Annotated in this window: 45 protein-coding genes; 26 read left to right on the top strand and 19 right to left on the bottom strand. The window is 69.6% G+C overall.

Annotation, left to right across the window (positions count from 1 at the left end):
- Positions 1 to 558: 558 nt before the first annotated feature.
- Genes R9X44_RS35325 through R9X44_RS35300 form a run of 6 tightly spaced genes read right to left on the bottom strand, consistent with a single transcriptional unit; the run spans position 559 to position 6424 of the window.
- The gene (locus R9X44_RS35325) at positions 559 to 1425 is read right to left on the bottom strand and encodes a glycosyltransferase family 2 protein (protein ID WP_319818749.1); all 867 of its coding nucleotides are present in this window, start codon (positions 1423 to 1425) and stop codon (positions 559 to 561) included.
- 40 nt (positions 1426 to 1465) lie between these two features.
- Positions 1466 to 2371 carry a CDP-alcohol phosphatidyltransferase family protein gene (locus R9X44_RS35320; RefSeq protein WP_319818747.1) on the bottom strand — a complete coding sequence of 302 codons (906 nt, stop codon included), beginning with the start codon at positions 2369 to 2371 and terminating at the stop codon, positions 1466 to 1468.
- A complete protein-coding gene (locus R9X44_RS35315) occupies positions 2372 to 3427 on the bottom strand; it encodes an iron-containing alcohol dehydrogenase family protein (protein ID WP_319818748.1) in 1056 nt (351 codons plus the stop codon). It lies immediately after the preceding gene.
- A 5-nt stretch (positions 3428 to 3432) separates the two neighbouring features.
- Positions 3433 to 4176 carry a phosphocholine cytidylyltransferase family protein gene (locus tag R9X44_RS35310; protein ID WP_319818746.1) on the bottom strand — a complete coding sequence of 248 codons (744 nt, stop codon included), beginning with the start codon at positions 4174 to 4176 and terminating at the stop codon, positions 3433 to 3435.
- Positions 4173 to 4829 (bottom strand): DUF5941 domain-containing protein, encoded by a 657-nt coding sequence (locus tag R9X44_RS35305; protein WP_319818745.1) that lies wholly within the window; start codon positions 4827 to 4829, stop codon positions 4173 to 4175. Before R9X44_RS35305 ends, R9X44_RS35310 begins: the two co-directional genes overlap by 4 nt.
- Entirely contained in the window at positions 4826 to 6424 is a 1599-nt protein-coding gene (locus tag R9X44_RS35300; RefSeq protein ID WP_319818744.1) for a CDP-alcohol phosphatidyltransferase family protein, read from the bottom strand. The genes R9X44_RS35305 and R9X44_RS35300 overlap by 4 nt, the downstream gene beginning before the upstream one ends.
- Before the next feature lie 81 nt (positions 6425 to 6505).
- Between R9X44_RS35300 and ispD the strand changes: the two genes are divergently transcribed.
- On the top strand, positions 6506 to 7195 hold the full coding sequence (ispD, locus tag R9X44_RS35295; RefSeq protein WP_319818743.1) for a 2-C-methyl-D-erythritol 4-phosphate cytidylyltransferase: 690 nt from the start codon (positions 6506 to 6508) through the stop codon (positions 7193 to 7195).
- A gap of 393 nt (positions 7196 to 7588) precedes the next feature.
- Here ispD and R9X44_RS35290 read toward each other — a convergent pair whose 3' ends face one another.
- Entirely contained in the window at positions 7589 to 9160 is a 1572-nt protein-coding gene (locus R9X44_RS35290; protein ID WP_319818742.1) for an LCP family protein, read from the bottom strand.
- Between the two features lie 178 nt (positions 9161 to 9338).
- On the opposite strand from R9X44_RS35290, the gene R9X44_RS35285 reads away from it, so the two are divergent.
- Entirely contained in the window at positions 9339 to 10355 is a 1017-nt protein-coding gene (locus tag R9X44_RS35285; RefSeq protein ID WP_319818741.1) for a glycosyltransferase family 2 protein, read from the top strand.
- A gap of 71 nt (positions 10356 to 10426) precedes the next feature.
- On the opposite strand, the gene R9X44_RS35280 is transcribed toward R9X44_RS35285, so the two are convergent.
- On the bottom strand, positions 10427 to 11743 hold the full coding sequence (locus tag R9X44_RS35280; RefSeq protein WP_319818740.1) for a UDP-glucose/GDP-mannose dehydrogenase family protein: 1317 nt from the start codon (positions 11741 to 11743) through the stop codon (positions 10427 to 10429).
- A 44-nt stretch (positions 11744 to 11787) separates the two neighbouring features.
- Between R9X44_RS35280 and R9X44_RS35275 the strand changes: the two genes are divergently transcribed.
- From R9X44_RS35275 to R9X44_RS35250, 6 genes are all read left to right on the top strand, one after another.
- Positions 11788 to 12957, top strand: coding sequence for an acyl-CoA dehydrogenase (locus R9X44_RS35275; protein ID WP_319818739.1), 1170 nt, complete (start codon positions 11788 to 11790; stop codon positions 12955 to 12957).
- Between the two features lie 242 nt (positions 12958 to 13199).
- Positions 13200 to 13712: a DUF6879 family protein gene (locus tag R9X44_RS35270; protein ID WP_319818738.1), complete on the top strand. Its 513-nt coding sequence runs from the start codon at positions 13200 to 13202 to the stop codon at positions 13710 to 13712.
- A 22-nt stretch (positions 13713 to 13734) separates the two neighbouring features.
- On the top strand, positions 13735 to 14589 hold the full coding sequence (locus R9X44_RS35265; RefSeq protein ID WP_319818737.1) for a helix-turn-helix transcriptional regulator: 855 nt from the start codon (positions 13735 to 13737) through the stop codon (positions 14587 to 14589).
- Between the two features lie 85 nt (positions 14590 to 14674).
- Positions 14675 to 14953, top strand: a complete 279-nt coding sequence (locus R9X44_RS35260) for a hypothetical protein (protein WP_319818736.1) — start codon at positions 14675 to 14677, stop codon at positions 14951 to 14953.
- Entirely contained in the window at positions 14953 to 15939 is a 987-nt protein-coding gene (gene tgmB / locus R9X44_RS35255) for an ATP-grasp ribosomal peptide maturase (RefSeq protein WP_319818735.1), read from the top strand. The genes R9X44_RS35260 and tgmB overlap by 1 nt, the downstream gene beginning before the upstream one ends.
- Complete coding sequence (locus R9X44_RS35250) at positions 15936 to 17078, top strand: protein-L-isoaspartate(D-aspartate) O-methyltransferase (protein ID WP_319818734.1); 1143 nt, start codon at positions 15936 to 15938, stop codon at positions 17076 to 17078. Before tgmB ends, R9X44_RS35250 begins: the two co-directional genes overlap by 4 nt.
- Before the next feature lie 10 nt (positions 17079 to 17088).
- On the opposite strand, the gene R9X44_RS35245 is transcribed toward R9X44_RS35250, so the two are convergent.
- Positions 17089 to 17778 (bottom strand): glycerophosphodiester phosphodiesterase, encoded by a 690-nt coding sequence (locus R9X44_RS35245; protein WP_319818733.1) that lies wholly within the window; start codon positions 17776 to 17778, stop codon positions 17089 to 17091.
- A 44-nt stretch (positions 17779 to 17822) separates the two neighbouring features.
- Between R9X44_RS35245 and R9X44_RS35240 the strand changes: the two genes are divergently transcribed.
- Positions 17823 to 18980: a 5-(carboxyamino)imidazole ribonucleotide synthase gene (locus tag R9X44_RS35240; protein WP_319818732.1), complete on the top strand. Its 1158-nt coding sequence runs from the start codon at positions 17823 to 17825 to the stop codon at positions 18978 to 18980.
- A 36-nt stretch (positions 18981 to 19016) separates the two neighbouring features.
- Positions 19017 to 19484, top strand: a complete 468-nt coding sequence (purE, locus tag R9X44_RS35235) for a 5-(carboxyamino)imidazole ribonucleotide mutase (protein ID WP_413775009.1) — start codon at positions 19017 to 19019, stop codon at positions 19482 to 19484.
- A gap of 22 nt (positions 19485 to 19506) precedes the next feature.
- Here purE and R9X44_RS35230 read toward each other — a convergent pair whose 3' ends face one another.
- On the bottom strand, positions 19507 to 19845 hold the full coding sequence (locus R9X44_RS35230; protein WP_319818730.1) for a hypothetical protein: 339 nt from the start codon (positions 19843 to 19845) through the stop codon (positions 19507 to 19509).
- A gap of 206 nt (positions 19846 to 20051) precedes the next feature.
- Here R9X44_RS35230 and R9X44_RS35225 point away from each other — a divergent pair, with 206 nt between their 5' ends.
- The 3 genes from R9X44_RS35225 (at position 20052) to R9X44_RS35215 (ending at position 22035) form a co-directional block, all read left to right on the top strand.
- Positions 20052 to 20879 (top strand): helix-turn-helix transcriptional regulator, encoded by an 828-nt coding sequence (locus R9X44_RS35225; RefSeq protein ID WP_319818729.1) that lies wholly within the window; start codon positions 20052 to 20054, stop codon positions 20877 to 20879.
- Entirely contained in the window at positions 20876 to 21067 is a 192-nt protein-coding gene (locus R9X44_RS35220; RefSeq protein WP_319818728.1) for a DUF397 domain-containing protein, read from the top strand. The genes R9X44_RS35225 and R9X44_RS35220 overlap by 4 nt, the downstream gene beginning before the upstream one ends.
- A gap of 95 nt (positions 21068 to 21162) precedes the next feature.
- The gene (locus tag R9X44_RS35215) at positions 21163 to 22035 is read left to right on the top strand and encodes a helix-turn-helix transcriptional regulator (protein ID WP_319818727.1); all 873 of its coding nucleotides are present in this window, start codon (positions 21163 to 21165) and stop codon (positions 22033 to 22035) included.
- On the opposite strand, the gene R9X44_RS35210 is transcribed toward R9X44_RS35215, so the two are convergent.
- A complete protein-coding gene (locus R9X44_RS35210; RefSeq protein WP_319818726.1) occupies positions 22032 to 22772 on the bottom strand; it encodes a DUF6879 family protein in 741 nt (246 codons plus the stop codon). The two genes, R9X44_RS35215 and R9X44_RS35210, sit on opposite strands and share 4 nt — an antisense overlap.
- Positions 22773 to 22921: 149 nt before the next feature.
- Here R9X44_RS35210 and R9X44_RS35205 point away from each other — a divergent pair, with 149 nt between their 5' ends.
- The 3 genes from R9X44_RS35205 to R9X44_RS35195 all read left to right on the top strand — a co-directional run bounded on the left by R9X44_RS35205 (position 22922) and on the right by R9X44_RS35195 (position 24854).
- Positions 22922 to 23284 (top strand): hypothetical protein, encoded by a 363-nt coding sequence (locus R9X44_RS35205; protein WP_319818725.1) that lies wholly within the window; start codon positions 22922 to 22924, stop codon positions 23282 to 23284.
- 37 nt (positions 23285 to 23321) lie between these two features.
- Positions 23322 to 24134, top strand: a complete 813-nt coding sequence (locus tag R9X44_RS35200) for a phosphotransferase (protein WP_319818724.1) — start codon at positions 23322 to 23324, stop codon at positions 24132 to 24134.
- 159 nt (positions 24135 to 24293) lie between these two features.
- Positions 24294 to 24854 carry a GtrA family protein gene (locus R9X44_RS35195; RefSeq protein ID WP_319818723.1) on the top strand — a complete coding sequence of 187 codons (561 nt, stop codon included), beginning with the start codon at positions 24294 to 24296 and terminating at the stop codon, positions 24852 to 24854.
- On the opposite strand, the gene R9X44_RS35190 is transcribed toward R9X44_RS35195, so the two are convergent.
- Positions 24838 to 26109, bottom strand: a complete 1272-nt coding sequence (locus tag R9X44_RS35190; RefSeq protein ID WP_319818722.1) for an ATP-binding protein — start codon at positions 26107 to 26109, stop codon at positions 24838 to 24840. The genes R9X44_RS35195 and R9X44_RS35190 overlap by 17 nt on opposite strands.
- A gap of 85 nt (positions 26110 to 26194) precedes the next feature.
- Positions 26195 to 26866: a response regulator transcription factor gene (locus tag R9X44_RS35185; RefSeq protein WP_230620116.1), complete on the bottom strand. Its 672-nt coding sequence runs from the start codon at positions 26864 to 26866 to the stop codon at positions 26195 to 26197.
- Positions 26867 to 26998: 132 nt separating this feature from the next.
- On the opposite strand from R9X44_RS35185, the gene R9X44_RS35180 reads away from it, so the two are divergent.
- From R9X44_RS35180 to R9X44_RS35165, 4 genes are all read left to right on the top strand, one after another.
- Positions 26999 to 27436: a hypothetical protein gene (locus tag R9X44_RS35180; protein ID WP_319818721.1), complete on the top strand. Its 438-nt coding sequence runs from the start codon at positions 26999 to 27001 to the stop codon at positions 27434 to 27436.
- Between the two features lie 224 nt (positions 27437 to 27660).
- The gene (locus tag R9X44_RS35175) at positions 27661 to 28098 is read left to right on the top strand and encodes a bacterioferritin-associated ferredoxin (RefSeq protein ID WP_319818720.1); all 438 of its coding nucleotides are present in this window, start codon (positions 27661 to 27663) and stop codon (positions 28096 to 28098) included.
- Between the two features lie 101 nt (positions 28099 to 28199).
- Complete coding sequence (gene bfr, locus R9X44_RS35170; RefSeq protein WP_319818719.1) at positions 28200 to 28679, top strand: bacterioferritin; 480 nt, start codon at positions 28200 to 28202, stop codon at positions 28677 to 28679.
- 88 nt (positions 28680 to 28767) lie between these two features.
- On the top strand, positions 28768 to 30246 hold the full coding sequence (locus tag R9X44_RS35165; RefSeq protein WP_319818718.1) for a CYTH and CHAD domain-containing protein: 1479 nt from the start codon (positions 28768 to 28770) through the stop codon (positions 30244 to 30246).
- Between the two features lie 264 nt (positions 30247 to 30510).
- On the opposite strand, the gene R9X44_RS35160 is transcribed toward R9X44_RS35165, so the two are convergent.
- The 4 genes from R9X44_RS35160 to R9X44_RS35145 all read right to left on the bottom strand — a co-directional run bounded on the left by R9X44_RS35160 (position 30511) and on the right by R9X44_RS35145 (position 35538).
- Positions 30511 to 31491, bottom strand: a complete 981-nt coding sequence (locus R9X44_RS35160) for an NUDIX hydrolase (RefSeq protein WP_319818717.1) — start codon at positions 31489 to 31491, stop codon at positions 30511 to 30513.
- The gene (locus tag R9X44_RS35155) at positions 31481 to 33565 is read right to left on the bottom strand and encodes an RNA degradosome polyphosphate kinase (protein WP_319818716.1); all 2085 of its coding nucleotides are present in this window, start codon (positions 33563 to 33565) and stop codon (positions 31481 to 31483) included. The genes R9X44_RS35160 and R9X44_RS35155 overlap by 11 nt, the downstream gene beginning before the upstream one ends.
- A 61-nt stretch (positions 33566 to 33626) precedes the next feature.
- Positions 33627 to 34568: an adenylate/guanylate cyclase domain-containing protein gene (locus R9X44_RS35150; protein ID WP_319818715.1), complete on the bottom strand. Its 942-nt coding sequence runs from the start codon at positions 34566 to 34568 to the stop codon at positions 33627 to 33629.
- Positions 34569 to 34659: 91 nt separating this feature from the next.
- The gene (locus tag R9X44_RS35145) at positions 34660 to 35538 is read right to left on the bottom strand and encodes a biotin--[acetyl-CoA-carboxylase] ligase (RefSeq protein WP_319818714.1); all 879 of its coding nucleotides are present in this window, start codon (positions 35536 to 35538) and stop codon (positions 34660 to 34662) included.
- A gap of 511 nt (positions 35539 to 36049) precedes the next feature.
- Here R9X44_RS35145 and R9X44_RS35140 point away from each other — a divergent pair.
- The gene (locus R9X44_RS35140) at positions 36050 to 36343 is read left to right on the top strand and encodes a hypothetical protein (RefSeq protein WP_319818713.1); all 294 of its coding nucleotides are present in this window, start codon (positions 36050 to 36052) and stop codon (positions 36341 to 36343) included.
- Between the two features lie 213 nt (positions 36344 to 36556).
- The gene (locus tag R9X44_RS35135; RefSeq protein ID WP_319818712.1) at positions 36557 to 37030 is read left to right on the top strand and encodes a TrmO family methyltransferase; all 474 of its coding nucleotides are present in this window, start codon (positions 36557 to 36559) and stop codon (positions 37028 to 37030) included.
- Between the two features lie 53 nt (positions 37031 to 37083).
- Here R9X44_RS35135 and R9X44_RS35130 read toward each other — a convergent pair whose 3' ends face one another.
- Entirely contained in the window at positions 37084 to 39723 is a 2640-nt protein-coding gene (locus tag R9X44_RS35130) for a phosphoenolpyruvate carboxylase (RefSeq protein ID WP_319818711.1), read from the bottom strand.
- Between the two features lie 108 nt (positions 39724 to 39831).
- Between R9X44_RS35130 and R9X44_RS35125 the strand changes: the two genes are divergently transcribed.
- From R9X44_RS35125 to R9X44_RS35110, 4 genes are all read left to right on the top strand, one after another.
- On the top strand, positions 39832 to 41424 hold the full coding sequence (locus R9X44_RS35125) for an acyl-CoA carboxylase subunit beta (RefSeq protein ID WP_319818710.1): 1593 nt from the start codon (positions 39832 to 39834) through the stop codon (positions 41422 to 41424).
- Between the two features lie 49 nt (positions 41425 to 41473).
- Entirely contained in the window at positions 41474 to 41683 is a 210-nt protein-coding gene (locus tag R9X44_RS35120; protein WP_319818709.1) for an acyl-CoA carboxylase subunit epsilon, read from the top strand.
- A 232-nt stretch (positions 41684 to 41915) separates the two neighbouring features.
- Positions 41916 to 42995, top strand: a complete 1080-nt coding sequence (locus R9X44_RS35115) for an NYN domain-containing protein (RefSeq protein WP_319818708.1) — start codon at positions 41916 to 41918, stop codon at positions 42993 to 42995.
- A 234-nt stretch (positions 42996 to 43229) separates the two neighbouring features.
- Positions 43230 to 44330, top strand: coding sequence for a hypothetical protein (locus R9X44_RS35110; protein WP_319818707.1), 1101 nt, complete (start codon positions 43230 to 43232; stop codon positions 44328 to 44330).
- Positions 44331 to 44345: 15 nt separating this feature from the next.
- Here the strand turns inward: R9X44_RS35110 and R9X44_RS35105 are convergent, their stop codons facing one another.
- Positions 44346 to 44819, bottom strand: coding sequence for a hypothetical protein (locus R9X44_RS35105; protein ID WP_319818706.1), 474 nt, complete (start codon positions 44817 to 44819; stop codon positions 44346 to 44348).
- Positions 44820 to 44967: the final 148 nt, after the last annotated feature.

Genomic DNA, 44967 nt, shown 5'->3' with positions numbered 1-44967 from the left:
GGTGTTGACACTGGCAGAAGAACAAGGTCTTGGCTGACCTTATCCAATTGCCTCAAAGAAATCCTCAGACGAGGATGACCAGAACCAAAGTCCTGGCCTTAATTGGCACTGACTTTTAGCACGCTGTTGAGTTCTCAAGAAACGGACTCGCAGTCCGTTCTCCGCCTTTCGGCGTTTCCCTCGCTGCGATGTTTCTAATTTAGCAGATCCCCGCTGGCTGTCAAATTCAGCCGGTTTCCGCCATGCCATTAAAAAGAGGCAATGCAGTAGCAGAGCTTCGATTTTCTGGCGATTTGCCCGCCGGCCGGCCGCCGCGGTCTTTCGACCGCCAGGCGTCCCGCACCCGGTTGGGCACAAGAGAGAACTCTACGCTCTCCCCCGGAGTGCGTCAAACCAAACCGGTGAACCCGCATCGGATCTCAGCGAGATCCGCGTCTGACGCACCCGGCAAAGGTACCCCACCCGCCGAGTCCTCGCCCCCGGAACACGAGAACCGGGCAGCGCCTCTGGGGAGGCGCTGCCCGGTTCGTCGCGAGTATCCGGCCGGACTGCGTGGCTTCAGATGATGGGCGGGCGGCCCGCGCGCGTCATGCGCCATGCCGTGCGCCAGCTGATGGGACGGCGTGGGCCCGCGTCCGTCCTGCAGCCTTCGGCGAAGCCCTTGAACCAGGGCTTCAACGCGGCGGGACGGCGTTCGCGCACCACGGTCATGCCGATCCAGACGCCGAGGTAGCCGATGGCGATCGGCCACGGCAGGTTCCGCTTGGCGAGCCAGACGCGGTTGCGCGCGTTGTACCGGTAGAAGCCCTCGTGACGGGTCGGCGGCGTCGCCGGATGGCACATGACGCACTCGGCGTCATAGACGATCCGGTATCCGGCGTTGATGGCCTGCCAGGCGAGGTCGGTCTCCTCGTGCGCGAAGAAGAAGTTCTCGGGAAGCCCGCCGCCCGCCTCGAACGCCGCCTTGCGCACGGCGGACGCGCCGCCGAGGAAGGTCGTCACCTGTGACGACCTGTCCGGGTCGCCGACGATCAGCCGTGGCACGTGCCTGCGCTGCGCGGGCCCGCCATCGGGGTCGCGCACCTGGAACGACACGATCCCCAGCGACGGGTCCACGTCGAACATCTTCTGCAACCGCAACCCGAGCCCGAGTGACGGGTAGTACCCGTCGTCGTCAAGGAACACGATGACGTCGCCCTTGGCCTCCCGGACGCCGTAGTTGCGTCCGGCGGGCACGCCGAGGTTCTCCGGCAGCGGGAACGTCCTGATCCTGTCGTCGGCGATCGGCGCGGTCCACTCGGGCGGGACTCCGTTGCCGACAAGGACGATCTCGACGTCGACGTCCTCCTGGTCGAGCGCGCTGCGCAGTGACGCTTCGAGCTCGACGGGACGGTTCCCCATCGTCAACACGACGAAAGAGAGCATCACGGCGTCCCCTTCCTTGTCCCGGCCGCCTTCGCGGCCCTTACTTGAGCCGCCTAGAGGCGACGATGCTCACGAAGTGCAGGAGCGTCTGCACGACGGCGACGGCGAACACCGCGACGGTCAGCCCCCGCGTCACCGACCAGAGCGTGGCGTCGAAGCCGATCCCCAGCGTGCTGGAGTATGCCTCGGGCATCGCGATCGGCTCGGGCGTGCGGCCGAAGGAGGACCACCCGAAGTCACGCATGTCGGGCAGGCCGAAGACCCTGTCGAGGATCGCCGCGACGAGGATCAGCAGCGACAGTTCGACCGCCCCGATGATCCTGTGGAACTTCAGCAGCGACGCCGCCTGCCGCGCGAGCGCGAGCCACGTCGAGGTCGGCCGCAGCGCCCGGTCCCCCCCGGCGGGGTCGGCCGGCAGTCCCGCCTTGGCCCGCGCGACGACGACGTTGTCGGTCTCCGCCTTGATCAGCGCGGCCCCCAGCGCGGCGGCGACCCCGAGGGTCACCCATCCGCCCTGCGAGAAGACCCCGCCCACCTGGGCCTGTGCCCGGAATCCGAGCCCGACGAGGATGGCGACCTCGGAGAAGTAGTGGCCGAGCCGGTCGAGGAACACCCCGGTGACCGAGGTGCGTCCGGTGACGCGCGCGGCTTCGCCGTCGGAGCAGTCGAGCACGAGGTACAGCTGGACGAGCACCACCCCGACGACCGCGCTGACGATCCCCGTCCCCGACGCGAACGCGACGCCCGCGCCGATCCCGCACGCGATCATCAGGTACGTCATCTGGTTGGGCGACAGCCCGAGCCGCAGAAGCAGCCACGTCAGGTACGGGGAGACCGAGCGCGCGTACAGCCGCCCCGCCCAGTGCTCCTCGTTGCGGCGCTCCTTGAGGCCGGGGGGCTGGCCCTTCTCCCGGATCTCCTTGAGGGAGTAGCTCCTGGCTGGCATCTAGCTACCGAACTCCTGAACGTACTTGTGCACCGCGGCGAGGATCTCGGCTTCGCCGAGGTTCAGGTACTCCAGGACGGTGTACCTGCCGGGCCGCGTGGAGGGGGCGAACGCGACGGCCTCGGCGAACTGCTCGGCCGAAAGGCTCACGTCCTTGCAGGTGAGCGGGAGCCGGTGCCGGTCGAGGCACTCGGCGACGATCCGCGCCCGGTCGGGGTCCTCGCCGAGGTACTCGCGGCGCAGGTAGTGGCAGAACAGCGCGCCGATCCCGGCGAGTTCGCCGTGGTTGCCGGTGCCGGGGAACAGCCGGTCGATGGCGTGCAGGATCTCGTGGTCGCCGCCCGAGGCGGGCTGTGACGACCCGGCGAACGACATCGCCATCCCCGACAGGACGAGCCCTTCGGCGAGGACCGTGAGGAACGCGTCGGACTCGATCGAGGACGGCTGGTGGATCAGCGCCTCGGCGGCGGTGCGCGCGACGGTGAGGGCGAGCCTGTCGATCGGCTCGCCGGTCTCGGCGTGCGCGAGCTCCCAGTCGGCGACGGCCGACAGGTTGCTGACGACGTCGCCGACGCCGGAGCGGACGAGCTGTTCCGGCGCGGCCCGCACGTAGTCGAGGTCGACGATCATCGCGATCGGCATGACGACGCCGAACGAGCCCTTGCCCTTGTCGTGTTCCAGTGACGCGACGGGCGAGCAGATCCCGTCGTGCGAGAGGTTCGTGGCGACCGAGACCATGGGGATGCCCGCGAGGGTCGCCGCGTACTTGGTCGCGTCGATGGTCTTGCCGCCGCCGATCGCGACGACCGCCTCGTACGTGCCGCCGCGCAGGTGCCCGCCGAGTTGGACGGCGGCGTCGACCGTCCCGCCGGGCACCCGGAAGATGTCGCAGTCGGCGAGCGACGGCCGCACGTCGGCGGAGATCACGTCGCCCTGGCCCGGTCCGACGGCGATGGCGACACGGCCCTCGGTGGCGATCCTGCGGTCGGCGAGCAGTTCGCCGAGGGACGCGATCGCACCGCGCCGCACGTCGATCGACAGCGGCGCGGTCAGCATCCGCGTCAGTAGTGGCACGCGATCTCCCTGGCCTTGGCGAGGTCGTCGTGGTTGTCGACCTCGACCCAGGAGACGTCGCCGATGGGGGCGACGGCGATGGCGTTGCCGCGGTTGACGAACTCCTGGTAGCCGTCCTCGTAGTAGAGGTCGGTGTCCTTCTCGAAGGTGGCCTTGAGGGAGTCGGCGAGGGCTTCGGCGACCTCCGGCTCGAGGAGGGTCGCGCCGATGTACTCGCCGGCGGCGTCGGCCGGGTCCATGAGCTTGGTGATCCGCGCGAGGGTCCCCTCGGGGGACAGGATGACCTTCATCTCCTCGTCGGCGAGCTTCTTGACGTCGTCGACGGCCAGTAGGATGCCGGGGCTGCGGCCCGCCTCACGGGCGGCCAGGAGGGTCTTCTCGACCGAGACCGGGTGGACGGTGTCGCCGTTGACCATGAGGACGCCCTTGGCGAAGTGCTCGCGGGCCAGCCACATGGAGTAGGCGTTGTTCCACTCCTCGGCCTTGTCGTTGTAGACGAGGGTGATGGTGACGCCGTACTTGGCCTCGAGGGCCGCCTTGCGCTCCTCGACCGCGCCCGCGCAGTAGCCGACGACGATGACGACCTCGGTCAGGCCGACCTCGCTGAGGTTCTTCAGCGCGATGTCCATGATCGTGGTGTCGCCGTCGACGGGCACCAGCGCCTTCGGCAGGGTGTCGGTGTACGGGCGGAGCCGCCGCCCCGCGCCGGCCGCCAGAATCATGCCGATCATGCGCCGGCCTCCTCTTCCAAATCGATTTCTGCGCCCTTGCCGGTCCGTCGATCGGTCTCGACCCAGGTGCGCACGGATTCCCAGCCGAACAGCACGCCCAGGTAGAGCGCGAGAGCGGCGTAGACGGGGGTGGTGACGTCGAGCACCGCGGCGAGCGCGGCGATCAGCATCCGGCCGTCCCAGCCGAGGCCCGCCTGGAACACCCATTCGGGCGGCCACAGGCCCTGCCTTGTCCGGTAGACGGTGTCGTAGTGGTGGTACACCAGCACCGCGAGCAGCGTGTAGACCAGCGGCTCCGGCACGTTCAGGGCGAACCCCAGGACGGCGAGGTAACCATACTCGATCGCCCTGATCAGGGGGGGTACGAGCCAGTCGAGGCGGCCGCCGTGCGGGTGCGTCGAGGACGGCCCGGCCAGCAGCAGCAGCGAGACCGGGGCGAGCAGCGCGGCGAGTTCGCCGATGCCCGCGCCGAGGCTCAGCGCGACGACGGTCAGGACCGCGGCGACGAGCGCGGGCGCGAGGGGCGGGAGCTGGCCTCGGGCGAGCTGGCCGAGCGCGCGGGCGATGGGGCCGTCGTCGCGGTAGGCGCGCAGTTCGGCGGCGCGCTGGTCGGCCCTGCGCCGCGCCTCGTCGGTGTCGGTGGCGGCGGTCATGCGAGGGACCTCAGAATCCGTCCGGACAGGGTGTAGGCCGCGGCGAGACCGCCCCAGGCGAGCAGGGCGAGGAAGGTCACGCGGGCGTCGAAGAATGCCGCGGTCAGGGCGATCAGGGCGAAGCGCTCGCCGATCGGCAGGATGATGATCTTCTTGCCCCAGCGCGCTCCGGGGACGCGTTCCAGCGCGGCGGAGAAGCGGACGGCCAGCATGCCGAGGCCCTTGCGCGGGGCGGCGTGCCGTGACGCCGGAGCCGGGTCGAGCAGGCTGTCGTCGGGCACGTCGAGGGGCAGTTCGCGGATCGGGGCGGGCGGGATCGAGCCCTTGTGGACGGCGAAGCTGAAGTCGACCATGTGGCGGCAGGTCTGCAGGATGATCACCGCGCAGGCCAGGCCCCAGACGTCGCCGGAGTGGGTGGCCCCGTAGCCGACGGCCAGGCCCGCGTAGGCCAGGTACTCCTTGCCCCGGTCGAAGGTGGCGTCGAGCCAGGCCCCGAGGGTGGAGTACTGCCTTGTATAGCGGGCGACCTGGCCGTCGACGCAGTCGAAGACGAACGCGAAGTAGAGCAGGACCGCGCCGAGGACAAGGCCGAGCCTTGTGCCTTCGGCGAACCACAGGGCGGCGATCGCGGCGGTGCCCATGGAGATGCAGGTGACGGCGTTGGGGGTGAGCCCTCGCTTCGCCGCCCAGCGCGCTATGTAGCGTGAGTAGGTGGAGACGAAGTAGGTGGTGAACCAGCCGTCGTCGGCCTTGACCGCGGCGTTCAGCCTTACCTTGTCCTCGTCTATGGCCTCGACTGCCTCGCGGGCGGCGGCGGCCTGCTCGGGGGTGAGGGCGCGTTCGCAGACGAGGTCGTCGACGTTGCGGGCGGCGACCCTGACGCCGGAGCGGACCAGGCCCACGAGGACGAGGGCGAGCGTGTCGGGCTCGTCGGGGGCGGTGGTGCCGAGGACGCGGTGCTGGCTGACCGATTTGTCGAGTTCGTCGCGGGCGGTGGTGTCCACGAAGACGTCGAGGTTCCTTGCGCGCTCCTTGCCGAGCACCCTGACGGGCTCGACCTCGGGCAGCATGTCCACGAGCATCGTCAGGCGCTCGCACACGTCGGCGAGGGCCTGGCTCTCGACCACCTTGAGCAGGCCGCGGAAGACCCCGTCGGGGTCGGTGACCTGGTGGAAGCGCGAACCTGCGGAAACCACCCGGCGGCCGGAGATCCGGACGGCCGGACGGGTTCCGGTGACGGGCTGCTTGGCGGTGATCGCCGTCGTGCCCTTGTCGCGGGCGAGGCGGGCCAGGAGCTCGTCGCTCACCACAAGATCGGCGTGCGCGAGGGTGATCTCGCCCTTCGCGCGGGCGATCCTGCCGATCTCCAGGAGGTCGCCCGCGACGTCGGCGGACTCCACGACCGTCAGGCCGCGCGCGTCCGCGCCGTTCTTGCGCAGCACCTCGGCGGCCCTCGGCCGTGCGACGACGCGCACGTCCGCTACCTTGATTGCCGCCAGTTGTCCCAGCAGCCGGTCGAGCAGTGTCGTCCCGGCTGAGAAGTCCAGCTCGGCTGTCGGGTCGCCCGGCTCGGTGGCCAGCACCACGAACGTCACCCGCAGCCTCCAACACACGGCAGGTAGTCCGGAAAGCCCCAAGCCTAGTGGGTGAACGGGACAGAAACGGAGGAGTACCAGGTGAAAACCGCAGGCGTCATCCTCGCGGGCGGAATCGGGCAGCGGGTCGGCGCGGGCATCCCCAAGCAGCTCATCCGGGTCGCGGGCCGCCCGCTGCTGGCCTACCCGATCGACACATTCGCGGCCTCACCCCGCCTCGACGAAGTGATCGTCGTCATGGCGAGCGGGCACTTGGAAGCCGCCGAGGAGCTGTGCGCGCCGCACGGCATCCGCGTGATCGAGGGCGGCGAGACCCGCACGGCCTCCACCCTCAAGGCCATGGACGTGCTGTCAGACGCTTCGGACGACACGAGGGTCCTGTTCCACGACGCGGCCCGCGCCTTCGTCACCCACCCGGTGATCGACCGCTGCCTCGACGCCCTGGAAACCCACGAGTCCGTCGCGGTAGCCCTCCCCGTAACCGACACCGTGGTCTCGGTAGCCGACGGCCAGGTGGCCGCCATGCCCCCCAGATCCTCCCTGGCCCGCTTCCAAACCCCCCAGGGCTTCCACCTGGGCACCCTCCGCCGCGCCTACACCCGAGCCCTCGCCGACCCCACCTTCATCGCCACCGACGACTGCGGCGTGGTCCACCACTACCTCCCCGACGTCCCCATCACCATCGTCGAAGGCGACGAATCCCTCCTAAAAATCACAACCCCCCTAGACCTAATCCTCGCCGAACACCTAGCCACCCCCCCACCCCCCTAACCCCAACCCCGCAGTCCCTTCGGGACTGCGGGAAAAGGGGGGTGCCCCAGCCGCTTCAGGCAGCCTTTCGGGCGCGGGAAAGGGGCGGGCCCGCTGCTTCAAGCGGGCCTTCGGGTGCGCGAAAGGGGTAGCCCCGCTGCTTCGGGCGGGCCTTCGGGCGCGGGAAGGGGGTAGCCCCGCTGCTTCAAGCGGGCCTCGGGCGCGGGAAGGGGATGGCCCCGCTGCTTCAGGGGGGCTTGCGGAGGCTGCGGCGAGAGGCGGGAGTTAGGGCTTGCGGAGGCTTCGCCGAGGTGCGCGCAGCGCGGGCCCGCGCCCCCTAGGGGCACGAGGCTGCGGGCCGCACCGTGCGTGACGCGGGCCGCACCGCCTCGCGGGCCCGGAGGGGCTGGGGGGTTAGGGTTTGCAGAGGTTTTGGGTGGCGGTGCGGGTTTCTACTTTTTCGGTGGTGGTGGTGGGGAGGGCGACTTTTTGGGGGGTGGTCCAGGCGGAGCCGACGACAAGTTCCATGGTCGCGCCCAGGGCTTCGACCTTTTGGAGTTTGGCGAAGGGGATCGCGGCGGCGAGGGTGCGGGCGGAGTCGGCGCGGGCGGGGCCGTAGCGGATCACCGTGGACTTGGTGTCCTTGCGTTGGACCACGCCGATGACCCAGGAGGCGCGGAAGCCCGCCTTGACGAGGCCGTCGGTGGCCTTGCGGGCGAGGCCGACGGTGCCGACGCCGTTGCGGACGATCACGTTGACGTCCTTGGGCGCGACGGTCAGCGGCTTGGCGGTGCTGGTCGGGGTCGGCGTGGGCTCGACCGGCGTGAGGTCGTCGTCTATTCGCTGGAACATGCGGTCGGCGGCCGAGCCGTCCCAGACGACGACCGACTGGGTGATGCCGCCGAGCTGGGCGGTGCCTGCGGGGTCTTCGAGCGGGACCTTGGCGAAGCTGACCTTGTCGAGGGAGGCGTCCTTCAGGCGGCCCGCGTAGGACTCGAGGTTCTTCTTCAGGCCCGGGTCGACCTTCACCGAGCTGAGGAGCGCGCTGAGCACGGCGGCGCTGCGCGTCGGGTCCTTGAGCTTGGCGATCACCGCGCTCATCAGCGACGACATGAACTCCTGCTGCCGCTGCATCCTGCCGATGTCCTCGCCGAGCCCGTGCCTGACGCGCGCGAACGCGAGCGCCGTCGCGCCGTCGACGTGGTGGGTGCCGGCGGCGAGCTTGAGGCCGGTCGCGCGGTCGTCGATCGGCCGCTCCGTGCAGACCTGCACCCCGCCGACGGCGTCGACGACCTTGAGGAACCCGGCGAAGTCGACCTCGATGACGTGGTCCATGCGCAGGCCCGTGACGTCCTCGACGGTGTCCTTCATCAGCTGCGACCCGCCGTACGCGTACGCCCAGGTGAGCTTGCCCTGCTGCGCCCCGACGCGTTCGCCCTCGGCGTTCATGTGCGCCGGGATCGTGACGAGGGTGTCGCGCGGGAGGCTGACGATGGTGATCTCGTCGTGGTCCTTGGAGACGTGCAGCACCATCATCGTGTCGGACCGCGCGCCCGCCTCCTTGCCCAGGTGGAGGCGCTTGAGGTCCTTGGGGTCCATTCCGTCGCGTTTGTCCACCCCGGCGAGCAGGATGTTCATAGCCCCGCCCGGCGTGCCGTCCGCCATGTCGAGGTCGAGGGTCTGGACCTTGCCCTTGAAGTACTCCTGGAACGCCCACCCCGCGCCCGAGCCGAGCAGCACGACGGCCGAGGCGGCGGCGGTGATCGAGACGAGCCTCCTGCGCCGCACCGCCGCGCGGGCGGAGACCGCGCCGCGCACCCTGCGGCCCCCCGAGCGGGGCGGCGCCACCGAGACCTTCTGGGCGCGGTCGTCGTCCACCGCGACCGCGTCCCAGTTGCCGCTGTCGTCGGCCACCGGGCCCCCCGGCCCCTCGGCGCCCGCGGGACGCGGACGGAAGTACTGCTCGATCGGGTCGTCATCGGCCATGCCAAGCCCCCTCCCGTGCTTCAACGGCCGACGAGCCCGGCCCCGTCGGGCGCGGTGTCCGCGCGTCCGACGGCCGGCTGTCGGGTGGGTGTTCTCGCCCGACTCGGGCCACGTGGGGCGCATGGGGACGCCCGTACTGGCCTGCGTACGTAGCCGGATACGTTACCGTGGCGCCGTCATGAATCTGCCTCTCCACGCTGACGGCGAGCCGCGCACCACGTGGCCCGCCGTGTCCGTCGTCATGCCTGTGCTCAACGAGGAACGCCACCTCGCCGACGCCGTGCGCCACATCATGGCCCAGGACTACCCCGGTGAGCTGGAGCTGGTCCTCGCGCTCGGCCCCTCCCGGGACAAGACCGACAAGATCGCGACGGCGCTCGCCCGCACCGACCCGCGCATCGTCGTCACCCGCAACCCGACAGGGCGCACGCCCAACGGCCTGAACATCGCGATCAAGGCGTCGCAGTACTCGATCATCGTCCGGGTCGACGGGCACTCGCTGCTGCCCGCGAACTACGTCCGCGTCGCGGTCGAGACGATGGACGCCCACGGGGCCGACAACGTCGGCGGGCTGATGGACGCCCAGGGCGTCACCCCGTTCGAGAAGGCGGTCGCCCGCGCGATGACGTCGAAGTTCGGCGTTGGGAACGCGCGTTTCCACACCGGCGGCGAGGCCGGCGAGGTGGAGACCGTCTACCTCGGGACGTTCCGGCGCAGCGCGCTGGAACGCGTCGGCGGGTACGACGAGACGTTCGTCCGCGCCCAGGACTGGGAGATGAACCACCGCATCCGGCAGTCCGGCGGCAAGATCTGGTTCACGCCGGAGATGCGGGTCACCTACCGGCCACGGCCCAACCTGAAGACCCTCGCGACCCAGTTCTTCTACACCGGACGGTGGCGGCGCGTCGTCGGCCGGGAGCACCAGGGCACCCTCAACCTGCGCTACCTCGCGCCGCCGCTCGCGGTGCTCGGCATCCTCGCCGGGACCGTCGCCGGGCTGTTCGGCTTCTGGCTCGGCTGGATCCTGCCGCTCGGCTACTTCCTGGCGATCCCCGTCGGCGGGACTGTCCTGACCGCGCAGGGCCTGCCGGTGAAGGCGAAGCTGTTGCTCCCCTTCGTCTACGCGACGATGCACATCTCCTGGGGTCTCGGCTTCCTCACGAGCCCCCCTGGCCTCGGCATAACCCGCGACTAACCCAAACTCCCTCAAACCAAACAGAAGGGGCCGGACGACGTCCGGCCCCTTCTGAGTTCGCGCCGAGGGGGTCAGGGGCGGCCGAGGGCCTTGTAGGTCCAGCCGGCGGCGCGCCAGATCTCGGGGTCGAGGGCGTTGCGGCCGTCCACGACGTTGCGGGCGGCGACGTGGGAGCCGAGGACCTCGGGGTCGAGGTCGCGGAACTCCTGCCATTCGGTCAGCAGGAGGACGATGTCGCTGCCGTGGGCGGCCTCGAGGGCCGACGCGCCGAAGTTGAGCGTCGGCTGGACTTTGCGGGCGTTGTCGAGCGCCTGGGGGTCGTAGACGGTGACGTCAGCGCCCTGCTCGCTGATGACGGCGGCGACGTCGAGGGCGGGCGAGTCGCGCACGTCGTCGGAGTTCGGTTTGAAGGCCGCGCCGAGCACGCACACCCGGTGGCCTTGGAACGATCCGTTGAGCAGGCCGCGGGCGAGGTCGACCATGCGGTGGCGGCGGCGGATGTTGATCGCGTCGACCTCGCGCAGGAACGACAGCGCCTGGTCGACGCCGAGCTCGCCCGCGCGGGCCATGAACGCGCGGATGTCCTTGGGCAGACAGCCGCCGCCGAAGCCGAGGCCAGGGCCGAGGAACTTGCCGCCGATGCGGTCGTCGAGCGACAGCGCCTTCGACAGCATCGTGACGTCCGCGCCGGTCGCCTCGCAGACCTCGGCCATCGCGTTGATGAAGGAGATCTTGGTGGCGAGGAACGCGTTCGCCGAGACCTTGACGAGCTCCGCCGTCGGGAAGTCGACCACGAGGAACGGGATGCCCTCGGCGATCTGGTGCGCGTACACCTCGCGCAGCTTCCGCTCGGCCCGCTCGGACATGACGCCCGCGACGAGCCGGTCGGGGTGCAGGGTGTCCTGGACGGCGAAGCCCTCCCGCAGGAACTCGGGGTTCCAGGCCAGCTCCACGTCCGGCGACGGGGCGAGCTCGCCGAGCAGGTCCGCCAACCGGTGCGCGGTGCCGACGGGGACCGTCGACTTGCCTACGACGAGGCACTCACGCGTCAGCAAAGGGGCGAGCGCGGAGATCGCCGCGTCGAGATAGGAGACGTCCGCCGCGTAGTCGCCGGACCTCTGCGGGGTGCCGACGCACACGAAGTGCACGTCGCCGAACTCCGCGACCTCCTCGTAGGAGGTGGTGAACCGCAGCCTCCCGGACTCGAGGTTGCGCCGGAGCACCTCGGGCAGGCCCGGTTCATAGAACGGCAGGTCTCCCGCCGCGAGCCGTTCCACCCTGTCGGGCAGGACGTCGAGGGCCAACACCTCGTACCCCAACTCGGCCATGCACGCCGCGTGCGTCGCACCGAGGTACCCGGCGCCGATGACCGTGAGCTTCAGAGCCACCAACCTTCTCCTTAAAGATCTCTACCGACGGGTAGCATGCCCCTATGAGCAGCGATTTTCCCGCCTACGCGCCCGCCGAGGAGCACGAGCTCCTCCGACGGACCGTGCGCGAACTCGCCGAGGCCAAGATCGCCCCGTTCGCGGCGGAGGTCGACGAGCAGGCCCGTTTCCCCCAGGAGGCGCTCGACGCCCTGGTGGAGAACGACCTCCAGGCCGTCCACGTCCCCGTCGCCTATGGAGGCAACGGGGCGGACGCGCTCGCCGCGGTGATCGTGATCGAGGAGGTCGCCCGTGTGTGCGGCTCGTCCTCTCTCATACCCGCCGTCAACAAGCTCGGCACGGTTCCCGTGCTTTTGTCCGGCTCCGAGGAACTGAAGAAACGTTACCTGCCTCCCGTCGCCCAGGGCGATGCAATGTTCTCTTATGCACTCTCAGAAGCGGAAGCCGGGTCCGACGCTGCGGGAATGCGAACACGGGCGGTGCGCGACGGTGATCACTGGGTGCTCAACGGCGCGAAAATGTGGATCACCAACGCCGGGGTGTCGGAGTACTACACGGTCATGGCCGTGACCGACCCGTCGGCGGGCGCTCGGGGGATTTCCGCCTTCGTGATCGAGAAGTCCGATCCGGGGGTTTCGTTCGGGCCGAAGGAGAAGAAGCTCGGCATCAAAGGTTCACCCACCCGTCAGGTGATCCTCGAGGACGTGCGCGTCCCGGCGAACCGGATGATCGGCGCGGAGGGCACCGGGTTCAAGACCGCGCTGGCGACCCTCGACCACACCCGCGTCACCATCGCCGCCCAGGCGCTCGGCCTCGCCCAGGGCGCGCTCGACTACGCCATCGGCTACGTCAAGCAGCGCAAGCAGTTCGGCAAGGCGATCGCCGACTTCCAGGGCGTCCAGTTCATGATCGCCGACATGGCGATGCGCCTGGAGGCGGCCCGCCAGCTCACCTACCACGCGGCCATCAAGTCCGAACGCGCCATGCACGGCGAAACCGTCCCGGACCTCACCTTCGTCTCCTCGGCCTGCAAGTGCCTGGCCTCCGACGTCGCCATGGACGTCACCACCGACGCCGTCCAACTCCTCGGCGGCTACGGCTACACCTCCGACTTCCCCGTCGAACGCATGATGCGCGACGCCAAGATCACCCAGATCTACGAAGGCACCAACCAAATCCAACGCATGGTCATCTCCCGCCAACTCCTCAAGTAGTCCCTCCCCCCGTGACCAACATCACGACCTACCCCTAGGGCGACAATCCGCCAACGGACATTCATGGAGTTATCCGTCACCAGGTCGGCCGAGACCGGTCACCGGAGTCCACCGCGTCCTCCACGTCTGCTAGAGGATCAAGAGCGCGAGCTCGCGCGGCCGGTCACGTCGGAGGTGGTCATGGCTCTACTCCCGGATGCGGTCGCGGGTGCTCGCGGCGCTGTTGGAGGTGGAGACCGAGGGTGGAGAAGCTCGGGATTGACGACCTGCTCAAGGCGTCCCGGTCGGCGGCGGTGCACCTTGAGATGCGGGACGCCTATGTTCCGTCAGATCCGTCCTACCTTGCCTTCGTTGGGGGGCCGCCGTTTGATCGGGCCGAGCGGGAGGCGCACTGGCATGGGCTCGTCGGGCCTCTGGTGGCCCGGGGCGTCCGGGTGCGGCGGGCGCGGATCGTCTCCGAGCCCGTCACCGACTACATCGCGTTCGAACACTCGGTGACACGGTCGATGAACGTCGCGGCGGGGGAGGAGGTCCGTTGGCTGCCTCGCACTATGGCCTCCGATCTCCTGCTTCCAGGGAACGACTACTGGGTCTTTGACGACCGCCTCGTGCGTTTCGGTCATTTCTCCGGCGTAGGTGAGATTCTCGGCCACACTCTGAGTGAGGATCCGGCGGTCGTGAAGCAGTGCGCGGCGGCATTCGAGGCGGTTTGGGAGCGTGCCGTTCCGCACGAGTCCTACGAACCGCGTCGGTGACGGTGTCTCAACGGTTCGCGCGATGCCTTCCGCCCCTTCTCCCTCGTCCAGTGCGCAGGCCGCGAGGCAGGCTCTCGCCGACCGCCTGCGGGCGATCCGCGAGGAGGCCGAACTGTCGGCCGTCGAGTTGTCGGCAAGGGCGGGTTGGCACAAGTCGAAGACCTCACGGATAGAGCACGGGGTACAGACGGCGAGCGCGGCCGATATCCGGGTGTGGTGCGCGGCCTGCGCGGCCGAGGGGCAGGTGCCGGACCTTCTCGCGGCGTTGCGGACGGCCGAGGGCGCCTACGTCGAGTGGCGGCGGCTGAACCGGGGCGGTCTGGCGACCCTCCAGGGGTCGTACGTCCCCCTGTATGAGCGGACGGCGCTGATGCGGTCCTATCAGTCCCACGTCGTGCCGGGGATGCTCCAGACCGCTGGGTACGCCTCCGCGCTCCTTGCGCGTATCGCGACTTTCCGTGGCATTCCCGATGACTCGGAAGCAGCGGGCGAAGCCCGGGTTCGGCGGCAGCGGCTGTTGCGCTCCGGGAAGCACCGCTTCGCCTTCCTCCTTGAGGAGGCGGTACTCCGGCAGGGCGTGGGCGGGGGGCAGGTGATGGCAGAGCAACTCGGGCGGCTCATGGAGGTCGCGACGCTGCCGTCGGTGTCCGTTGGAGTCATCCCCGCGCGCGCCGACCGTCCACTGTGGACCTTGGAGGGTTTCACCCTCTACGACGACTTCCAGGCCCATGTGGAACTCCTCTCAGCCCGGGTGACGCTCACCGCGCCCGGGGAGATCGCGACCTACGTCAAGGCTTTCGAGGAACTCTCCGCCATGGCCGTCTACGGAGACGCGGCGCGGGCCCTGATCTTGAGGGCTCTTGAGGGTCTGCCCTGAATTCGAGCACAACCCGCCGCAACTTCATGGAGCCGTAGAGGTTCCACGGCCAGAGTTCTCCCAGGACGAACTTTGGAGGGAACGCATGAGCACGGCCCTGCGTGGACCCGATCTCGATCTGATCATCTGTTCGCCGGACGGCGAGTCACGCTCCGAACTGTTCCGCGTCGGAGACCTCTTCCCGATGGACCCGACCGGACACATCCTGATGGCCCCCGGCACGGCGGCCTCCGAGGCACGCCCATGGGGACTTCGGTTCCGGCAGGTGCCGCAGCCGCGCGCCGGCAAGCACGAGTCGGGTGCCACGTCCGAGGTCTCCACCAGCAACGACGGCACCGGCCCCGAAGAAACGCAGTCCGACTGATGGCCGGGCGCACCGTGGTGATCCTGACCGAGGATCGCGACCGCACCGCCGACCGCGTCGCGGCCGAACTGACGCTCCGGGGCGTCCCGGTCATCCGCATGGCGACGAGCGATTTCCCGAGGAACATCAGCATGGCCGCGAAACTCGCGGAGAGCGGCTGGGAGGGCACGCTGTCCCTGCCCTCCGGTGACGTCCTGGACTTCGCGGACATCGGCGCGATCTACCGACGGAGGCCGACACAGTTTCAGGTGGACGCACGCATGTCGTCGTCGGAGAAGGCGTTCGCCTACGGGGAGGCGCGGCGCGGATTCGGCGGTGTTCTGAACGCCCTGGCGGTCAACGGCTGTCTGTGGGTCAACGACCCGGCCGCCGCGGCGGCGGCCGAGTACAAACCGCTCCAGCTCGCGACAGCGAAGGCGGTCGGGCTGGATGTGCCTGACACCCTCATCGCCAACCATCCGGCCGAAGCGCACGCCTGGGCGGAGTCCCTCGGCGAGTCGATCGTCTTCAAGCCCCTGTCCGGTGTGTGGCACGCGGACGAGGGGACGCTCGGCATCATCTACACCTCGCCGGTCAATCCGGACGACCTCGCCGATCCCGCGCTCTCCCGGACGGCGCACATGCTCCAGGCATATGTCGCCAAGCGGGACGAGGCCCGCGCCGTCGTCGTCGGAGAGCGGGTGTTCGCGATCCGGATCGTCGCCCACAGCGAGCGGGCGGCGATCGATTGGCGGTCCGACTACGACGCGCTGGAGTACGAACCGCTGGACCTCCCCGACGCCGTCACGAAAGGCCTGGTCGAACTGCACCGGCGGCTGGGGCTCGCGGTCGGCGTGGTGGACATGTGCCGCGACCACGACGGCCGATGGTGGTTCCTGGAGACCAACCAGAACGGCGAGTGGGGCTGGTTGTCCGACGAGGCGGGATTCCCGATCGCCTCGGCCGTCGCCGACCTCCTGCAAGCCGGGGCGGCGTGGATCAGGTGAGCGGACCGGACGCTCTCGTCGGTGATCTGGCGGCCAGGGGCGTGCTCACGGACGGACGTGTCCGGGCGGCGCTCCTGGCCGTCCCCCGGCATCTGTTCGTGCCGCGCCGGGGGTGGGTGTCGCCCGACCGGGCCGACGCCGAGGGCTTCCTTGCCGATTCCGTCGCCGATCCGGAGGGCTGGTGGACGGCGGCGTACTCCGATGCCTCGATCTGGCTTCAGGCCGACGACGGCGCGGAGGACCCGACGACCGGAAGAGGGTTCGCGACCTCTTCCCTCTCGGCCCCCGGAGTGGTCGTCGAGTTCCTGCAGCTTCTCGGCGTCCGACCGGGCCACCGTGTCCTGGAGGTCGGCACGGCCTCCGGTTGGACGGCCGCGCTGCTGGAGCATCTCTCGGGCGGGGCCGGGTCCGTGTACTCGGTGGAGGTGGACGAGAACGTCGCCGCCTCCGCCGCGGTCGCGCTGGACGCGCGGGGAAGTCGCGTGATCCGGGTGCTCGGAGACGGTGCTCTCGGTGTACCCGAGGCCGCGCCCTTCGACCGGGTGCACATCACCTGCGCCGTGACCGCCATACCGTCCGCGCTGGTGCGGCAGACCCGGCCGGGCGGGATCATCGTCGCGCCCTGGAGCCCGGGCGGCCCGGACGGTCACCGCCTCAGGCTCACCGTGACCGGCGAAGAGACCGCGACCGGCACGCTGCACGGCAGGGCGAACTACATGCTCATGCGTTCCCAGCGTTATGGGCGGTGGCGGGCCCACCACGTCGAACGGGCCGAGACCTCGACGACCGCGCTCGACCCTCGCGAGATCGCCGGGGCGGGACCCGGCGCCGCCCTCGCGATCGCCGCCTGCGCGCCCGGGGTCTCATGGCACACCGTCTCCGACGAGGCCGGGGCCGTCTCGCTGCTGCTTTGTGAACGGAACCGGGCTGAAGGCTCCTGGGCGGCCTGCGACCATGAGCCGGGCGCGGCGCGCTTCGGCGTCACCCAGTACGGCGAACGGCGGCTCTGGGACGAGGTCGAGAACGCCTTTCTCCGCTGGTGTTCTTGGGGCCGTCCGGGCCTGGAACGCTTCGGGGTGGCACTTGCGGGAGCCGAGCTGACGGTGTGGCTGGACGCACCGGGCCGGATCGTCCGCTGAGCCGGGCGGGTCAGCGGTTCAGGGCCTTCAGGGTGCCGGGGATGTCGTCTACTACTAGGGCGTCGGCGGGGAGGTAGGGGGTTAGGGCTTCGGGTTTGGGGGTCCAGACGAGGACGTCGAGGCCGGCTTTGTGGGCTATGTCTACGCAGTCGGCGAAGGGGCGGGCTTTGGGGGTGGGGTCGCAGGAGGCGGTGTGGAGGGCTATGGCTTCGAGGCCGAGGCCGGCGGCGGAGGCTATGGCGTGGCCGATGGGGAACCAGAGCCAGGTGAGCAGGCCGCGGGGGATGCCCGTGCCGTCGAGGGCCAGGAGGACCGAGGGGTCGAAGCTCGTGACGATCAAGGGGCGGCGCGTGGCCTCCTGCTTGAGGATGTCCTTGAGGAGGGGGGCCGTGCGGGGCTCCAAGGCGTCTTCCAGGACCGTCTTGACGTCCACGTCGATGCCCACGTGGGGTGGGAGGGCGGCGAAGACCTCCTCCAACGTGAGGCGGTCGCCCGCGGGGCCGTCCACGTGGAAGGAGCCGTCCTCGCCGACGGGGTCGTGCGCGAGGACGAGCCGGTCGTCGGCCGTCCGCTGGACGTCGATCTCCACCCAGCTCAGCCCGGCCTCGACCGCGCCGAGCAGCGACGGGAGCGTGTTCTCACCCGCCCCTCCGCCGAGTCCCCTATGCCCGATGATCGTCGGTCCGCCGTCAAACATCATGTGTTCGCCCCACTAAGCTGCTCGGTGTGAGAAGTCCAGGTCAGATGCCGGTTGTCGGGATGGTGGGCGGCGGTCAGCTCGCCCGGATGACGCAGCAGGCCGCGATCGCGCTCGGGGTGCGGCTGCGGGTGCTCGCGGGGGATCCCGAGGAGTCGGCGGCACAGGTGTGCTCGGACGTCCGGATCGGGTCCCACACGTCCCTGGAGGATCTCATGTCCTTCGCCGAGGGCTGCGACGTGGTCACGTGGGACCACGAGCACGTCCCCGGGGAGCACATCCGGGCCCTGGAAGCGGCGGGCGTGGTGTGCCGGCCGGGTTCGGCCGCGCTGCTGCACGCCCAGGACAAGCTGGTCATGCGCGAGAGGCTGTCGGCGCTCGGCGCGCCGTGCCCCGCGTACACGGCGGTTCACAGCACAGACGATGTCACGGCGTTCGGCGAAAAGCACGGATGGCCCGTCGTGCTGAAGGCCACACGCGGCGGCTACGACGGCAGGGGCGTGTGGGTCGTCGGCTCCCCCGACGAGGCAGCCGCGCTGGTCGACCGGGTGATCGCCACCGGCACCGCCCTGATGGTCGAGGAGAAGGTCGCCTTCCGCAGGGAGCTCGCCGCGCTCGTCGCGCGTTCCCCGCACGGCCAGGGCGCGGCGTACCCGGTGGTCGAGACGGTCCAGCAGGACGGGATCTGCGTCGAGGTCGTCGCCCCCGCCGAGGGCCTCGACGACGAGACCGCCGCGTTCGCCCAGAAGCTCGCGCTCGGCATCGCCGAGGAGCTCGACGTCACGGGCCTGCTCGCGGTCGAGCTGTTCGAGACCGCCGACGGCGTCGTCGTCAACGAACTCGCGATGCGCCCGCACAACTCGGGCCACTGGACCACCGACGGCGCCCGCACCACCCAGTTCGAACAGCACCTGCGCGCGATCCTCGACCTCCCCCTGGGCGACACCGACGCGAACGCCCCCTGGACGGTCATGGGCAACCTCCTGGGCGGCGACGACCCCGACATCTTCGAGCGCTACGAGCACGTCATGGCGCACGATCCCGGAATGAAGATCCACTTCTACGGCAAGGGCGTCCGTCCCGGCCGGAAGATCGGACATGTCAACGTCTCGGGGGATGATCTGTCCCGGCTGCGGGCAAGGGCCGAACATGCGGCCCTGTACCTGCGCGACCCGGGGCTGGTCTACCCGGAAGAGAGGAAGTAGCGCGTGGCGGACACCAAGCCCCTGGTCGGGGTGGTCATGGGCAGCGATTCCGACTGGCCCGTGATGCAGGCGGCCGCCGACGCCCTGACGGAGTTCGGCGTCCCGTTCGAGGCCGACGTCGTCTCGGCGCACCGGATGCCGCTTGAGATGATCGAGTACGGCACCGAGGCCGCCGCGCGCGGCCTCAAGGTGATCATCGCGGGCGCGGGCGGCGCGGCCCATCTGCCCGGCATGCTCGCCAGCGTCACCCCTCTCCCGGTGATCGGGGTGCCGGTACCGTTGAAGTACCTGGACGGCATGGACTCGCTCCTGTCCATCGTCCAGATGCCGGCGGGCGTACCCGTCGCGACGGTCGCCGTCGGCGCGGCCCGCAACGCCGGACTCCTCGCCGTCCGGATACTCGCCACCGGCGACCCCGAACTTCACAAGAAGATGCTGGAGTTCCAGCAGGATCTCAATCGCCAGGCCAAGGAGAAGGGCGCCCGCCTTCGCGCCGACCTCTGACGCGAAGACGGGCGGCCGGGGCTCACGCCGCGGGGTTCTCGGCGGCCACGTTCCCCGCCCCGGTGACCTCGGCGAGGACCCGGTTGATGGCGTCACGAAGGCCGATGGCCTGCGCAAGGGTGAACCGCATCTGCCCGGTGTCGATGGGGCCGACGAGAGGGATCGGCTTGTCCGTGAGCGGGATGATCGACAGTTCCTCGCGTCCGTCGAGTTCCCCGTTGAAGCAGATCAGCAGCCCCTCGCCCTCTATGTTGGCGACCTCGGCGTCGGCGCACGGCCCGTAGTGCGGCTCGTCGTCCCGGTGCTCCCGCCGGCACCACGCCGGGTGCTCGCCCGACCGCCTGCCCTTCACGCTCGTCATCGCGCCTCTCCCTCGCTCGCGCCGGACGCGGCACGCCCGGCCCTCCCCCGAAAACCGTGTCGCGGGGCAGTTTCTCCGTTACCGCTGCCAGCATGGCCGTAAAAAACTACGCTGGGCTACGAGAACGCCACACGGGGACGCCTACATGACGCCCCGCGCGGCCTACCGGCAGACAACCGCACGCCTACCGCCCCCCGGAGGCCCCCTTGGCCAGCGACAAGGACCTCACCCGCGACCCGCTCATCCGCGCCTTCAGCAAGCTGCTGCGCGCCTACCGCGAGGACGCCGACCTCACCCGCCCCCAACTCGCCGACGCCCTCGGCTGCTCCTACCAGTGGATCGAAAAACTGGAACGGGGCGCCAAACCCTCCGTCGCCACCGGAATCGACCTCGACACCTACTTCAAGATCCCCCAGGGCACCTTCCAAACCCTCGCCGAGGAGATCGAAGAAGCAGGCCGCCACACCGCAACCCCCCGAGGCTTCTCCACCTTCAAAACCCTCGAAGCCAAAGCAACCTCAAGACGAGATTTCGAGGCCCAGGTCATCCCCGGCCTCCTCCAGACCGAGGCATACGCCCACGCGATCCTCTCGGACAGGCCGCGCAGCACGCCTACCGACGACCTGCTCGTCACCCGACTGGATAGGCAGAACGCACTTTGGGGCGACGATCCCCTACGGTTCACCGCGGCCATCGACGAATCAGCGCTGCGTCGCCCGATCGGCGGCCCCGAGGTGATGCGTGAGCAACTCCTCTACCTGCGGAAACTCATCCTGGAAGTACCCACGATCCACCTCTGTTTCCTCCCCGAGTCCCGCCCCACCTGGGCGGCGCGCGATGGGTCGTTCTCCATCCTGAGCTTCGCCGACAGCCCGGACATCGCCTACTACGAGGGTCCCGACAGCAGCCAGTTCATCCGCGACCCTGAAGATGTCGTTAACGTCTCGCTACGCTTCAACGTAATCGTGGCCGAGGCGACGAGCCGTACCGAGACGCTTCGGATGATCGCAACAGCATTGGAGACCTACACGTGAGCACCGCCCCCACCGCGCTCCACTGGCGCAAGAGCAGCCACAGCACCTCACAGGGCGGCAACTGCGTAGAGGTCGCCCCCATGGTCTCCGCCATCGCCATCCGCGACTCCAAGAACCCCACGGCCCCCGCCCTGGCCTTCTCCCGCACCGCCTTCCGCCGCCTCAACCACGCCCTCCGCACCCCCTGACCACCCCGAGCCCTCCAGCCCGACCCTGGAGGGCTCGTCCCACATCTCTGGTCCCGTCTGAGCCGCTACAGCGCCGTACGCTTGGGTGCGCTGTGATGCGTTCATCTTCCTCGTCCTCGGCTCAGGCCGCCCGGCAACGCCTGGGCGGTCGGCTTCGCGCTCTTCGCGAGGAGTCGGGGCTCAACGGCCTCTCGTTCGCCAGGGAAGCCGGGTGGAAGGACTCCACCAACGTCAGCCAGGTCGAGCTCGGAAAGCGTGCCGTCACCGCCGAGCATGTGAAGCTGTGGTGCCGCGTCTGTGGGGCCTCGGAAGGGGTCAGGGAATCCCTGTTGGCCGAACAGGCCAACGTGGCGAACATGTGGCTGACCTACGAGCAGCTCAACAGAGGCGGTCTGAAGGCGGCTCAGGAGTCGGTCCGGGAGAAGTACGAGCGTCTGAGGCTGCTTCGGGTCTATCAGTCGAAGTCCTTCCCCGGACTCCTGCAAGGGCGCGAATATCTCCACGAGATCCTGACCGGGGTATGGGACGAGCAGGCGGTGCGGGCCGACGACCGCGAGGCGGACATCGCGGCGGCCGTCGCGGAACGGCTCGACCGGCAATCAGTGCTCAACCGCCCCGGAAAACGGTTCGTGTTCGTCGTGGAGGAGATCGTTCTCCGCTACCGCACCATCACGCCGGAGGCACACCGCGCCCAGCTGGCCCACCTGCTGAACGTGATGCGTCTGCCTTCGGTGTCACTCGGAATCATCCCGATGGACGCGGACCGGCACGGGGCCCGCCCCCGAGAGACCTTCATCGTCACCGATGACCGCCTCGTGAACGTCGAACTGGTCTCCGGCTACCTGTCGCTCACCGACCCCAAGGAAGTAGGCGAGTACCTCGCGGTCTGGGAGACGCTCTTCGGCCTCGCCGTTCACGGCGACGCGTGCGCCGAGCTGATCGAGCACGCCGGCGCAGCCCTCCCCTAAAGCTCGTGCTCCGCGTGCGGAGTCGCACGCTCCCAGGCCATCTCAAAGGCTCCGGCGACCCGCAGGACCCGGCGAGGATCGCTCACGAACTCATACTCCTTCAGACTCCGGCCGTCTCCGGCGTTGTGGTGGAACCGCACAAGACGGTTGTCGAACATCCACAGGTCGGCCCCGGGAAGCAGCAGGTCGTACGCGCGCTTGCGCGGCAGCCAGCGGACGTCTTCCCCGGCCTCGACGTTCTGGGGAGTGAGAGCGTGCTCCCACTCGATGTAGCGGGTCGCGGGCTGGGAGTAGACACGAAGCCGACGCATGGCCACACCACGCCCCACGGCTTCGGCCACGGTCGAGAGCCACGCGGACCGGTCATAGGTGCCGGGACCACCCGCACAGAAGTCCCGGTAGGCCGGATCGCTCTCGTCGTAGACGTCCCGCATCTCCAGATGGACGGCGGAGCGCTTCGTGTTCGCGAGCAGGTCCTTGAAGGTCGGCACCCCTGGACCGCGCAGGTCCATCGCGTACGAGCCGGCGATCGCCGCCCCGATGATCGGCCGCATCCGGGCCGGGTGCCAGATGATCTCTTCGTCGTCGCCGCGCGGGGCGTGCTCGGCGAACCACCTCAGAACCTCGGGGTCCGTCACGACCCGCCCTTGGAAGAACACATCACCGGTGATCGGGTCCACCGCGACGGCGGGGCACTCCTCGTCCGGCGTATCGGGATCGATTCCAACGAAGTCCATCGTGCTGCGCCTTCGAGTCGGCGGATTTCCGGACGTGATCGACTCTCGCCGCGGCACTCCGAACAGTCAAGACCCTCGAACGGATAGTCGCTGCCAAACACTGCCAAACTCGTGGCTCCCGTGCCGGGCGGCCGCTTAGCGTCCAACCCATGAGCATCGACCCATGTGCGGAGGGTGGGCGGCGTTCGGAAGAGACGCCGGTGCGGCTCTCCCCGTTGCCCAGCCTGCATGAGACCTTCTTCGAGCTGCTTCGCATCGAGATCGACAAGCACCCCCACATGGGCGTCGGCGTCGTTCCCCGGGACGGCCGAAAAGTCCTCTTCGTCGTCCACGGCGAGACCGGGCGGCTCGCCGACATCGACATCACGGTCCTCGGCGACACCCACTGGTACACGTGGGCGGCCGGGCACACGAACGGCCGCACGATCGGCACCCCCGCCGAGGCCGCCGACGTCGCGTCCGTCATCGTCAAGACCCTCGCCGAGGCGGGCCGCCCCAACGGCGCGGTCTGACCCCTGTTCGTCCTTGTGTTCTGGGAGGCTCGGTGGCATGGCGAAGACTTCGTGGCATGAGCTGCCTCGCGGGGTGCGGGACGCCGTTCAGCGGGAGCTGGGTGGCGTGGCGGGCGTCGAGATGATCTCGGAGGGCCTCAGCTCCGACGTCACCTTTGTCGCGGAGACCGGGCTCGGCAGGTTGTTCGTCAAGGGCGCGCGGCTCGATGACGACCTCAAGGCCAGGCAACTGCGGCGCGAGATCTCGATCAACCCCTACGTCACCCATCTCTCTCCGGAGATCCGGCTTCAGGTCGAGGAGGCCGAGTGGCTGATCGTCGGCTTCGACTACGTCGAGGGGCGGCGGGCCGACTATTCGCCGCTGTCGCCGGACATCCCGCTGGTGCTCGATCTCCTCGGCGAGCTGAGCGAGACGCCGTGTCCCGAGATCCCCCTGCGTGACGCCGGGCGACTCCGTGAGAGCCACGCCCGGCCGGAGGATCTGCACAGATTCAGCGGCGACGCCCTGGCGCACACCGACCTCAACCCGGGCAACTTCCGGATCACCTCAGACGGCCGCGCATACCTGGTCGACTGGGCGCGTTACTCACGCGGCGCTCCATGGATAGACGCGACGGCCTTCGCCATGTGCCTGATGACCTGCGGGCACACCCCCTACGACGCCGAAGGGATCATGGCGGCGCTTCCCGTCTGGAAGACCCTCGAACCCGGAGACCTCGACGCGGTGGCGTACTACCAGAGCGCCATGCGGTCGGCTTGGCAGCCGCGGCTCGACCCCTGGACCAACGCCTCCGTGGCCGCCGCGCGACGCTGGTTCGACTACCGCGTCGGCTTGGAGGTCGGCTTGTAGGTCGGCTTGGAGACGGAACGCGGAGGGTGAGGGTCGCGGCCGGGGGCGTGCGGGTCAGGTGGGGGCGGTGAGGGTCGTGGGGGTGGGGCGGGGGTGGCGGGTTCCGGTAGCGTTGGTTGCCGGTAGGGGAATGTTCGGTTCCGGGGAGGGCACTTCGACGTGAGCGTTCGCAGGTACGTCGGTGCCGGACGACGGTGGGCACGCCGGCTGGCGCGGGAGTTCGCCAAGTTCGGGAGCGTGGGCGCGATCGCGTTCGTGATCACGACTGTGCTGTTCAACGTGTTCCGCGCGCTGGAGGTCGGGCCGATCACGTCGATCACGATCGCGACGGTGATCGCGACGACGTTCTCGTACTTCGCGAACCGGCACTGGACGTTCCAGGACCGGGAGCGGAGCGGGCTGCGGCGGGAGTACGTGCTGTTCTTCGGGTTGAACGGCGTCGGCCTGGTGATCACGCAGCTGTTCATCGGCGCGAACCACTATGTGCTGCACCTTGACGGGAAGATCGCGGAGAATGTCGCGCTTGTGCTTGGCACGGGGGCGGCGACGATCTTCCGGTTCTGGTCCTACCGCCGCTGGGTGTTCCTGACGGCCCCAGCGTCGCCGTCCGCGCCCGTCGAGGCCGATTCGGCACAGGGGACCGGCCAGGGCGCGCCGTCCGCTCAGGAGCCCTCTGGGACGCCGCTGGGGTACGCGGCCCCGATCAGACCGGTCCGCTGACGACCCGTTCGTGCGCCAGGCGGGCCTCCTCACGCCGCCGCATGAAGAACGCGAACACCGCGGGACTCGCCTGGACGAGTTCGAGCCGCCCCCCGTCGACGGCCGCAAGGGACCGGGCGAGGTACAGCCCGAGCCCGGTGCCGCCCGCCCCGCTGACGCTCCGCTCGAAGATCTTCTTCCCGAGCTCAGGCGCGACGCCCGGCCCCTCGTCCCCGACCTCCACGACCACGTTCTGACGGGTGAGCCGCGTCGTCAGGGTGACCGCGCCCGAGCCGTGCATGAGCGAGTTGTCCAACAGGGTCGCCAGGATCTGCGAAAGACAGCTCGGCGTGACGACGGACACAAGGTCGGCGTCGCCCTCAAGGTGGATCGTCCTGCCCTCGCGGGCGAAGATCGGCCGCCACTCCTCGATCTGCTGTTCGATGACGAGGTCGATCGCGGTCGGCACGGCCTGGCCCGTCCTGTCGTGCTTGGCCCTGGCCAGCAGCTGCTCCACCACGGCCACGAGCCGTTCGGCCTGGGCGAGCGCCGCCTGGCCCTCCTCGCGGACCACGTCGGGGTAGTCGGCGGCCTCGACCATCTCCTCGAGCCGCATCGTCAACGCCGTCAGCGGCGTGCGGAGCTGGTGGCTGGCGTCCGAGGCGAACTCGCGGCTCGAGGCCAGCAGGTCGGCGATCCGGACCGCGCTGTTGTCCAGCACCTCCGCGACGGTGTCGACCTCGGGGATGCCGTACCTGCGACGGCGCGGCCGCGCGTTGCCCGTGCCGAGCCGCTCGGCGGTCTCCACGAGGTCGATCAGCGGCAGCGTGAGCCGTCTGGCCAACAGGATCGCCAGCACCGTGGCGATCGCGACGCCGAGCAGGATGAGGCTGGCGATCAGCAGCAGCTGGCGCAGCACCTCGTCCCTGACCTCGGCGTACGACCGGTGCACGGTGACGGTGATGTCGTCGGTGGTGCTCGTGGCGCTCATCGTCTCGCCGCGCGGCTTCGGCCCTGCCGTCTCGGTGGAGCCGTCGGGCAGCCTGATCTCGATGTACAGCCGCGGATAGGCCCGGGCTATCTGCCCGGGATCCGGCCGCTCACCCCTGCCGAGCGGGACCTCGACCTCCTTGATCAGCCCCGCCGCGGTGATGTTCAGGCTCTGCTTGGCGTCGTCGTAGATCAGCTTGCTGACGACCCAGGCCAGCGGGATACCGAGCAACAGGATCGCCGTCACCGCCACGCCGAGCGTCGACAGCAGGATGCGGCGCCTCATCGCTCCCCTTCCCGGCCTTGCCCGGCCGCCGCGGGCGTGCCCGCACCGGCTGGGACCCTCCGGCCGTGCGTCCGGCCGTGCGTCGTCAGTCCCCCCGCTCGAACCTGAAGCCGACCCCGCGGACCGTGGTGATGTAGCGCGGGCTCGCGGCGTCGTCTCCCAGTTTGCGGCGCAGCCAGGAGATGTGCATGTCGAGCGTCTTGGTGGAACCCCACCAGTTGGTGTCCCAGACCTCGCGCATGATCTGCTCGCGGGTGACCACCTTGCCCGCGTCGCGCACCAGGACCCGCAGGAGATCGAACTCCTTGGTGGTGAGCTGGAGTTCGTTCTCGCCCATCCACGCGCGGCGGGACTCGGCGTCGATCCGGACGCCCTGCACTATCGGCGTCTCGGTGCTGCCGCGGCGCAGCAGGGCCCGTACCCGGGCGAGCAGTTCGGCGAGCCGGAACGGCTTGGTGACGTAGTCGTCGGCGCCCGCGTCGAGGCCGACGACGGTGTCGACCTCGTCGGCGCGGGCGGTGAGGATCAGGATGGGCACCCCGTGCCCCTCGGAGCGGACGCGCCTGGCCACCTCGAGGCCGTCAAGCTCGGGCAGGCCGAGGTCGAGCACGATGAGGTCGACGCCCCCGCCCAGGGCCCGCTCCAGGGCCTGCGGTCCGTCGGGGCTCACTTCGACGCTGTACCCCTCGCGGCGCAGCGCGCGGGCGAGAGGCTCGGAGATGGACGTGTCGTCCTCGGCGAGCAGTACTGAGGTCATGCACCGATCGTAGGACCGTTCATGAACGTTTCCTGGCATGGGACACAGGCTTGACCTGCGGTTTACTACTCATAGTACAAACTCAAGTACGACAGATCACCCCAATTGCGGAGGCATTCGGCCATGTCGCGGATGGTGCGACCGTCGCCCGACATCGCCCGCGGCGCAGGCGCCGGCCTGTTCTTCCTCGTCGCAGGAATCCACTTCCTCAGCCTCCCCGAAGGGTTCCGCCTCGGCGCGTATGTGGGCGTCATCCTGCTGCTGAGCTGCGTCATCGACTTCGCGGGCATCGTCGGGTTCATGGTCGAGTCACGGGCGCGCATCTGGTGGTACGCGCTCGTCAACGGGGTCTTGACGATGGTCGCCTGGCTGCTCACGCAGAGTGTCGGCCTGCCCGTCACGACCGAGCCGGTGGACGGCCGCTGGGCCCGCGATCCGCACGATCTCGCCCTCCCGTTCGTCGCCGCCTCCCTCACCGCGCTGTCGGCCTGGGTGCTGCTGTCGCGGGCCCACGAGAACGCCGACGACGCCTTGCAGAGGGCGCGGGAACGCTTTCTGCACAGGGGCTGACGGCCCCGTCCCGCCTCCCCGCGAACCCCTCAGAACCGGGACGGACCCGCCCTGAGCAGGCAGGCGACACCCCCCGTTGGAAATTTCCCCGCGGCCGAGGCTGGCCATCCCGGTAGGACGTGTTGTAACTTAGGGGTGCCTAACCTAACCGGTTGGACGACCGAGGGCCCCGGTCCTCGGGAGACCCCCGGCCCCCCGCCCACCCCGGCCGAAGGACCAGTCCCATGTACGTGTGCGTCTGCAACGCGGTGACCGAGGAAGCCGTCCACACGTGTCTCACCTCCGGCGCGCAGACCACCCGCGAGGTCAAGGACGGGTGCGGCATGAAGCCTGGCTGCGGATCGTGCACCAAGCGCATCCGCGCGATGCTCAGCGAGTGGAAGACCGCGAACGAGCTGATGGACGCGATCACCGGCGGCCCCGCGACCCTGCACGCGGTGCCGGACGAGGAGGGCGTCGAACTCGCTCCCGCGATCGAGCCTTACGCCGAGCCGGGACGCGTCACCGCGGAGGCGGAACTCGCGGCCGAGCCGAAGCCCCAGCCCCAGCTTGAGCCCCAGCTTGAGCCCTCCAGGCGGCCCGAGCTCTCCGGCGACCCCGCGCACCAGGCCGAGCGGCGGTTCGGACGGCCCGTCAGGGAGGTGAGCAACCCGGCAGCCTGACCCCGGCACGCGGCGCGCGACGCCGCCGGAACGCCGCAGCCCGTTCGCGGACACGCGATCGGGCGCTTTGTGCTGTCCGGACTTCGTGCTTGGATGTCCCCATGGAAGGCGACAAGGAAGTCATCGCGCTGCTCAACGAGCAGCTCACCGCTGAGCTGACGGCCATCAACCAGTACTTCCTGCACGCCAAGATGCAGGACAACTGGGGTCTGAAGTACCTGGCGAAGCACACCAGGGAAGAGTCGATCGACGAGATGAAGCACGCCGAGGTCCTCACCGACCGGCTGCTCTTCCTCGAGGCGCTCCCGAACTACCAGAAGCTCAACCCGCTCCGGATCGGGCAGACGATCAAGGAGCAGCTCGAGGCGGACCTGGCGATCGAGATGGAGGCCGTGGTCCGGCTGCGCGGCGGCATCGACACGATGCGCGCCAAGGGCGACGTGACCTCGGCCCGGATCTTCGAGCACATCCTCGAGGACGAAGAGAGCCACGTCGACTATCTGGAAACCGAACTCGAACTGCTGAACAAGCTCGGCGAGCCGCTGTACATCCAGCGCTTCACCGACGACAACGGGCACTGAGCCGATCGGCGCACCCTTCCCGAACGTTACGTCCACGTGACATCCTGAGGTTCACGCGGACGGCCGAACGGAAGGGGTGCCCGGGCCCATGGCCGAACACCTGGAGATCGAGCTCAAGTTCGACGCCGACGCCGGGTTCGTCCTGCCCGAGCTCGGCGGTCCCGTCACCGCGGGTCCGCCCGAGGTCCACGAGCTCGAAGCCGTCTACTACGACACCGACGAGCTGCGGCTCGCCGCCCGCAAGGTCACCCTCCGCCGCCGGACCGGCGGTCATGACGCGGGCTGGCATCTGAAACTGCCAGCGGGGCCCGACGCCAAGCGCGAGTTCCGGGCCCCGCCGCAGGAGGAGCTTCCCGAGGAGCTGTCCTCCCTGGTCACCGCCTATACGCGCGGGAACGCGCTGAAGCCCGTGGCGACCCTGACGACCGTGCGCACGACGCGCGACCTGCACTCCGAGTCCGGCGAGGTGCTCGTCGAGCTCGCCGACGACCTCGTCACCGGGTCGGTGGAGGGGACGCCGGGGGCGTCGTCGTGGCGGGAGATCGAGATCGAGCTCGTCTCGGGTGATCCGAAGCTGCTGGCGGACCTCGGCAAGCAGCTCACCAAGGCCGGCGCGCGGCGCTCGGCGAGCTCGTCCAAGCTGGGGCGGCTGCTGGCCCCGGCGATCACCAAGCCGCCGACGTGGGGCGGCGACCGCGCGGGCGACGCGATCATGCGGCATCTGACCGTGCAGATCGCCGAACTGCTCGGCAACGACCCGAAGGTGCGGCGCGAGGAGTTCGACTCCGTCCACAAGATGCGGGTCGCGGTGCGGCGGCTGCGCAGCGTCCTGGCCAGCTCGCGTCCGCTGCTCGACCGCGCGCTGACCGACCCGCTGCAGCCCGAGCTGCGCTGGCTCGCCGAGGTGCTGGGCGAGGTGCGCGACGCCGAGGTGCTTTACGAGCGGTTCTCGTCGCGGATCGCGGAGCTGCCGATCGCGCCCGAGCACGACCCGGGCTGGCTCGTGGAGATCAAGGAGCGCGAGCTCGCGGGGTACGACACGATCCGTGCGGCGCTCTCGGGCGAGCGGTACTTCACGCTGCTGAACTCGCTCGACCACCTGCTGACGGCGCCGCCGTTCACGCCGCGCGCGGTGCGTCCGGCCGAGTCCGAGCTGCCGAAGCTCGTCCGGCGGGCCTGGCGCAAGCTGCAGAAGGCGCACGCGGAGATCGCGGCGGCCGAGACCCCGGAGGCCGCCGACGAGGCGCGGCACGAGATGCGCAAGAAGGCCAAGCGCGCGCGCTACACGGCCGACTCCACGCGCGAGGTGCTCGGCAAGGACGCCAAGACCGTCTCCAAGGCCGCCAAGTCGCTCCAGGAGGTCCTCGGCCGCTTCCAGGACGGCGTCCTCGCCCAGGACTTCCTGCGCGAACGCCGCCCCTCCACCGCCACCCCCGACGCCCTCGACCAGTCCTTCGTCCTCGGCGCCCTCTACGGCCGCGAACGCTGCGAAGCCCAAACCGCCCTGAACGAACTCGAAACCACCTGGACCACCGCCCAATCCACCACCCTCCCCCTCCTCACCTAACCCCAAAGACAGTCGCCCCTCCCCGCAGGAAGCCGGGGCCGGGCCGCCCAGTGCTCCCCGGACGGCCCCGCGGCCGCGAAGGGAGCTGGGGTCGAGCCGCCCGGTGCTCCCCGGCCGAGCGCGCGGCCCCGAACAGGGCCGGGGTCGGGCCAACGGCCCTCCTGGTCGGGTGGGGGTGCGTCGCTTCTCCCCCGCAGTCCCGAAGGGACTGCGGGAGGTTCGTGGGGGCCGGGGGCCGGGGCGTCGGGCCACCGGTGGTCCGGGTCAGGTGGGGGTGGGGTCGGTTCTTCCTCGCAGGCCCGAAGGGACTGCGAGGGGTTTTGTGGGGTGGGGGGCGTGGTGTTCGGTGGCGAGGGGGAGGCCGTCGGGGGTCAGGTGGAAGACGCGGAATTCGGACTTCCGGAGGGTGGGCGGGTCGGGGGGCGGGTCGGCCAGGGCGTTCAGGAGCAGGGGGATGATCTCGCCGTGGGTGCAGATGAGCAGGCCGTCGGGGCTTTCGGCGATGAGGTCCCTGAGGCGGGCGGCTGCGTCGGGGCGGTCGTCGGAGGGGCCGACGGTGAAGGCGGGGTCGGTCGCGATGGGCAGGCCGCGCGAGAGGGCGTAGTCAAGGACCGTCTCCACGCAGCGTGCGGTGCCGGAGGAGACGACGCGTCCGGGGGCGTAGGCGGCGAGCAGAGGGGTCAGCGCGGTGGACTCCCAGCGGCCCCGGTCGTCAAGGGGGCGCAGGAGGTCGCTGCCCTGCCAGAAGCGCTTCTCCCCCGCGCACGCGTGCCGCAGCACGACCACCGGACGCGTCCGGCACGGCCAGGGCGCGCCGGCCCGGATGGGTGCGGCGAACGCGCGCAGCAGCGCCGCGTCCTGGGCGTGCGTGAGCAGCCCGAGCGCCTCCGCGACGGGCACCCAGCGCAGCGCGTCGACCTCCCGGCCCGGCTTGAACTCCTCACTCGTGACGACCTCAGCCGCCCAGTACTCGACGGTCTTGGGCCGCCCGCCCACGCTGTAACGCGCGGTCGGCAGCGGAATCCCCAGCCGCGCGGTCACCCCGGTCTCCTCGGCGACCTCGCGGACCGCCGTACGCACCGGGTGCTCGCCGTGCTTGGCCTTGCCCTTGGGGAAGCTCCAGTCGTCGTACCTGGGCCGGTGGACGAGCGCGACCTCGATGACGCCGTCGCCGTCCCGCCACAGCACCGCGCCCGCCGCCCGCACGGGAGACGGGCCCGGCTCGGGTGCGGCCTCAGCCGCCATCCACGGTTCTCCACCGGCGCGTGCGCATGAGGTGGCTCTGGATGTCGGTGGCCGGATTGTCGGGTGTGCCCTTGTAGCGGGTCCAGTCGCCGTCGCCGTGCAGGTGCCAGGACGCGGTGTCGTCGTCCATGCCGCGGTCGAGGAAGCGGATGAGCTCGTCGCGGTGGCCGACGTCGTTGACCCTGACCATCGCCTCGACGCGGCGGTCGAGGTTGCGGTGCATCAGGTCGGCGCTGCCGAACCACACCTCGGGGCTGCCGCCGCACTCGAACGCGTAGATGCGTGAGTGTTCGAGGAACCTGCCGAGCACACTGCGCACCCTGATGTTGTCCGACATTCCCGCGACGCCCGGACGCAGCGCGCAGATCCCCCGGACCCAGACGTCGACCGGCACCCCGGCCTGCGACGCCCGGTACAGCGCGTCGATGACGACCTCGTCAACAAGGCTGTTGCACTTGAACCGGACGCGCGCGGGACGGCCCGCCCTGTGGTGGCCGATCTCCCGCTCGATCCGCAGGACGAGGCCGCTGCGCAGGGTGTTCGGCGCGACGAGGAGCTGCCGGTAGCTGACCTTGCGGGAGTAGCCCGTCAGGTGGTTGAACAGCTCGGTGACGTCCTCGGCGACCTCCGGCGCGGCGGTCAGCAGGCCGAGGTCCTCATACAGCCGCGCGGTCTTCGGGTGGTAGTTGCCGGTGCCGATGTGGCAGTAACGCCGCAGGCTGCCGTCGGGCTCCTGCCGGACGACGAGGGCGAGCTTGCAGTGCGTCTTCAGGCCGACGAAGCCATAGACGACGTGGCACCCGGCCTGTTCCAGCTTGCGGGCCCACTCGATGTTCGCGGACTCGTCAAAACGGGCCTTGATCTCGACCACCACGACGACCTGCTTGCCGGCGTCTGCGGCGCTGATGAGCGCGTCGACCACCGGGGAGTCGCCTGAGGTGCGGTAGAGGGTCTGCTTGATCGCCAGGACGCGCGGGTCGTCGGCGGCCTCCTCGATGAGCCGCTGGACGCTCGTGGTGAACGAGTCGTACGGGTGGTGGACGACCACGTCGCGCTCGCGCAGGGCGGCGAAGATGCTCCCCTCGCTCGGCAGCGCGGCCTTGGACGGCACGAACGGCGGGTACTTCAGCTCGCTGCGGTCGAGGTCGGCGATGATCGCGAGGCCGCCGAGGTCGAGCGGGCCTGGGACCCGGTAGACCTGCCGGTCGCTGACGCCGAGCTCCTCCATGAGCAGCTCGAGGACCTCCTCGGAGATCGACTGCTCGACCTCGAGCCGGACCGGCGGGCCGAAGCGGCGGCGCAGGAGTTCCTTCTCCAGCGCCTGGAGCAGGTCCTCGGTGATGTCCTCGTCCACCTCGAGGTCCTGGTTGCGGGTGACGCGGAACGCGTGCCGCTCGACGATCTCCATCCCGTTGAACAGCTGCGTGAGATGGGCGGCGATCACGTCCTCGAGGGGCGTGAATCTATCGGGCGAGGCTTCCAGCAGGCGCGGGAGGAGCTCGGGCACCTTGACGCGGGCGAACAGCCTCGCCTCGGTCTCGGGGTCGCGCACGACGACGGCGAGGTTGAGGGAAAGGCCCGAGATGTACGGGAACGGGTGGGCGGAGTCGACCACGAGGGGGGTGAGGACGGGGTAGATCCGCTCGCGGAACATCCGGCTCAGGTTCTCGCGCTCGGTGTCGGCGAGGTCGTCCCAGCGCAGGATCTCGATGTCCTGTTTGGCCAGGGCAGGGAGGATGTCGGTGTGGAAGCAGGCGGCGTGCCTGAGCATCAGTTCGTGCGCGACGACGGCGGTGCGCTCGAGGACCTCGCGGGGCTGCCTTCCCGAGGCCGAGCGGACGGCGAGGCCGGTGGCCATCCGGCGCATCAGGCCCGCGACGCGGACCATGAAGAACTCGTCAAGGTTGGTGGCGAAGATCGACAGGAAGCGGACGCGTTCCAGCAGCGGGAGTTCCGTATCCTCGGCAAGCTCCAGGACGCGCTGGTTGAACCTCAGCCAGCTCTCCTCACGGTCCAGGAAGCGGTCTTCCGGAAGGTAGTCACCGTGAGGGATTTGTCCTGGATTCGCAGCCATGATGGTGAATGATCCCCCTTGAAGGTGAACGGATAACAAACTCCGTGTGTCCTCAAGTTTGTCATCGTGATGTGGACCTGCGCACCACGTACGGTTGGATGATCCCCAACCCACGCACCGGTCTACGCACGATCCGCACGAGTTCATACGAAGAATCTCCCTGGAGCTCCTTCGCCAGGCCCTCGTCGGCGACCAGCGTGCCGGGGCGCGCGATCGACGTCAGCCGGGACGCGAGGTTCACCGTGGTGCCGAAGATGTCGCCCATCAGGGGCAGGACGGGGCCGTAGGCCATGCCGACGCGGACGTCGGGGACCTCGGTCTCGCGCTGGACGGCCTCGGAGATGTCGATGCCGACCTCGACGCCCGTCGCCGCCGAGTCGGCCGCGTAGAGGACCTCGTCGCCGAGGGTCTTGATCAGCCGTGCGCCGTGCGCGGCGACGATGTCGGCGGCGGTCGTCTCGAAGCGCTCGACGATCCTGCCGAGCTCAAGCTCGTTCAGCTCCTTGCTCATCGCGGTGAACGACACCATGTCGGCGAACCCGACCGCGACGGGCCTCGCCGTCAGCTCGCCGTCCTCCGACATGGACGCCAGCGCCCGCGCCCCCGCGGCGGCGAGCTGACGGCGCCACGCGTGCAGCAGCAGGGGTTCCAGATGGCCGAGGAACTGCTCGTTCAGGACCGAGAGGTCCAGGCCCGCCCCCGTCAGCAGGCCGCTCTGCCACTCGGCGAGGCGCGCCATGGTCTGCCCGAACGCGCGCGCCTGCCCGAGGACGAGCTCCTCGGTGCGATCACCGAGGCTGTTGCGCTCGAGCAGGCCCTTGATCCTGCGCAGCGCGCTCAGATCGCCCTCGGTGAACGCCGGGACGCCGTCGCCGGGGCTCGCGAAGCCGAAGGAACGCCACAGCCGCTCGGTGAACTCGGCGGGCACGCCGGTCTCACGGACCGCGTCGGCGCGGGTGAACTTCAGTTCACCGCCGAGCAGGAGCTCTTCGAGCTCCCGCACCTCCCGTTCTCGCCCGGACATTTCCCCGTCACTCCCCGATCTCGCGGCTGATCAGCCCCAATGCGACGAACAGGCTATGTGATGGCTGTCACTAGTGTCCCGCGGGTCCCGGATTCCGGACGTGGACCACATCGCCCGCGCTGAACGCCTGCGGGCCCTTCGCGGTGTCGACGACGAGCCTGCCCTCGGCGTCGACGTCGACGGCCCGGCCCGTCTCGGCGCTCCCCCCTGGCAGCTCGATCCGGATGTCCTTCCCCAGGGTGACGCACATCTCGCGATAAACCCCCCGCAGGCCGCTCCCGTCCGGGTCGCCGTCGGCCGCGCGCCACTCGGTGTACCGCAACGCGAGCTCACGCAAGATCGCCTTGAGCACGGTCTCCCGATCGGTGACGGCCGCGTCCTCGAGCAGCAACGACGTGGCCGTCGCCACCGGCAGCTCCTCAGCCCGCAACGACACATTCAGCCCCACCCCGACGACGACGGCATCCCCCACCCGCTCCGCAAGAATCCCCGCAAGCTTCCGATCCCCCACAAGCAGATCATTAGGCCACTTGAGGCCCGCATCCACTTCCTTCGCCCCCGTAGCCTCCCCGAACTCCCCGGCCTGCGCCCTCCCCGTAACCGACCGCACAGCAGTCGCCACGGCAACCCCGGTAAGCAGCGGAATCCACCCAAGCCGCGCCGCCGGCACCTTCCCCCCCGGCCGCAACAACACCGAGAACATCAGCCCAGACCTCGGCGGCGCGACCCACCCCCTCCCAAGCCTCCCCCGCCCAGCCCGCTGCGCCTCAGCCACCACCACAACCCCTTCACGCCCCCCCTCAGCCGCGATCCCAGCCACATCCCCATTGGTGGACCCGGTCTCCTCCACCACCCGAACCTCCCGCCAGAACCCCCCCTCCCGCACCAACGCCCGACCAAGCCCCCGCCCACTCAACGGCGGCCGCCCCAAATCCGAATACGCACCCATCCCCCCATCCAACCCCATCCCCCCACCCCCCTCCAGCGCACCACCCCCTCTCACGCTGGCAGGACATCGTTGAGCATGTCCCTGAGTTCGGCCGCCTGGTCGAGCGTGAACACGACAACCTTCCCAACCCGGAAATGCCAGACAGGAGTCCTCACCACAAGAGCGACGCCGTCCGCCCCGTCATAGTCAAGGGAGACAAGCAGGGGCTCACCGTCGGCGCTCGTGTTGGCGATGACACGCTGAGTCTGCTGATCCGGCGGACGGCGAGTCCGACCTCCCGCGGTCGGCTCACCGGCATCGGGTGGTCGCCGTCATCGTCACGGACGAGCAGCACCATGACCAGGTCAGAAGGGCGCAGACCCTCACGACGATATTCGAGACTCCGTTCTTGAGCATTTCAGCAAAGGATGAAATCCAGGAATAAATCGGTGACCTGGTTCAGTGAACCTCGATTGCCGACCGCAGGGTACGGAACGAACGCGGGAAGACCGGTCAAAGTGGCAGGAAGGCGATGGTGCAGTATCTGCACGGTGAGGTCCTGGGCCTGTTGCAGGGGAATTTTGCGAATGACAGGGTGCGGCGGGAGATGTTCTCGGCGGCCGGTGAACTGACCTATCTCATCGGCTGGATGGCGTTCGACAATTCCGAGCAGGCGGTCGCCCAGCGGTACTTTCGTGAGGCCGTGAAGCTCGCGGCGCGCGGCGACGACGCGCCCCTTGCCGGGCACGTCCTGCGCGCGATGGCGCAGCGCAGGACGGCGGCGGCACGCGCGCTTGTCAAAGCCGAGGACGACCGGCGCTGTTGAGGAGGCGTGTGGGACTTGGGTGAGGGCGCTTGATGCGACGGATGAGGGGATCTGTTCCGGGCGTGCTCGTCAGGTCGTCGTGGAGATGCGGCGTCAGGTTTCGGCCTATCGCCACCGCAAGATCCCGGCCGTTATGGAAGCTGACTCGCGTGCTGCCCGTTATCTGGCGCACGTAGATTGATCTGTTGAGTGTTCTTGGTGGGAGGAATTGTGTTGCTTGAGATAGTGCCCATTGGTCATGTCGTCGGTGGGCGGGGTGTGGTCAGTGACGACCACTGGACCGAGACGGCGATCATCAGGCTTGATGCCGGGTATCCCGTTGAGGTCGTTCGGGGGCTTGAGGAGTTCTCGCATCTGGTCGTCGTCTGGCACTTTCACCTGGCGTCGCCCGGGGATGTCGCGCTGCATGCGCGTAGTCCGCGCGGCGATGCCCGTTGGCCGTCCACGGGGACGTTCGTGCACCGCAACCATCGGCGGCCGAATCAGCTCGCGCAGTCTTTTCCCCGGCTCCTCAAGGTCGACGGTCTCGATCTGCACGTGGCCGACCTCGACGCCGTTGACGGCACTCCCGTCTATGACCTCGCGCCCTACTTCCGGGAGATGGGGCCTCGTGGAGAGATCCGCCAACCGGCCTGGCCCACCGAAATGCTCGCCGACTACTGGACTGCGACTTCGCCGGAGCGGTGACTGGGCGTGCCGCCGTCTTTCTGGTTTGGCGGTGGCGCGCTTCTGCGTGGGGGTCAGCCGGTGTTTTGGAGGCCGGCGGCTACGCCGTTTACGGTGAGGAGGAGGAGGTTTTCTAGGCGGGTGGGGTCGTGGTCGGGGGTGTGGGGGGAGCGGAGGGTGCGTAGGGCGCGGAGTTGGAGGTAGCTGAGGGCGTCTACGTAGGGGTTGCGGAGTTCTACGGCGCGGGAGAGGACCTTGCGGTTTTCCAGGAGGCGGCGGTGGCCTGTTACGCGCTTGACGAGGTCCAGGGTGCGGTCGTATTCGGTGATGACTGTGGTGGCGAGGTCGTCGCGGGAGCCCAGGGAGAGGTAGCGGACGGCGATGTCGCGGTCGGTCTTGGCCAGGGACATCTCGGCGTTGTCGATCATGGCGTTGAAGAGGGGCCATGAGGCGTATGCCTCGCGGAGGTCCGGGTCGTCGGCGACCGCCGCGAGGCCGGTGCCGAGGCCGTACCAGGCGGGGAGGTTGACGCGGGTCTGGGTCCAGGCGAAGACCCAGGGGATGGCGCGGAGGTCGTCGAGGGTTGAGGCGCCGGTGCGGCGGGCGGGGCGTGAGCCGATGCGGAGGTCGCCGATCTCGGCGAGGGGGGAGACGCGGGAGAACCACTCGGCGAAGCCGTCGGTTTCGACAAGGGAGCGGAACGCCTTGTGGGCGGCGTCGCTGATGCGGTCGGCCAGCGGACGGAACCGCGCCGCCGCCTCCGAGACCTTCCGCTCGACCTCGGGGGTCGAGGAGAGCAGGATCGCGTTGGTGACCTGTTCGACGTGGCGCTTGGCGATCTCGGGGTGGCCGTAGCGGGCGAAGATGACCTCGCCCTGCTCGGTGACCTTGAACCTGCCGTCGACGGAGCCGGGCGGCTGGGCGAGGATCGCGCGGTTCACCGGGCCGCCGCCGCGGCCGAGCGAGCCGCCGCGGCCGTGGAAGAGGGTGAGGGTGACGTTGTTGTCCTCCGCCCAGCGGGCCAGGGCCTCCTGCGTGTCGTACAGCAGGAGGGTGGCGCTGGCGGGGCCCATGTCCTTGGCCGAGTCGGAGTAGCCGAGCATGACCTCCAGACGGCGTCCGGTCTGCCCGAGCCGTCGCTGGACCGGGACGAGCCTGATCGCCTCCGACAGCACCGACACCGCGCGCTGGAGGTCGTCGCCGGTCTCGAACAGCGGGACGACGTCGAGGGTCGGCGCTGCGTCTCCCAGGGACTCGGCGAGTTCGTAGACGGCGGCGATGTCGGCGGCCGAGCGGGAGAACGACACGATGTAGCGGGAGCAGGCCGACACGCCGAACCGCTTCTGCGCCCACGCCATGACGCGCAGGGTGTCGAGGACCTCCTCGGTCTCCGGCGACAGCGCGCCGCCGCGCCTGACCTCGGTCAGCGCGCGCTCGTGCACCGCGGAGTGCTGGCGGATCTCCAGCTCGGCGAGGTGGAAGCCGAACGTCTCGACCTGCCAGATGAGGTGCTGGAGCTCCCCGTACGCCTGGCGCGGCGCGCCGACTTCGGCGAGGGAGTCCTGGATGAGGACGAGGTCGTCGAGGAGCTGTTCGGGGCCCGCGTAGCCGAGGTCGGCGTTGCGCTCGCGGGTGGCCCTGATCCGCTCGGCCGCGTACAGCAGGTACTGGCGGTGCGGCTCGCCGGGCGAGCGCGCGGCGAGCTCGGCGAGGACCTCGGGCTGCGAGGTGCGGGCCGCGGCGATCGCGTTGCGCAGCGCAGCCGACGCCGGGGTCGTGCTCTGGTTGACCGTCAGCTGCCTGCCGATCCGGGTGGCGGCGTTCTCCAGCGCGATCAGCACGTGTTGCGACTGGATCTTCAGCGCCTGCCTGGTGACCTGGGCGGTGACGAACGGGTTGCCGTCGCGGTCGCCGCCGATCCAGCTGCCGTAACGCACATAGGCGGGCGCGAGGGGCGGCTCGGCCCCGGCTGCCTCGAAGTCGTCCTCCGACGGGCCGTCCTTCTCGCTGTCCTTCAGGACGGTGTCCAGCGCGCGGTAGATGGCCGGGACGACGCGGAAGATCGTCTCATCGAACGTGGCGAGGGCGACGCGGACCTCGTCAAGGGGGTCCATGGCCTCGTGACGGCGCTGCGCGGTGCGCCACAGGAGGTCGATCTCCTCGCGCATCCGGCGGCGCAGCTCGGTCTTCTCGCTGAAGCCGCGCGCGGGGCTGTTGTACTCGTGCAGCAGGCCGCTGACGCGCGTGATCGACGTCACGACCGCGCGGCGGCGCGCCTCGGTGGGGTGCGCGGTGAAGACGGGACGGAACTCGAGGCCGGCGACGGCGTCGACCGGATCGGCCAGCGCGGCCACCGCGGCCTTCACCGAGCCCGACTGCGGCGCCGCGCCCTCCACGTCGCGTTCGCGCAGGGTGCGGATGCGGTGGTGCTCCTCGGCGAGGTTCGTCAGGTGGAAGTACACCGAGAACGCCCGTGCGACGAGCTCACACCGCTCAAGCGGCCACTCGCCGACGAACGCGACGATCTCGTCGCCGGGCACCTCGCCCTTGCGCGCGGAGATGACGGCGTGGCGCAGCCGTTCGACGTCGTCGAGCAGGCCCTGGCCGCCGTACTCGACGAGGACATGGCCGAGCAGGGAGCCCAGCAGCCGGACATCCGCGCGCAACTCGTCGGGCAGGTCCACTCTGATCTGGGAAGCGAGGTTCTCGGTCACGATCGGCATCCTACAGAGGAATCGATTGGTCTATACCATTGGGTCGCGGTCATTTCGCGCATACCCCGGTGCACCGGGTTTGACAAGCGACTCGTTACCCTTTCGCCCATGGCGATGGAAGCGGTTGAACCCCCGGTCGAAAAGATCGACATCCACACCACGGCGGGAAAAATCGCCGACCTTGAGCGACGCAGGTACGAAGCCGTGCACGCCGGGTCGGCCGCCGCGGTGGAGAAGCAGCACGCGAAGGGCAAGATGACCGCTCGCGAGCGGATCGACGCCCTGCTGGACGAGGGCTCCTTCGTGGAGTTCGACGAGTTCGCCCGGCACCGCTCGACCATGTTCGGGCTGGAGAAGAAGCGCCCCTACAGCGACGGCGTCGTCATCGGGTACGGCACGGTCGACGGCCGTCAGGTGTGCGTGTTCTCCCAGGACGTGATGGCGTTCGGCGGCTCGCTCGGCGAGGTCTACGGCGAGAAGATCGTCAAGATGCTCGACATGGCGCTGAACACCGGCTGCCCGATCATCGGGATCAACGAGGGCGGCGGCGCGCGCATCCAGGAGGGCGTCGTGGCGCTCGGCCTGTACGCGGAGATCTTCAAGCGGAACGTGCACGCCAGCGGCGTCATCCCGCAGATCTCGCTGATCATGGGCGCGACGGCCGGCGGGCACGTCTACTCCCCGGCGCTCACCGACTTCATCGTCATGGTCGACCAGACCTCGCACATGTTCATCACCGGCCCCGACGTGATCAAGACGGTCACCGGCGAGGAGGTGACGTTCGAGGAGCTGGGCGGCGCGCACACGCACAACAGCAAGTCGGGCGTTTCGCACTACATGGCCTCCGACGAGACCGACGCGATCGACTACGTCAAGGCGCTGCTGTCGTACCTGCCGTCGAACAACATGTCCGAGGCGCCGGAGTTCGAGCCGGCCGCCGAACTGGACACCGTCGACGAACTCGACACGATCATCCCGGACTCGGCGAACCAGCCGTATGACATGAAGACGGTCATCGAGGGCGTCGTGGACGACGGGGACTTCCTCGAGGTCCAGCCGCTTTTCGCGCCGAACATCGTCGTCGGGTACGCGCGGGTGGACGGGCGGAGCGTCGGGATCGTCGCGAACCAGCCGCTGCAGTTCGCCGGGACGCTGGACATCGACGCGTCGGAGAAGGCCGCCCGGTTTATCCGGACCTGTGATGCCTTCAACGTGCCTGTCCTGACTTTTGTGGACGTGCCCGGGTTCCTGCCCGGCACCGACCAGGAGTTCGGCGGGATCATCCGGCGCGGCGCGAAGCTGCTGTACGCGTACGCCGAGGCGACCGTGCCGCTGGTGACCGTCATCACCCGCAAGGCGTACGGCGGCGCGTACGACGTCATGGGGTCCAAGCACCTTGGCGCGGACGTCAACCTCGCGTGGCCGACCGCGCAGATCGCCGTCATGGGCGCGCAGGGCGCGGTGAACATCCTGTACCGGCGTGAGCTGGCGGCGGCCGACGACCCCGACGCGCGGCGGGCCGAGCTCGTCACGGAGTACGAGGACACGCTCGCGAACCCGTACATCGCGGCCGAACGCGGTTATGTCGACGCGGTCATCAAGCCGTCGGAGACGCGGATCCACGTGATCAAGGCGCTGCGGGCGCTGCGTGAGAAGCGCAAGACGCTGCCGCCGAAGAAGCACGGCAACATCCCGCTGTAACGGTGTTCTCTTAATGAGACGGTACATTTCGGGATGACAAGGGGCGAGCATGAGTGAACGACCTTTTCTTCAGGTCATCAAGGGCGACGCCACCCCCGAGGAGGTCGCCGCGCTGATCGCGGTGATCTCCGCGCGGGCGGCCGCCCCCGCCGCCGCGCCGCAGCGCCGCAGGTCGGCGTGGACCGACCGGTCCCGCCTCGTGCGCGGCCCCGTCCACGCGGGCCCGGGTGCCTGGCGAGCGAGCGCCTTGCCGTATTGAATTGTCGCGGCTCCGCCGCTCCGGTGATCGGGCGCTCGCGATCCTGGCACTGCCCTCCGGCCCTGGGGGCCTCCGGGCAGCACCAGGGCGCCCGATCACTCTCGGGGTTTATGTCCGGAAGCCGTGACCCCGGCGGGAGGCGGGTGCCGTCCGGGGTGGTCCGGGCGGCACCCGAAAAGGCGGTGACAAGTAGCTCCTCGGAAAGGCTCGGTGCCTTTAAGGTGGGGTACCCATGGCTGCCTCCGAGTTTCTTCCGCAACCTGCCCGCTATGCCGTTTTTGTCGATGCGGGTTATCTTTACGCTGCTTCCGGGGCGCTGCTTCTTGAGGCGTCGTCCCGGCGCGAGTACCGGGTCTTCGCGGAAAAGCTCATCAAGGCGCTCACCGCGCACGCCGACGAGCGCATCAACGGCGAACTCCTCAGGCTGTACTGGTTCGACGCCGCGCCGCGCAAGCAGCCGACCGTCGAGCAGCGCGTCATCGCCAACCTGCCGCTGGTGAAGCTGCGCCTGGGCAACCTCAACGCGCAGGGGCAGCAGAAGGGCGTCGACGCGCAGCTGCGCGCGGACCTCGAGTCGCTGGCGCGGCACCGGGCGATCACGGACGCGGTGCTGCTCGCGGGGGACGAGGACATGCTTCCGGCCGTCGAAGCCGCGCAGAGTTACGGGGTGCGGGTCCACCTTTGGGGGGTGGAGCCTACGCACGGGTCCAATCAGGCCGAGTGGCTGGTGTGGGAGTCCGACACCGTCGAGGTGCTTCCTGCGGATTTTGTGCGGCCTTACTTCGCGCGGGCGGGGGTGTTGCCGGGGGCGGAGCCGCCTTCGGCCGTGGCGGCTTCGACGAGTCGGCCTTCGGTGCCGTCGCCGTCGCAGGTTTTCGCGGGGAAGGTCGCGCCTCCGCCTCCGGTGCGGCCGCCTTTGCCGTCGACGGCTGCGGCCGCGGTGGGGTCTGCGGGCAAGGCCGTCGAGGGGAAGGGGGCTGAGGGGCGGCTTGCGGAGGGTAAGGCGGCCGAGAGCAGGGCCGTCGAGGGCAAGGGTGAGAGCAAGCTCGGGCCCGACCGCGGGGCGATGCTCGAGGTCGGCGAGCACGTCGCGCAGAAGTGGGTGTTCGAGCGGGGACGCGACAACATCCGCGACCTGCTGCCGGGGCCGATACTGCCCCCGGTCATCGACAAGGAACTGCTCATCGACGCCGAGAAGATCCTCGGCCGCTCACTGCGCCCCTACCAGGAAGCCCGCACCTGGCTGCGCGACGGCTTCTGGGAACGCATCTACCGCGAATTCGGCATCGGCATCGGCACCTCAGGCTCCTGACGCTCGGGGTCCTTGCGCGGTGCGTGTTCGCGAGGCGCGCGGGTTTCCGCGGCGGGCGTTCGCGAGGCTTGCGCGGCGCGGTCTAGGGCCCGAGGCGGCGCGCGGCGCGCCAGCGGGCCTGAGGCGACGCGCGTTCGCGCGGCGCGGCGCGGGCGGGCACCGGCCTGACAGGGCGGGGTCATCGGAGAGTCAAGCGACCGGCACTCGGCGTGAGCGCGGCGGTACATTCGGCGGGTGCGTTCTTCCTTGGGCGTGGTGGTCGCGGTCGTGCTGGGGTGCGGCGGGCTGACCGGGTGCGCCCCGGTGCCGCTCGCGCCGGACGGACGGCCCGGCGACGCCGTCATCGGGCTCGGCGCGGCGCTGCCTTATCTGCCGTCCGGGCCGCCGCTCGCCGGGCCCCGGCGTCCCCTTCCCGTCGACGTGTACGCCGCGAAGAGGCCGGAGAAGGTGGCGCGGGCGTTGCGGACGCTGCCGAAACGCCTGTTCGTCCCGCACGGCCGCACGGTGACCGTCCTCGCCCAGCGCGACCTCGCCCGGGTCCGACGGATCCGGCTCGCCGCCCCGGTCGCCCGGGTCGTCCCGTCATGGGACCTGGGCACGCTCTGGGCATTCGGCCCCAACGCGCTGGTCCCCCTCAACCCGCGCACCCTCCGCCCCGGCCGCCCGCGCCCCCTCTCCGCCGCCCGCGACCTCGTCTTCACCCCCGACGGCACCACCGCGCTCCTCCTCACCGCCCGCCGCCTGGAGTACCGCGACCCGACGTCAATGGCACTCCACCGCGCCCTCCTCCTCCCCTGCGCCCCCACCTCCACCGCCGACTTCACCGCCGACGGCGACCGCCTCGTCACCTCCTGCGGCACCACCCTTCTCTTCCTCGACTGGCGCACCGGCATGTCCGGCACCTCCGTCATGTCCGACGCCCCCACCCGCCTCCTCCTCTCCCCCGACGGCTCCCGCTTCTACGCCGCCACCCCCTCCGGCCTCCTGGTCCTCGACGCCACCTCCCTCCAACAAACCTCCCGCATCACCCTCAACCACCCCATAACCACCCTCCTCCCCGCCCACTCCACCCAGACCATCTACGCCTCAGGCCCCGGCACCCTCACCCCCATCCCCCCCAACGCCACCCCCACCCAGACCCTCCCCCTCCCCCACAACGCCACCCTCTCCGCCCTCTCCCCCCACACCCTCTACCTCCGCACCCCCACCTCCCTAACAACCCATCCCTTCCCCCCACACCCTTCACCCCCCACCCACACCACCCCCCTCCCCAACACCGACCTAACCCTCCACCCCCACCCCTCCCGCTACCCCCCCACCCCCCACCCCCACTAACCCACCCGACAGCTTTCACACCAGCAAAGTCCCGATCTGCAGACGCATTTCCTTGACCTCCGGACCCTCGAAGCGATCGACGCCCTCCCCGACGACTTCGAATTCGGCGGCTGGGGCCTCCGCCTGGTCCTCGCCACCGCCACCAACTCCGGCACCCACCCCTTCCCCCACAACAACGCCCCCGGCAAATGGGTCTTCGCCACCTACCACCCCCAGATCGACCACTGACCACAAACCAGAAAAATTCCCAACGAAGGTCGCATGGATGCCCTCCCGGATTGGACGGTCCCTCCGCGTGAGGAAGGGTGGTTCGCGGAAGACCTCGACCGCCTCCCGGAAGCACCGCGTCATACCGAACTGATCGACGGAGCCCTCGTCTTCATGACGTCGCTGCGGCGCGCCTGGCATGGCCGCCTCGTCACAGCCCTTGAACCACGACGCGTGACACTCCCGGGCCCTCTCCGACCCGGCACCCACCTGCCAGTTCAACGACCACTCCCCGCGCTACCGCGCGGAATCACCGAGGAAGTTCTGGGGGGTGGGGTTCTGGGGGGTGGGGTTCTGGGGGGTGGGGTTCTGACGCGACGCGGCCCTGACGCGACGCGGCCCTGACGCGACGCGGCCCTGACGCGACGCG

Source organism: Actinocorallia sp. A-T 12471 (assembly GCF_033875155.1).
Lineage (GTDB): Bacteria > Actinomycetota > Actinomycetes > Streptosporangiales > Streptosporangiaceae > Actinocorallia.
This window is presented reverse-complemented; position numbering and strand designations above follow the sequence as displayed.

Coding starts and splice junctions, on each gene's coding strand:
- R9X44_RS35310 (WP_319818746.1), bottom strand. CDS start 4,176: ATGATCGGCATGATTCTGGCGGCCGGCGCGGGGCGGCGGCTCCGCCCG.
- R9X44_RS35320 (WP_319818747.1), bottom strand. CDS start 2,371: ATGCCAGCCAGGAGCTACTCCCTCAAGGAGATCCGGGAGAAGGGCCAG.
- R9X44_RS35240 (WP_319818732.1), top strand. CDS start 17,823: ATGCCGGTTGTCGGGATGGTGGGCGGCGGTCAGCTCGCCCGGATGACG.
- tgmB (WP_319818735.1), top strand. CDS start 14,953: ATGGCCGGGCGCACCGTGGTGATCCTGACCGAGGATCGCGACCGCACC.
- R9X44_RS35145 (WP_319818714.1), bottom strand. CDS start 35,538: ATGGGTGCGTATTCGGATTTGGGGCGGCCGCCGTTGAGTGGGCGGGGG.
- R9X44_RS35205 (WP_319818725.1), top strand. CDS start 22,922: ATGAGCATCGACCCATGTGCGGAGGGTGGGCGGCGTTCGGAAGAGACG.
- R9X44_RS35230 (WP_319818730.1), bottom strand. CDS start 19,845: ATGACGAGCGTGAAGGGCAGGCGGTCGGGCGAGCACCCGGCGTGGTGC.
- R9X44_RS35125 (WP_319818710.1), top strand. CDS start 39,832: ATGGCGATGGAAGCGGTTGAACCCCCGGTCGAAAAGATCGACATCCAC.
- R9X44_RS35305 (WP_319818745.1), bottom strand. CDS start 4,829: ATGACCGCCGCCACCGACACCGACGAGGCGCGGCGCAGGGCCGACCAG.
- bfr (WP_319818719.1), top strand. CDS start 28,200: ATGGAAGGCGACAAGGAAGTCATCGCGCTGCTCAACGAGCAGCTCACC.
- R9X44_RS35160 (WP_319818717.1), bottom strand. CDS start 31,491: ATGGCGGCTGAGGCCGCACCCGAGCCGGGCCCGTCTCCCGTGCGGGCG.
- R9X44_RS35245 (WP_319818733.1), bottom strand. CDS start 17,778: ATGATGTTTGACGGCGGACCGACGATCATCGGGCATAGGGGACTCGGC.
- R9X44_RS35265 (WP_319818737.1), top strand. CDS start 13,735: ATGCCTTCCGCCCCTTCTCCCTCGTCCAGTGCGCAGGCCGCGAGGCAG.
- R9X44_RS35285 (WP_319818741.1), top strand. CDS start 9,339: ATGAATCTGCCTCTCCACGCTGACGGCGAGCCGCGCACCACGTGGCCC.
- R9X44_RS35260 (WP_319818736.1), top strand. CDS start 14,675: ATGAGCACGGCCCTGCGTGGACCCGATCTCGATCTGATCATCTGTTCG.
- R9X44_RS35325 (WP_319818749.1), bottom strand. CDS start 1,425: ATGCTCTCTTTCGTCGTGTTGACGATGGGGAACCGTCCCGTCGAGCTC.
- purE (WP_413775009.1), top strand. CDS start 19,017: ATGGGCAGCGATTCCGACTGGCCCGTGATGCAGGCGGCCGCCGACGCC.
- R9X44_RS35275 (WP_319818739.1), top strand. CDS start 11,788: ATGAGCAGCGATTTTCCCGCCTACGCGCCCGCCGAGGAGCACGAGCTC.
- R9X44_RS35180 (WP_319818721.1), top strand. CDS start 26,999: ATGGTGCGACCGTCGCCCGACATCGCCCGCGGCGCAGGCGCCGGCCTG.
- R9X44_RS35165 (WP_319818718.1), top strand. CDS start 28,768: ATGGCCGAACACCTGGAGATCGAGCTCAAGTTCGACGCCGACGCCGGG.
- R9X44_RS35140 (WP_319818713.1), top strand. CDS start 36,050: ATGGTGCAGTATCTGCACGGTGAGGTCCTGGGCCTGTTGCAGGGGAAT.
- R9X44_RS35290 (WP_319818742.1), bottom strand. CDS start 9,160: ATGGCCGATGACGACCCGATCGAGCAGTACTTCCGTCCGCGTCCCGCG.
- R9X44_RS35185 (WP_230620116.1), bottom strand. CDS start 26,866: ATGACCTCAGTACTGCTCGCCGAGGACGACACGTCCATCTCCGAGCCT.
- R9X44_RS35120 (WP_319818709.1), top strand. CDS start 41,474: ATGAGTGAACGACCTTTTCTTCAGGTCATCAAGGGCGACGCCACCCCC.
- R9X44_RS35210 (WP_319818726.1), bottom strand. CDS start 22,772: ATGGACTTCGTTGGAATCGATCCCGATACGCCGGACGAGGAGTGCCCC.
- R9X44_RS35215 (WP_319818727.1), top strand. CDS start 21,163: ATGCGTTCATCTTCCTCGTCCTCGGCTCAGGCCGCCCGGCAACGCCTG.
- R9X44_RS35115 (WP_319818708.1), top strand. CDS start 41,916: ATGGCTGCCTCCGAGTTTCTTCCGCAACCTGCCCGCTATGCCGTTTTT.
- R9X44_RS35200 (WP_319818724.1), top strand. CDS start 23,322: ATGGCGAAGACTTCGTGGCATGAGCTGCCTCGCGGGGTGCGGGACGCC.
- R9X44_RS35190 (WP_319818722.1), bottom strand. CDS start 26,109: ATGAGGCGCCGCATCCTGCTGTCGACGCTCGGCGTGGCGGTGACGGCG.
- R9X44_RS35175 (WP_319818720.1), top strand. CDS start 27,661: ATGTACGTGTGCGTCTGCAACGCGGTGACCGAGGAAGCCGTCCACACG.
- R9X44_RS35315 (WP_319818748.1), bottom strand. CDS start 3,427: ATGCTGACCGCGCCGCTGTCGATCGACGTGCGGCGCGGTGCGATCGCG.
- R9X44_RS35155 (WP_319818716.1), bottom strand. CDS start 33,565: ATGGCTGCGAATCCAGGACAAATCCCTCACGGTGACTACCTTCCGGAA.